We start from the raw sequence: 54,731 nt of genomic DNA on the forward strand, positions 1-54,731 counted from the left end.
AGTGGAGACGGCCGGATGAGCGATGTGACCGAAAGCGGCGTGCGCGAGGCCCTGGCGAAGGTGCGAACCCCTGATGGGGTGCCGCTGTCCGCATCCCCTGCCTTGTCCGGCATCGTGGTCACCAGCGGCAAGGTCTATCTCTCCATCAATGTCGATGCCGCCCAGGCGCGGGCCTGGGAGCCGGTGCGGGTCGCGGCCGAGGAGGTGGTGCGGGCGTTGCCGGGCGTTGCCTCCGCGCTGGTGGCGCTCACCGCCGAGCGCAAGATGGCTGGCCGGCCGGGTGGCGCGCCGCAAGGTGGGGCTCCGGCTCCAGGTGGGGCACCTCAAGGGGGCGGCAAGGCCATCGAGGTGCCCGGTGTCGGCGCCATCATTGCGGTGGCCTCGGGCAAGGGCGGCGTCGGCAAGTCGACCTTGTCCATCAATCTGGCGCTGGGCCTGCGCGACCTCGGCCTGAAGGTCGGCCTGCTCGACGCAGACATTTACGGACCCTCCGTTCCGCGCCTGTCCGGCGTGCACGGCAAGCCGGAGACCATTGACGGGCGCATGATGGTGCCGCTGGAGAATTTCGGCCTTCAGCTCATGTCCATCGGCTTCCTGGTGGACGAGGCGACCCCCATGATCTGGCGCGGGCCCATGGTCATGTCGGCGCTCACCCAGATGCTGCGCGAGGTGAAGTGGGGGCCGCTCGACGTGCTGGTGGTGGACATGCCCCCCGGCACGGGCGATGCGCAGCTCACCATGGCCCAGCAGGTCAACCTCGCCGGCGCCGTCATCGTCTCGACGCCCCAGGACCTGGCGCTGATCGATGCCCGGCGCGGCATCGCCATGTTCCAGCGGGTCAACGTGCCGATTCTCGGCGTGGTCGAAAACATGTCCTATTTCATGTGCCCCCATTGCGGGGAGCGCTCGGACATTTTCGGCCATGGCGGGGCGCGGCACGAGGCGGAGGAGATCGGCGTGCCTTTCCTCGGCGAAGTGCCGCTGCACATGCGCATCCGCGAGATGTCGGACGCCGGCTTGCCCATTCTGGTCTCCGATCCGCAAAGCCCGCAGGCGGAGGTCTATCGCAATATCGCCCGCGCGGTTCAGGCCTCCATGGGCCGGGCCGGGGCCTCGGCGCGCAAGGCGCCGCGCATCGTGATCGAATAGCGCGGCGTCTACGCCTTTAGTACCATAGGGGGGCGGTCGCCATTGCAACCGGCTTCCGGTACAAGAATGCGGGGCGTTCCGCCGGCCGGCCTGCCGCAGCGGGATGCCAGAAGAATTTCATAGGGAGTCTCATCCATGAAACGCCGTGAGTTCCTGACTGCCGCCGGCGCCGGTGTCGCCGCGTCCACCGCCGTCGCCATGCCGGCGATCGCGCAGTCCCAGCCCGAGATCAAGTGGCGCTGCACGTCGTCCTTCCCCAAGTCCCTCGACACCATCTATGGCGCCGCCGAGCTGATGGCCAAGAACGTGGCCGAGGCGACCGACGGCAAGTTCCAGATCCAGGTCTTCGCAGCGGGCGAAATCGTCCCCGGCCTCCAGGCGCTCGACGCGACGCAGAACAAGACCGTCGAGATGTGCCATACGGCTTCTTATTACTATGTGGGCAAGGATCCGAGCTTCGCGTTCGGCTCGGCGTTCCCGTTCGGCCTCAATGCCCGCCAGCTGAATTCCTGGTTCTACCATGGCGGCGGCCTCCAGGTGCTGGCTGAGTTCTACAAGAAGTACAACGTCGTAATGCTGCCGGGCGGCAATACGGGCTGCCAGATGGGCGGCTGGTTCCGCAAGGAGATCAAGTCGGTCCAGGACCTGCAGGGTCTGAAGTTCCGCATCGCCGGCATTGCCGGCCAGATCTTCTCCAAGCTCGGCGCGGTGCCGCAGCAGCTCGCCGGCGGCGACATCTATCCCGCGCTGGAAAAGGGCACCATCGACGGCGCCGAGTGGGTCGGCCCCTATGACGATGAGAAGCTCGGCCTCTACAAGGTGGCGCAGTACTACTACTATCCCGGTTGGTGGGAAGGCAGCGCCGGCCTGACCTTCTTCTACAATCAGGACAAGTGGAACGAGCTGCCCAAGGCCTATCAGGCGGTGCTGACTTCCGCCGCGGCCCAGGCCAATGGCGACATGCTGGCCAATTACGACGCCAAGAATCCGGGCGCCGTGCAGCGTCTCGTGAAGGCCGGCACCCAGCTGCGCCGCTACCCGAACGACGTCATGGACGCCTGCTTCAAGGTGGCGACCGAGATGTATGACGAGATCGGCTCCAAGAATCCGGACTTCAAGAAGATCTACGAATCGGCTCGTCCGTTCCGGAACGAGAGCTATCTGTGGTGGCAGATCGCCGAATACAATTACGACGACTACATGATCCGCGCCCGCAGCCGCGGCTGAGGATCGACGCAGACGCCGCGCCCCAAGGGTGTCGGCACAAGAAAGGCCCCGGAGCGATCCGGGGCCTTTTTTCATGGACCATCAGGAGTACCGCGCCGTGCGGGCCGCACATCCCTCCGGGAAAGAGGCGATCACGCCGCTCGCAAGCCGCGCCCGATCAGCGCGTGCCGCCGGGCGTTGCCTGGGTGCGGCCGCCTTCCTGCGCCGGGCCCTTATGGGTGTCCTGGCCGGGGGCCACGCCGCTGCGCGGGGTCGAGGGCACCGAGCCCGTGGTGTCCATCGAGCCGCCGCTGCCGCCGGGGGTCGCCTGGGTGCGGCCGCCCTGCTGGGCGGGTCCGGCCTGGGTGTTCTGGCCGGGCGCGACGCCGCTATTGGGGGTCGGCTTGGCGGCATTGTCATTGCGGTTCACGGTGCCCGAGCCGGAGGCGCCGGGTGTCATGTTCGTCCGGCCGCCTTCCTGGGCCGGGCCAGCCTGGGTGTTGGGGGCAGGGGCGATGCCGCTCTGGGCCGCAGCGCCGAAGGTGGACAGCGCCAGGGCGGCGGCGGTGAGAAGGGGAAGCGTCTTGTTCATTGATATCTCCTTTGTCGTCCCGCTCGCTCGTTGCAACGCCCTCACGGCGCCCCGGTTCAATCACGCCGGCGTGTTCAAGGCGATCATCGGGCGGCGCATGGGGAGGAGGCCCGCGGCGCAGAACGTATGGCGTTGCAATGTGATCGGCGCCTGCTCTAGTGTCCGCGCGCGTTTCGACCCCCTCTTCCAGCTGCCGGAAGGCTGCCCATGATCGACCCCTCGCTGCCCGCCCACATGCGCCCCGACCATTCCTTCCAGGGATTGCTGCTGACCCTTCAGCGCTTCTGGGCGGATCAGGGCTGCGTGGTCCTGCAGCCCTATGACATGGAAGTGGGCGCGGGCACCTTCCATCCGGCCACCACGCTCCGGGCGCTTGGTCCCCGCCATTGGCGCGCCGCCTATGTGCAGCCCTCGCGCCGGCCGAAGGACGGGCGCTATGGCGAGAACCCCAATCGGCTCCAGCACTATTATCAGTTCCAGGTGATCCTGAAGCCCTCGCCGGACAACCTGCAGGAGCTCTACCTCGCCTCCCTCGATGCCATTGGCATCGACACGCGCCTGCATGACGTGCGCTTCGTGGAGGACGACTGGGAGAGCCCGACGCTGGGCGCCTGGGGGCTGGGCTGGGAATGCTGGTGCGACGGCATGGAGGTCTCGCAATTCACCTACTTCCAGCAGGTGGCCGGTTTCGAGTGCTCGCCGGTCTCGGGCGAGCTGACCTATGGCCTGGAGCGCCTCGCCATGTATGTGCAGGGCGTGGAGAACGTCTACGACCTGAACTTCAACGGCCGTGAGGGCGCCGAGAAGGTCACCTATGGCGATGTCTTCCTGCAGGCCGAGCAGGAATATTCCCGGCACAATTTCGAATATGCCGACACCGACATGCTGCTGGAGCAGTTCCGCATGGCCGAGGCCGCCTGCACCAAATATCTGGCGGCGGGCGACCGGGGCGAGAGGCACCTGATGGCGCTGCCGGCCTATGACCAGTGCATCAAGGCCTCCCACGTCTTCAATCTGCTGGATGCCCGCGGCGTCATCTCGGTGACCGAGCGGCAGAGCTACATCCTGCGGGTGCGCGAGCTGGCCAAGGCCTGCGGCGCGGCCTTCCTGAAGACCGAAGCCGGCGGCGCCGGCTGACCGGGGAGGGGCGGGGGCCCATGGACGAGCACGCTGGGCGCGCCATGCGCCTGCCCTGGAAGACGGTGGCCGCTGGCGCCGCCGGCAATGTGCTCGAATGGTACGACTTCGCGGTCTACGGCTTCTTCGCCACGGTTTTCGCCAAGGTCTTCTTTCCCTTGAGCTCGCCTTTCGTGGGCTTGCTCTCGGCCTTCGCGGTGTTCGCAGCCTCCTTCCTCATGCGCCCCCTGGGTGCGGTGGTGTTCGGCACCCTGGGCGACCGGCTGGGGCGCTCTCGGGCCCTCGTCCTGTCCGCCGGTCTGATGACCGCCTCCACCGTCTCCATCGGCCTCCTGCCCAGCTTCGACATGGTGGGGATCGCCGCCCCGGTGCTGCTTTTGCTCATGCGCCTCGTCCAGGGGGGGTGCATCGGCGGCGAATACACCACCTCCGCCGTCTTCCTGGCCGAGCACGCGGCGCCGGGCCGGCGGGGCTTTGCCACTTCTTTTTCGGCCGCCGGGGTGAGTGGGGGCACGCTGATCGGCTCGGGGGTCGCCGCCATCGTGGCCGGGACGCTGAGTTCGGACCAGCTTCTCGCCTGGGGCTGGCGCGTGCCCTTCCTGCTTGGCGTGGTGCTGGGGCTGCTCTCGCTCTATCTGCGGCGCACGGCCCTTCAGGAGACGCCGCCGGTCTCCGACGGCAGGCTGCCCTTGCTCGACACCTTGCGTCACGATCTGCCAGACCTCGTGCGGGCGGTGATCCTCTCCTTCCAGGCGGGCGTCGCCTATTATCTTCTGTTCGTCTACCTTGCGACCTATCTCCAGCAGCAGGACGGGCTCTCCGTCAGCTTCACCTTGCGTCTGAACACCGTGTGCCTGGCCGTGACCATGGTGCTGGTGCCCATCTGCGCCATCATCAGCGACAAGGTGGGACGCCGGCTCGTGGTGCTGATCGGCATGGCCGGGCTCACGCTGCTGACCTGGCCGCTCTTCACTTTGTTCGGGCGTGACGACATCCGGCTGGTCATTTCCGGCCAGATCGCCCTCGCCATGCTGCTACCGCTGGCCAATGCGCCTCTCGCGGCTCTGCTGGTGGAAATGTTTCCGCGCCGACGCCGGTGCTCGGCCGTCGCCTTCGCCTGGAACCTGGGGGTCGGCATTGGCGGGGGAACCGCCCCCATGGTGGCCACCTATCTGGTGGGCGACCTCAGCAACAAGATGGCGCCGGCGCTCTATCTTGCCGTCGTCTCCGGCATCGCGGCGCTGGCCGTGATGACGGTGAAGGACCGCCACCTGGGTCCGCTCGATCCCGATCCCACCCAGCCGGCATCTCGACGCGCTGGCTGAAACAGAATAGACGCGGGGGCAGCCGGCCCGTCTGGTCCGCCCCCGTTTTCTCCTCCGCCAACCCGCCCGGCGCGTCTGCTCGGGCAGGAAGAGCCAGATCCGATGCCCGACCTGTTTCTTGAACTGTTCAGCGAAGAAATCCCCGCCCGCATGCAGGCCCAGGCCGCCGAGGCGCTGCGCAAGCTGGTGACGGACGCTTTGGTTGAGCGCGGCCTGCTCTATGAAGGCGCGAAGGCCTTCGTGACCCCGCGCCGCCTGGCGCTGGCGGTGCATGGCCTGCCCGGCCGGCAGGCGGACAGCAAGGAAGAGCGCAAGGGCCCGCGCGTGGGCGCGCCGGACGGCGCCATCCAGGGCTTCCTCAAGGCGGCGGGGCTCGCCTCCATCGACCAGGCCACCATTCAGAGCGATCCCAAGAAGGGCGACTTCTATGTGGCCGTGGTGGAGCGGCCGGGCCGCCCCACCGCCGAAGTGATTGCCGAGATCGTGCCGCAGATCATCCGAGCTTTTCCCTGGCCGAAATCCATGCGCTGGGGCACGGGCAGCATGCGCTGGGTGCGCCCGCTCCATTCCATCGTCTGCACCTTCGGCACCGACATCGAAGAGGTGGAGGTCATCCGCTTCGAGGTGGAGGGCATCACCTCGTCCAACGTCACCTATGGCCACCGCTTCCTGGCGCCCGGCGCCATCGAGGTGAAGCGCCTGGACGACTGGCTGACCAAGCTGGAGGTCGCCAAGGTGGTGGCCGACCGGGACCGTCGCAAGTCCATCATCCTCTCCGATGCCAAGGACCTCGCCCTCGTCCACGGGCTGGAGCTGGTGGAGGATGAAGGACTGCTGGAGGAGGTGGCCGGCCTCGTGGAATGGCCGGTGGTGCTCATCGGCTCCTTCGATGCCGCCTTCCTAGACATTCCCGACGAGGTGATCCGCGCCACCATCCGCGCCAACCAGAAGTGCTTCGTGCTGAAGGACCCCAAGACCGGGCGCCTCGCCAACCGCTTCATCCTGATCTCGAATCTGGCCGCCACCGACCAGGGCGCCGCGATCGTGGCCGGCAATGGCCGCGTCATCCGCGCCCGCCTGTCGGACGCCAAGTTCTTCTGGGACACCGACCGCCGCACGGCGCTGGAGGACCGGCTTCCCAAGTTCGACCAGATCACCTTCCATGAGAAGCTGGGCAGCCAGAGCGAGCGCATCGCCCGCATATCGCGCCTTGCCGCCGAGATTGCCCCGCAGGTGGGTGCCGATCCCGAGCTCGCCGCCCGCGCCGCCCGCATCGCCAAGGCTGACCTGCTCACCGAGGTGGTGGGCGAGTTCCCCGAACTGCAGGGCCTCATGGGCCGCTATTATGCCGAGCACGAGAAGTTGCCGGCGGAGATCGCGGCAGCCTGCGAGGATCATTACAAGCCCCAGGGTCCCTCCGATCGCGTGCCCACCGCGCCCGTCTCCGTCGCGGTGGCCCTGGCCGACAAGATCGACACCCTGGTGGGCTTCTGGGTCATCAACGAGAAGCCCACCGGCTCCAAGGACCCCTATGCCCTGCGCCGCGCCGCCTTGGGCGTGATCCGCATCGTGCTGGACAACCAGCTGACCTTGCCCCTTCGGCCGGTGATCGTGGCCTCCGCCCGCGCCATCCTGGGCGAGGCCCATTACGGCTCCAATCCGCTCGACGTGTTCCGCGTCGACAAGCTCGCCAACAAGCTGGTGGCCGATATTCTGCACGACCTCGCCCGCCGGCTTGCCAAGCTTGGGCCGGACTCGGTGCCGGATGAGGCGAAGCGCGTCGAGGGCCAGACGATGGCCGGGGATCTTGCTACCGATCTCCTCGCCTTCCTCGCCGAGCGCCTCAAGGTGCATATGCGCGAGCGCGGTGCCCGTCACGATCTCGTGGACGCCGTCTTTGCCCTCGAGGGGCAGGATGATCTCCTGCAGATCGTTCGCCGGGTGGAGGCGCTCCAGGCCTTTCTGGAGACCGACGACGGCAAGACCCTGCTCGCTGGCTATCGCCGCGCGGTGAACATCCTGCGCATCGAGGAGAAGAAGGACGGTGCCCGCTATGCCGGCCCCGCCGTTCCCGCTTTCTTCGTGGAGCCGCAGGAAATCGCGCTGGGCGCCGCCATCGAGGAGGTGAAGGCCAAGGTGCGCGATGCGGTCGCCGCAGAGGACTATGCCGGCGCCATGGCCGCCCTGGCGGGCCTGAGGGCGCCGGTGGATGCCTTCTTCGAGGACGTGACGGTGAATGCGGCCGACGGCCAATTGCGCATCAACCGCCTGAAGCTGCTGGACGAGATTCGCGCGGCCACCCGCGGCATCGCCGATTTCGACCGCATCGAGGGCTGATCGCCCTCTGGCTTCCCTTCAAGCGCGCTCCGTCCGGATGGATCAGTCCGGGCGGCAGACGGCTTTGGCGGCAGGCAGCCCATGAAAAAGAGCCGGGCGGCTCAAAAATTTCCGCCCGGACGGCCATGCCACCGCGACAATCCTTAAGACCCATCCGACCGCTTCGACGCGTGCCATGGGCTGGCCTGCGGCACCCGTCCGAGCGGCTGAGGCGTTGCCGTGGCGCACGGTCGCGCCCGCGCTTGGGGGTGACATGGACCATCTTCCCTTTATTTCCAAGGGTTGCGCACGTTTCGCGCGAGCCTGTTGGCCGTCACGAGCGGTCGAGCGACGGATGGTGAAAATCCCCGCCAGGACGCCTTTCAAAGGCGCGTGAGTGGCGATGGGATTCAGGTCCTGTTAATACAAGTAAATATCGGATTTTCTTGGGCTTTTAGGGAAATGTTCATTGCCCCGCTTCACTCTGCTCACGGGTTGGGTTGAGTAATGGGTGAGCGTAGCGATGACCGATGCCTATCGGCCGAGGGTGAAATACGTGATCGGCCCGGACGGAAGTCCGTTGACCGTAGCTGATCTTCCGCCACCGGACACCAGACGCTGGGTCATCCGGCGCAAAGCGGAAGTGGTTGCCGCCGTGCGCGGGGGCCTGATCAGTCTTGAGGAAGCCTGCAAGCGCTATACGCTGACGGTGGACGAATTCCTGTCCTGGCAGGCCTCCATCGACCGGCACGGCCTTCCCGGCCTGCGCACCACGCGCATCCAGCACTATCGCCAGTGAGGGCAGGGGCGGTGCGCCACAGGCCCGCCCCGGTCAGGCTCCCTCTCTTGGGCTCTTCCCCGGCTCCAGCGCCAGCGCGCGGCAAGACTTCAAAGCTGAATGAAGTAACGGCGCGGGAAGACCTCACGGATCCTTAGTGGTCGCTCTCTTTCACGAGATCTGCACGAGGACCCTGTTCCACAAGATCCGTCAGACGTCTGCGTCAGGCCCGCGCACCTGCATTCTGTGCGGGGATGTAAGTCTTGTCGTCTGTCACGCGGCGCACGAAGTCGGCGAGGCGAAGCCCGCCCTCCTGCGGCGTTCCCACATTGACGATCTCAAGCTCCGGCGCCACGTCCAGGGCTGGAGCGCGCGTCAGGCGCTCGGCGATGTCCTGCGCGCTCTCGCGGCCGCGGGCGGCGAGGCGCTGCGCGCGCACGTCCACCGGCGCCGTCACATGCACCACGCAGAGCCGTTCAAATCGCGCCCGCGCCACCGGCAAGGTTGCCCGCGAGCCATTGGCGATCACTGTGTGCCCGGCTGAAATCCAGTCCGCCACGTCCTCCCCCAGCGCGTAGCTGAGGCCATGGGCCTGCCAGCACAGGGCAAAGCGCGGCTGGAGGCGGGCGAAGTCCTCCAGCGTGAGGGTGCCGTGGGCTTCCCCGGCGCCCGCCGGGCGGGTGACCAGGCGGCGGGCCACATGCACGTCGGACCGCTCCGCCAGCGCCGCGCGGGCGATGTCGATGAGCGTGTCCTTGCCGGCGCCCGAGGGCCCCACCACCAGGATCAAGGCTCCCGGCCCCAGCCGCCTTTGCGCATCGCTCATGCCACCCGACGCCCTTCGCGCCACACCCCGCGCACCACCGGCATGTCGCCGACCAGCCCCACGCGGATGAGGTCCGCCCGCCGATCGGGCGCGATCTCTCCCCGGTCCAGGAGCCCCGCCGCCTCGGCGGGGGTGCGGGAGACCATGCGCACCGCCTGTGGCAGGCTGATGGCCTCTTCCCGGCGCGTCAGGTCGAAGGCGCTCCACAGGAGGGAGGAGGGCACATAGTCCGAGGACAGGATGTCGAGCAAGCCGTTGCGGGCCAGTTCCTGTGCCGAGACATTGCCGGTGTGCGAGCCGCCCCGCACCAGGTTCGGCGCCCCCATGAGCACGCGGATGCCGGCGGCGTGGGAGAGGCGCGCCGCTTCCAGCGTGGTGGGAAATTCGGCGATGGCCACCTTGTCGCCGATGGCCTCATCCACATGGTCCGGCGTCCCGTCGTCATGGCTCGCCAGCACGATGCCGCGCGCCTGCGCCAGTGCCACGAGGCCGGCCCTGTTCTCGCGGGCGAAGCGGGCATGGAAGTCGAGGCGGGTGGCGACGATGACGTCCATCTCGTCGTCGGTGATGCCGCTCTTCTTCTTGTAGTAGCTGCGGAACTGCTCGATGGTCGCGAACTGGCGCTGCCCCGGCGTGTGGTCCATGAGCGAGACGAGCCGCACCTCGAAGCGCTCCATCAGCGCCTTCGCATCCTCCACCACCGTGTCGGTGGGGATCTCGCAGCGCAGGTGGATCTGGTGGTCGGCCCGCAGGGCATCCGCCTTCCCCGCCGCCGCCAGCGCCTCCGCAAGGACGGGCGCATCGCCATCCATCCCGACCGCCTTCTTGTCCGGCCACACCCGCAGGGAATCGAACACGGTGGTGATGCCGGAAGCGGCGATCTGCGCATCATGGGCGAGCACCGCCGCCATGGGATTCCAGCGCACCTTGGGACGGGGCGAAAGGTGGCCTTCCACATGGTCCGTGTGCAGTTCGACAAGGCCCGGCAGCACATAGTCGCCGTCGCAGTCGATGGCGTCCCGGGGCACGGCGCCGGTGCCGATTTCCACGATCCGCCCGGCACGGACGCGCACATCGCCCTCGATCACCGCATCGGCGGTGACGATGCGGGCATTGGCGAGGATGAGGTCGGGCTCGGAAGACGCCTGCGGCATCGCAAATCCTCCTTGGAGGCGAGTTCGTTCGAGGGGCGCGAGGCACGCGTCGCCCTGGGAGAGCGGGACGCGTCATGGTGGCGCGTCCCGTGCGGGAAAGGTGCGGCGATCAGACCCGGAAGCGGGCCACGTCGATCACCCGGTCGGACACCGCCGCCTGGATGGCGGTGTCGTGGAAGATGCCGATGAGGGCCGTGCCGCGCGCCTTGGTCTCGCCGATGAGGTCCACCACCACCGCCTGGTTGGCGGCATCGAGCGACGCGGTGGGCTCGTCCAGGAGCAGAAGGTCGCGGGGCGAGATGAAGCCGCGGGCGATGTTCACCCGCTGCTGCTCGCCGCCGGAGAAAGTGGCGGGGGGCAGGTCCCACAGGCGCTGGGGCAGGTTGAGCCGGGCAAGCAGGTCGCGGGCGCGGGCCTCCGCCTTTTCAGGGGCGACCCCATCCTGGCGCAGCGGCTCGCTGACCACGTCCAGCGTCCGCACGCGGGGAATGACCCGCAGGAACTGGCTGACATAGCCGATGCGCTCGCGCCGCAGCTTCAGGATGCGGCGGGGATCGGCCTTCACCACATCAATCATCCCGTGCGGCCCGTCGGCCACTTCGATGGCCCCGGCATCCGCGCGATAATTGCCGAAGATCATCTTCAGGATGGAGCTCTTGCCGGCGCCGGAGGGCCCGCCCAGCGCCACGCACTCGCCCCCATGCACCTCGAAGGAGACATTGCGCACCACCGGCAGCCGCGCCCCATCGCGCAGATGCAAGGTGAAGGACTTCTCCAGCCCCTCCACCTTCAGGCGCGGCCGGGCCGCCTCCGAAGCGGGAATGGGCGGGGCGGAAGGGGCCTCGTCGGCCCCATAGGTGGCAGCGAGCGTAGCGGGCATCATGCGGCAAGCACCGAGGCGACGAGGAGCTGGGTGTAGGGTTCGTGCGGATCGTCGAGCACCTGGTCCGTCAGGCCCTCCTCGATCACCCGCCCGCGCCGCATCACCATGATGCGGTGGGACAGGAGGCGGGCGACGGCAAGGTCATGGGTGACGATGATCACGGCGACGCCGAGATCAGCCACCAGGGAGCGGATCAGGTCCAGGAGCCGCGCCTGGACGGACACGTCGAGGCCGCCCGTAGGCTCGTCCATGAAGACGAGGCGGGGCCGGGTGACGAGATTGCGGGCGATCTGCAGGCGCTGGCGCATGCCGCCGGAAAAGGCGCGGGGATCATCATCGATGCGGCTGGCATCGATTTCCACCCGGCCCAGCCAGTCGGTGGCCTCATTGCGGATCTGCCCATAATGGCGCCAGCCCACGGCCATCAGGCGCTCGCCCACATTGCCGCCGGCCGACACCGCCATGCGCAGGCCCTGTTCCGCATGCTGGCGCACGAAACCCCAGTCGGTGCGCAGTAGGAGGCGCCGCTCGGCCTCAGACAGGCTGGCGAGGTCCCGCAGCGCGCCATCGCGCATGCGGTAGCTCACGTCGCCCGATGTGGGGGCAAGCTCGGTGGAGAGGAGCGAGAGCAAGGTGGACTTGCCCGAGCCGGATTCGCCGACGATGGCCAGCACCTCGCCGGGATGGACGGTCAGGTCCACGTCCAGGCAGCCGGGACGGGCGCCGTAATATTTCGTCAGGCCCCGGGCGACGAGAAGGGGGTCATCCGCGCTCATGCCAAAGCCTCCGCGCATCCCGCCGCCTGGGGGCGGGACGGATCGAGATGGATCAAGATTGGCGACCGCCCGCCGGGCTTGCCCAAGTTGCAATTTGTAGCTACAAAAAACCTCTGCGCGGGGGCGCTTGATGGATGCGGGACTTCTATGAGTGGCATCCGGCCAAAGCTGACACCAACGTGGCCAAGCATGGCGTGCACTTTCGGGCCGCTCGGCGCTTCGAGTGGGAGACCGCGCTCGAGAAGATCGACATGCGCGGCGCCTATGGCGAGGTGCGGTGCACCGCCATCGGCTTTATCGGCGAGCGCCTGCACGTCATGGCCTATACGCGGCGTGGCGCCTTCGTGTGCCTCATCAGCCTGAGAAAGGCGAATGCCAGGGAGATCCGGCACTATGTCGAATTCTGACCGCACGTCGGCCCGTGCCCGTGCCCGCGCGGCGCTGGAGAAGATGACGCCGGAGGAAGACGCCGCGCTCACGGCGGCGGCGGAAGCCGACCCGGACAATCCGCCCCTGACGGAGGAGGATTTTGCGAAGATGCAGCCGGTGCGCCGGCGCGGGGCCGGCCGGGCGCCGCGTAAGCAATTGGTGTCGCTGCGCATCGATCCGGATGTGGTGGAGCATTTCCGCGCCACCGGGGAAGGCTGGCAGGCGCGCATCAATGCCGCCTTGCGCAAGGCGGCTGGGCTGTAGGCGCTCATGCCAAAGCCTCCGCTCGGCCTGCCGCCTCGTTGCGGGCCGGTTCGAGATCCACGTGCAGGCTGACGCCGTGGCGGCGGAAGCCGAGATTTTCGTAGAATTGGTGGGCCTTCACGCGCTTGGCGTTGGAGGACAGGACGAGTTTGTAGCAGCCTTTCTCCGCCGCCTTGGCCATGGCGAAGCGCATCATGGCGCCGCCCACCCCGCTTCCCTGGCGCTCGAGGGCCACCACCACGTCCTCGATCACGGCGGAGGGGGCGCCCATATGGCCGAGATTGTCCATCACCAACAGGGCGAAGGTGCCGACCACCGCGCCCGCATCCTCGGCCACATAGAGCACATAATCGGGATAGCGCGCGAAGCGGGCGAAGAGGGCGCGCGCGTCGGACAAGGAAAGGGTGCGACCATCATCCATGCCCGGCTGGGCATAGAGGGCGAGCACGCCCGCAAGGTCATCCTCGCGGGCGGGGCGAATGAGGAGGCCGCTCATTCCGCCGCCTCCTGCGCCGAGGCGCTCAGCTCGCCGCGATGGCCCTCGTCCTGGCGGGTGCTGCAATGGTCGGTGTCCGAGCACACGAACATGCGCCCGCCTTTGTCGTCGAGGATCACCTCGTCGAGATAGACCCCCGTGGCGCCGCACAGCGCGCAAGGCTTGGCGAAGTGCTGGACGCGGAAGGGATGGTCCTCGAAGTCCAGCGACACCACCTGCGTGTGCGGCGGGATGGCATAGATGCGCTGCTCGCGCCCGGCACCGAAGAGCTGCAGCGCCGGGCTGTCATTCATTTTGGGATTGTCGAACTTGGGGATGGGCGAGGGATCCATCACATAGCGCCCGGCCACCGCTACCGGATAGGCATAGGTGGTGGCGATATGGCCGTGGCGGGCGATGTCCTCGTAGAGCTTCACATGCATGAGGCCGTAATCGGCGAGGCCGTGCAGCTTGCGCGTCTCGGTCTCGCGCGGCTCCAGGAAGCGCAGCGGCTCGGGGATGGGCACCTGATAGACCAGCACCTGCCCGGCCTTGAGCTGCGCCTCGGGGATGCGGTGGCGGGTCTGGATGACGCTCGCCTCCTCCGTGCGGGTGGTGGTGGCCACCCCCGCCGTCTTCTTGAAGAAGCCCCGGATGGCCACCGCATTGGTGGTGTCGTCCGAGCCCTGGTCGATGACCTTCAGCACATCATCGGTGCCGAGGATGGAGGCCGTCACCTGCACGCCGCCGGTGCCCCAGCCATAGGGCATGGGCATTTCGCGGCTGGCGAAGGGCACCTGATAGCCGGGAATGGCGATCGCTTTCAGGATCGCGCGCCGGATCATGCGCTTGGTCTGCTCGTCCAGATAGGCGAAATTATAGGTGATGGCAGGCGCCGTGGGGGTGGGGGCAGCGTTGGTGGGGGCTGTGGTCATTGCGCCGCCTCCGGCAGTTGGAGGGCTTCGTCGGACGGGTCCTCGTCCTGCGGCAGGGCGCTGGCCCGCATGCGGCGCACCAGGTCCAGCTCGGCCTGGAAGTCCACATAATGGGGCAGCTTCAGGTGCTCCACGAAGCCGGTGGCCTGCACATTGTCGGAATGGGAGAGGACGAACTCGGTGTCCTGGGCGGGGGCGGTCTTTTCCTCCCCCAGCTCCTGCCAGCGCAAGGCCCGGTCCACCAGCGCCATGGACATGGCCTTGCGCTCGGACTGGCCGAAGACGAGCCCATAGCCGCGCGTGAACTGGGGCGGCACGCTGGCCGAGCCCTTGAATTGGTTCACCATCTGGCATTCGGTGACGGTCACACGGCCGAGCGGCACGGCAAAGCCCAGCTCCTCCACATGGAGCTCCACCTCCACCTCGCCCATGCGCACCTCGCCGACGAAGGGGTGGGTGCGGGCATAGCCGCGCTGGGTGGAATAGCCGAGCGCCAGCAGGAAACCCTCGTCGCCGCGCGCCAGATTCTGGAGCCGCAGCGGCCGCTCGGCGGGGAAGGAGAGGGGCGAGCGGGTGAGGTCCGGCGGCTCGCTGCCGTCGTCGCAGGGCGCGGGCTCGATCAGGCCCTCGTCGCCCAACAGGTCGGTGACGCGCGGCATGGCCTCCGGCGGTTGCGCGGTGGCGGCCGGCGCCGCGTCCGTGCGGGGCGCGGGAGGCATCGCATCGGCCGCATTCACCGCCAGCGCCGGGTCCAGGAGGCGGTGGGTATAATCGAAGGTAGGTCCCAGCACCTGCCCGCCGGGCAGGTCCTTGAAGGTGGCCGAGATGCGCCGACGCGCCCGCATGGCACCCGTATCCACCGGCTCCGTGGCGCCGAAGCGCGGCAACGTGGTGCGGAAGGCCCGCACCAGGAAGATGGCCTCGATCATGTCGCCCCGCGCCTGCTTCAGCGCCAGGGCGGCCAGGTCCCGGTCATAGAGCGAGCCTTCCGCCATGATGCGGTCCACCGCCAAGGCGAGCTGCTCGCGGATCTGGTCGATGCCCAGTTCCGGCACGGCCGGGTCGCCCCGCCGGGTGCGATCGAGCAGAGCGTGGGCATTGCCGATGGCGGTCTCTCCGCCCTTCACAGCCACATACATGGGCTTACTCCTCCGCGCCGGCGCGCACCGAGCGGGGAAGCCCCACCACGATGCCACGCGCGACCAGCAGCAGGTCGATGCCGAGCGGGAAGGCGGCGCGGTTTTCGCGCAGCCGGTCCGCCATGTCCTCGGGAAGCGGCGCGGCGCCAAGCCGTGCTGTCCCGTCAATACCAGGGCCTTCGAGCCGGAGGCGCACGCCGGCCCCGTCCGGGCCGGCATCCTCCACGCCGACGATGAGGGTCGCCGAACGGTCGGGATAGTCGGGCTCGCCCTGGGCGAAGCGTGAGAAGTCGGGCAGGTTGGCGCCCGAGGCGATGAGGGCGAAGCGGGCGGCGGCGGTGTCTGCCACCACCGGCGCACCCGTGTGAAAGCGCAGGAAGTCCGCCACACCCGGGGCGTCCCGCAAGGCGGGATCGAGCCAGACGGGCGTCTCATAGTCGAGGAGGGCGAGTGCGATGGCCGCAAGCTCCGGCGTCAGCGGGGCCGGCGGGGTGAGGTCGGTGGCCAGCTTCTGGGGCGTGCCGGGCTGGGCGAGCGCCCACATCACCGCCTTGAACGTGCGCTGGGCATCGCGGGACGGGTCGGAAAAGCCGGCGGCAAGAGCGGTGGCGGCCATCAATCCTCTCCCCGCACCATGGTGAAGAACTCCACCTTGGTGGCCTTGGTCCGTTCGGCCTCGGCGGCTTCGTCTGCGGCAATGCGTGCGCGGATGGGCTTCAAAGCGTCCTCAAGGGCCGGACGCAGGGCCGGGTCCTGCCAGAGCGCATCCAGAATGGCGGCGGAGCGGGCGCGCTTGGGATCGCGCCCCAGGAGATAGGCGACCCCGGTGGGACCATTGCCGATGCGCACCGCCGCGCGGGTGACGGTGGCCTCGCCCAGATTGAAGGGCGCGCCGTCGCCGCCGATGCGGCCGCGCACCATGGCGAGGCCCGATTCGGGGGTGCGCAGATCCTTGATGGGCGGCAAGGGCGCGAAGCGCTCCAGCGCCATGTCCAATTCCCTCTGGGTGGCGCTGGCGAGAATGGTCATCGCCGCCTGCCGTTGCGCGGTGAGGTCCTGGTCTGCCGTCATGGAGCCCTCAAGCCGTAATATCCGAGGCCGAATGCGGCGTCGGAGGTCTCTCGAACCGGATCTGGTTTTAGTTTGTATAATAGTCTATACAAACAAACAAGGCCGGAATGGCGATGGCAAACAGCGAATGGGGGGACCATGGAAGACTTCGATCACGGGACAATGACGGCGGTGGACGAAAGCGCGCTGGCGCGCGGCACCGGCGTTGCCCTCTGGAAGCAGATCGCCGAGCGCCTGGAGGCGGAGATCGCGGAGGGCACGTTCCCCGCTGGCGCCCGCCTGCCGGTGGAAGCCGACCTGGCGGTGCGCTTCGGTGTCAATCGGCACACGGTGCGCCGCGCCCTTTCGGTGCTCACCGAGCGTGGGCTGATCGAGGCGACGGCCGGGCGGGGCACCTTCGTGCGCGAGCCGCCGCTCGCCTATCCCATCGGGCCGCGCACCCGCTTTTCAGAGATCGTCTCGGCGGGTGGGCGCGAGCCGTTCGGGCGTTATCTGGGCTCGTCCGTGGAGCCGGCCTCCGCCGAGGTGGCGCGCGGGCTCGCCGTGGCGGAGGGGACGGACGTCCTGGCCATCGAGAGCATGCACGAGGCGGACGGGGTACCCATTTCCTTCGGCCGTGCCTTTTTCGTCCATGCCCGCTGCCGCGACCTGGACCTTGTCTATGCCGCGACGGGATCGCTCACGCGGGCTCTCGCCACCATCGGCATCCAGGACTATCGTCGGCGCGAAACCCGAATTTCGGCGCGCCCCGCCACCGAGCGGGAACAGGAGGTGCTGAGCCTTGCCGCCGGCCGCTCCGTCCTGGTGCTGGAGCGGGTCGACGTGGAGCCGAACGGCGTGCCCCTGCAATGGGGGCGCTCCAGCTTCGCGGCCGACCGGGTGCAATTGGTGGTCAAGCCTTGAGGTCTATCGTGCCTGTTGTCTCTTCCCTCGCCGAGCTCCGCAGCGTCTACAAGCCCGCCAATCCCCGCTCCGTGGCCAAGGCGATTCCCCAGCTCGATGGCCATTGCCGGCGCTTCATTGCGCTCAGCCCGTTCATGCTGCTCGCCACCGGCGGTCCCGACGGCACGTCCGACGTCTCCCCCCGTGGCGACGGCCCCGGTTTCGTGGCGGTTGAGGATGACCACACCCTCCTCCTGCCCGACCGCCCCGGCAACAACCGCCTCGACAGCCTGGAAAACATCATCGCCCGCCCGGGAGTGGGCCTCCTGTTCATGATCCCGGGTGTGGACGAAACGCTGCGGGTGAACGGCACGGCGCAGATCCACACGGACGAGGAGCTCAAGGCGCGCTTCGTGGTGCAGGGCAAGCTGCCGCTGTCCGTGATCCGCATCACCGTGCACGAGGCCTATCTGCATTGCGCGAAGGCGCTCATGCGCTCGGAATTGTGGAATGCCGACCGCCAGGTGGAACGCACCATCCTGCCCACCATGGGGCAGATGCTGGAGGACCACACGTCCGGCACCTTCAAGGCCGAGACCCAGGAAGAGATGCTGAAGCGCTACAAGGAAGTCATGTACTGAGGCGGTGGTTCAAGGGGCCGGCAGCACCCGCCGGCCCGCCCGCGCCGCCTCGTCATAGACCCGCGTGTCGCCGGGCTTTTCCGAATAGCAGGTGGACGCCACCACCGGCGTCCCGGCCTTCAGGAGGTCGGAGACGGTGACGAAGCGATAGCCCTTGGCCTTCAGCGCGGGAATGAGCATGCGCACCGCCTCGGCCGTGTGGCGACCCCGGCCATTGGCGTGCATCAGCACGATGGAGCCGGGCTTGATGGCCCGCAGCATGGCGTCCGCCATGAACTTGGCGCCCAGGAAAGCCGGGTCGCCGGAATCCACGTCCCACTGGATGGCGAGGTGCCCGGTCTCGTTCACATAGCCGAGCGATTCCGGGCTGCACGAGCCATAGGGAAAGCGGAACAAATCGGTGCGCGCGGGCACCTTGTCCAGCATGCAGCCGGCTGCCGCCGCATCCGCCCGCGCGCCCGCCACCGCCATGTCCGTGTCATCCACCTGACGGCGCATGTAATCGCCGCCGCGAACGGCGAGGTTGGCGTGGGACCAGGTGTGGTTGCCCACCTCGAACAGCGGGTCGGCGATCAATTGGGCGGCGCGCTCCTTGTGATCCACCGTCCATTTGCCGCCGGCGAAGAAGGTGGCCGGCACCTTTTCGGCCCGCAGCGTGTCCACGATCACCCCGTCATAGCCGGAGATTTCACCCGAGGCCTCGCACAGGTCGAAGGTAAGGGCCACCAGCTTCACGCCCGGCGGCAAGTCCACCCGGCGGATCGAGCCTGCCAGCGGGGGCGTCACGGGACGGGCCGGGGGCAGCAGGCGCTCCTGGAGGTGAGCCACCGTATGGGAAGGCTGCACCTTCTCCTCGCCCGGCCGCGCCGCGAGGGTGCCTGGGGCGAAGCAGGCGGGCTGGGCGGCCAGCGGGGAGGCGGGGAGAAGGGCGAGGACGCCAAGGAGGACGGCCCCGCAGGCGAGGCGGCGGATCGGGGGCTGGGGCATCGATGCGGGTCTGTGTGGGGCTTCTTCGTGGGCCGGCGACGGGGTGTGTTGACCGACGCCTCTGAAGCGTGCGGCAGAAGGTCTGGCGGCCAATCCTGGCCGGGGCGGTGGGCGGCGGCACTATGCACGGTCGCGCCCGGCGCGGAACCGCCCATTGCGGGGATCACCCATGCGCGATGCCCTCTTCCTCGCTGTTCACCGTTCCCGCCGGAGCCTTGCTTCGGCCTTGCATGGCCCCTGGCGCGTGTGGAGCGCAAGCTGTACCATTCTGAGGTGTCCCGATGATGACCGGGGGAGGGGTCCGTGGCGGTTGTGGTGCGCACCGCAGAACTGCGCCAGCGCCAGGAGAGGCCGTTCCGCGACGCGGTGGTGGCTGAGATGGCGGATGTACGTCCCGAGGGTTTCGATGCCTATCGCGACATCATTTCCAGCTTGCGGCGGGTGACCGCCTGATGCGCCCGCTGGCCTCTTTGCCGCCCGTGGTGGTGGCCCTCGATGTGGAGACCACCGGCGTCACCGGGGCGGACCGCATCGTCTCCATCGGCATGGTCCGTCTGGAGACGGCGGGCCTTGCCGAGGGAAATCTGGTGGTGGATGTCCAGCACGCCTTCTGCAATCCGGGCCGGCGCAGCCATTGGGCGGCATTGAGGGTGCATGGCATATCGGATGTCTTTCTGACGGCGCAGCCGCCCTTTGCCGACCTCGCCGACGACATTTGTGCGTTCCTTTCTCCCGCCAGCCTCCTTCTCGCCCACAATGCCCCCTTCGACCGGCGCTTCCTGACCCAGGAACTGGCCCTTTCCGGCCGTATGGGGCGTCTGCCGCCCTGGCTTTGCACCCTTCAGATGTCCGGCGTGAAGCTGGATATGGCCTGCGCCAATCTCGGCCTGACGCGCGCCGGCGCCCATCACGGAGCGCTCGAGGATGCCTGGCTGGCCCTCATGGTCTATCTCGCTTATTCCGGCGTTCCGCGCGACCTCCTGTGCAACTTGCCGGCAGACCTGACCGCCGCCACCGCCGCCCCATCTCCGGCCCTGGCCTGAGGGAAGGCGCGCCGCACACGGCAAGGGCCTTGCGGGAGCGGCGCGGCGGGCCGATGTTTCCGTCCATCCATGCGGCGGGGGCCGTAACGGGGACAAAAGAATGCCCGCCTGGCCGAACATGCAGACCCTTTCCGGTGCCGCGCCCGGCAGCCCGGGCAGCGAGCCACCGCTTGCCCTGGTGACGGGCGCCAGCAGCGGCATCGGGCTGGAATTTGCCCGCCTGCTCGCCCGCGACGGCTTCCGCCTGATCCTGCTGGCCCGCGACACGCGCCGGCTCGCCGCGGCGGCCCGGGCCATCGCGCCGGTGCCGGGGGGCATCGAATTGATGGCGGTGGACCTGTCCGACCGCGAGGCGGTGGAGGAGCTGTGCGGGCACCTGGCGGCCCTTGAGCTGGACGTGCTCGTGAACAATGCCGGCTTTGGCGCCTATGGCCCGTTCGATGAGATCGACGGCGCGCTGGAGGCGGACATGATCGCCGCCAATGTCACCGCGCTCACCCTCATCACCAAGGCGGTGCTGCCGGGCATGGTGGCGCGCGGGCAGGGGCGAATCGTCAATGTGGCTTCCACGGCCGCCTTCGCGCCGGGTCCCTTCGCCGCCGTCTATTCCGCCACCAAGGCCTATGTGCTCAGCCTGTCGGAGGCGCTGGCCGAGGAATTGCGTGACACCCGCATCCGCGTCACCGCGCTCTGCCCCGGCCCCACCGACACCGCCTTTGTGGAGCGCGCGGGCATGGGGCGCACGCGGGTGTTCAAGGGGCCGGTGGCCTCGGCCAAGACGGTGGCGGAAGCCGGCTATACGGCCATGCTCGCAGGGCGGCCGGTGGCGGTGGTGGGGCTGGCCAACCGGCTGATGACGTTTGCCGTGCGTTTCGCGCCCCGCGCCTTGGTGGCGCGCCTTGCCCGTCGCGCCTTTGCCGAGGACGAGATGGGCTGAGGCGATCCATCAGCTTTCTTCGCGGACGCCATCAGCAAAATCCATTTGTGCTCGCGGCGGGTGGGGAGTAGCTGCGGACCATCTCTCCGCCCGCTTCGCGGGTCTGTCCTGAAGACGCGCCATGAACCTCCTGTCCATCCAGTCCCATGTCGCCTATGGCCATGTGGGCAATGCCTCCGCCGTCTTTCCGCTGCAGCGCTTGGGCGTGGAGGTGTGGCCGATCCATACGGTGCAATTCTCCAACCATACCGGCTATGGCGCCTGGCGCGGCCAGGTGTTCGAGGCTGGCGTCATCGGCGAGCTGGTGACCGGCATCGCCGAGCGCGGGCGCCTGTCCGCCTGCGATGGGGTGCTCTCGGGCTATATGGGCTCGGCCGATATCGGCGCCGCCATCCTGGATGCGGTTGCGCAGGTGCGCGCGGCCAATCCAAAGGCCGATTATTGCTGCGATCCGGTGATCGGCGACGTGGGGCGCGGCATCTTCGTGCGGCCGGGCATCCCCGAATTCATGCGCCACCAGGCGGTGCCCGCCGCAGATGTCATCACCCCCAACCAGTTCGAGCTGGAACTGCTCTCCGGCCACAAGGTGGTGACCCTCGACGATGCGCGCGCCGCCTGCGACCTGCTGCATGCCTCAGGTCCAAAGGTCATCCTCGTGACCTCGCTCCATGTGGATGCGACGCCCTCCGATGCCATCGACCTGATGGCCAGCGGCCCGGACGGGCGCTTCCTGGTGCGCACGCCCAAGCTGGACGTGTCGCTGAATGGGGCAGGGGACGCCATCGCGGCCCTCTTCTTCTTCCACCTGAAGCGCACCGGCTCAACCGCCGCGGCGCTGGAGGCGGCGGGCTCCTCCATTTTCGGCCTGCTGAAGCGCACGGCGCAGGCCCAGTCCCGCGAATTGTTGCTGGTGGATGCCCAGGACGAGTTCGTTCGTCCAACTCATGTCTTCACGCCGACGCGCACTTAAGGCCAAACTGTGTCACGCCGCTCCGGCACGCCGGGGCGGGTGGGATACAGACCTTCCAGAACAAGGCCATAGCCGCCATGCCCCGCCGCTACGTGACGCTCGATGTCTTCACCTCGCGCCCTCTCGGCGGAAATCCGCTGGCGGTGGTGCTGGATGCGGCGGGGCTCGATGACGCGGCCATGCAGCACATCACCCGGGAGTTCAATCTCTCGGAGACGGTGTTCGTGTTCCCGCCGCGCGACCCGTCCCGGCAGGCCCGCATCCGCATCTTCACCACCGCCCATGAACTGCCCTTTGCCGGGCACCCCACGGTGGGATCGGCGGTGCTGCTGGCGCTGGAGAACAAGCTGGCCAAGGGGCAGTTCCAGATCGAGGAGCAGATCGGCCCGGTGCGCTGCGAGGTGACCACCGAAGGGCCGGGCTCGCGCCGTGGCGCGGCCACCTTCGTGGTGCCGCGCAAGGCGACGCTCGAAGAGGCGGACATCTCCCGCAAGGCTTGCGCGGACGCGCTGAACCTCGCCGTCTCCGACATCGGCTTCGATGCCCACCGCCCTTTGGTGGCCTCGGCGGGGGTGCCGTTCCTGTTCGTGCCGGTGCTGAACCTGACCGCGCTCGCCCGCGCCCGGCCGGACGAAGCCGCCTTCATCCGCTCGCTCGGCTCATATGGCGAGGCGCTCTATCTCTACACCCCAGATGAAGAGGGGGACGCCGACTTCCGCACCCGCATGTTCTCTCCAGGCCTCGGCATCGAGGAGGATCCGGCCACCGGCGCAGCCGTCGCCGCCTTTCCCGCCGTGCTCATGGACGCGGAAGCCCGGGTGGATGGCCATCACAAGGTGCGCATTGACCAGGGCTTCGAGATGGGGCGCCCCAGCCGCATCAATCTCGGCTTCACCGTGAAGGCCGGCGAAGTGACGGAAGCCACCATCGGCGGCAGCGCGGTGGTGATCGCCGAAGGGGTTCTGCATCTTTGACCCGTGGAATCCGTGGCAGGAAAGTCGCACGCGGAACCGTGATCCTGGCATTGGCCGTGGGGTCCCTTGGATAGGAAGGGAGCCTTCCTATCTGTTGTGCATCGCACCATCCACGCCCGCGCCATTCGTGCGCGCAGCACCGGAAAGGCTGAACCGATGAGCGCTTCCACGCCCTCTCTCTTCGACCCCTATCGCCTCGGCGACATCTCGCTGTCCAACCGCATCGTCATGGCCCCGCTCACCCGCAATCGCGCGGGCGCGGGCCTTGTCCCCACCGATTTGACCGCGCGTTATTATGCCCAGCGGGCCACCGCCGGCCTTCTCATCTCTGAAGGCTCGCAGGTCTCTCGCCAGGGCCAGGGCTATCAGGACACGCCCGGCATCTATTCGCCCGAGCAGGTCGCCGCCTGGCGGAAGGTGACGGACGCCGTCCATGCGGAAGGCGGGCGCATCTTCATCCAACTCTGGCATGTGGGCCGGGTCTCGCACGTGGACTTGCAGGAGGGCGGCGCCGCCCCGGTGGGCCCCTCCGACCTTATCGCCAACACCAAGACGTATGTGAATAACGGCTTTGCCGCCACCTCCGCGCCCCGCGCACTGGCGGTCTCCGAACTGCCCGGCATTGCGGATGACTTCCGCCGCGCCGCCGCCAATGCGGCGGCCGCCGGCTTTGACGGCGTGGAGATCCACGGCGCCAATGGCTATCTCATCGACCAGTTCCTGCGCGATGGCGCCAACAATCGCACCGACGCCTATGGCGGCTCCATCGAGAATCGCCTGCGCTTCCCGCTGGAGATCATCGACGCGGTGGCCGGCGAGATCGGCGCCAACCGCACCGGCATCCGCCTCTCCCCGGTAACGCCGGCCAATGACCTCACCGATTCCGATCCCCAGCCGCTCTTCAACCGGCTGCTGGAGGAGATCGAGGCGCGCAAGCTGGTCTATGTGCATGTGATCGAGGGCGCCACCGGCGGCCCGCGCGACGTGAACCCCAGCTTCTCGTTCGAGGAACTGCACGAGCGCTATTCCGGCACCTGGATGGTGAACAATGGCTACGACCTCGCCATGGCGCGGGACGTGGTCGCCTCCGGCAAGGCGGACCTGGTGGCCTTCGGCCGGCCCTTCATCTCCAATCCCGACCTGGTGGAGCGCCTGCGCCGGGACGCGCCGCTCAACGAGCTGAAGCGCGAGACGTTGTACGGGGGCGGCGCGGAAGGCTATGTGGACTATCCCACCCTCGACGCCGCCTGACGGAGACGCCTTTCCATGATCGTGCCGCCCGGCCGCGCTCCCGCCCGCATCGTCCAAGTGAACCGGCTCGACGTTCGCGTCGAGCCGGGCGCCGTCTGGCACGAGGCGGAGGCGCACCGGGCGGAGATCGATGCCAATTTCGCCGCCCGGGTGGCGGCCAATCCCTATCTGTGGAACGGCCGGGTCCTGGTGCTGCGGCGCTTTACCCTCGAAGACGGCGTGCTCACGGGCACCTGCATCGAGGTGGACTATGCCTCCTTCACCTGGTGGCGCGACCAGGATTGGCCGGACCTGGGCGCCTGGAACATCTTCGCCTTGCCGGCGCTGGAAGGCGCCGACGGTGTGTTCGTCATGGCCGAGATGGGCGCCCACACGGTGAATGCCGGCCGCGTCTTCTTTCCCGGCGGCACGCCGGACCTGTCCGACATCACGCCGGACGGCAGCGTCGACCTCTACGGCTCGGTGCTGCGGGAAATGGAGGAGGAGGCCGGGCTCTCCGAGGACGGCGTCCGGCAGTCCGGCACCTGGGACGTGGTGCTTGACGGCCCTTATATGTGCCTCATGCGGCGCATGGTCTTTCCGCAGACCGGCGCCGCCTTGGCGGAGCGCATTTCCGCCGTCACGGCCACTCAGAAAAAGCCGGAGCTGGCGCGCCTGTATCTGGCGGCGGGACCGGACGATCTCGGGCCGGAAGTCATGTCCTTTGCCGCTGACTATCTTGCCTGGCGATTTGCCGAGCGCGCCTGAGGCTTGCCGCCCGCGGGCAAGTTGCGCCCTTGTGCTTGTGCGGGATCGCCAATTCGGCTAATGAGCCAGCAAGAGCAGTTGAACCCAAGCGAGCCGCAGTCCCGTGTCGTCCATCTCGACGATCATTGCTGGTGACGCCTCCCGCACCCAGGTGGTGGCGGGCAACGCTCTTTCTTTGCGCGCGCTCCTTCTTCTCCTTAGCCGCCCCTGAGCGCCGGCCGGGCGAACACGCCTGGGCACTCAGGGGATCGAGAAGCCGACCAAAGCGCCATCGCCCGCTCTTCTGACATGCGGGCCAGAATTTCCCGGAAGGACGCCGCCATGACCACCGAACAGACCGCCGCTCGCGTATCCGAGCGCGACCGCGTCATCATTTTCGACACCACCCTGCGCGACGGCGAACAGTGCCCCGGCGCGTCCATGACCTTCGAGGAGAAGCTGCAGGTCGCGGAATTGCTGGACGACATGGGCGTCGACGTCATCGAAGCCGGCTTCCCCATCGCCTCCGTGGGCGATTTCGAATCGGTGGCCGAGATCGCCCGCCGCTCCAAGCGCGCGGTGATCGCCGGCCTGTCGCGCGCGGCGCTGAACGACATCGACCGCTGCGCCGAGGCGGTGAAACATGCCAAGCGCGGGCGCATCCATACCTTCCTGTCCACCTCTCCCGTGCACATGAAGTACAAGCTGCAGAAGCAGCCCCATGAAGTGCTGGAGATGATCGTCGCCTCGGTGACGCGCGCCCGCAACCATGTGGAGGATGTGGAATGGTCGTCCGAGGACGGCACGCGCACCGAGATCGACTTCCTGTGCCGCTGCGTGGAAGCCGCTATCAAGGCGGGCGCCACCACCATCAACATTCCCGACACGGTGGGCTACACCACGCCGGCCGAGTATGAGGCCCTGTTCCGCACCGTGCGCGAGCGGGTGCCCAATTCCGACAAGGCGGTCTTCTCGGTCCATTGCCACAATGACCTGGGCATGGCTGTGGCCAATTCGCTGGCTGGCGTTGCCGGCGGCGCCCGGCAGATCGAATGCACCATCAACGGCATTGGCGAGCGAGCGGGCAATGCGGCGCTCGAAGAGATCGTGATGGCCATCAATGTGCGCGCCGACGTGCTGCGCTACGCCACCGGCATCGACGCCACCATGCTGACCCGCGCCTCCAAGCTGGTGTCGGCCGTGACCTCCTTCCCGGTGCAGTACAACAAGGCCATCGTAGGCCGGAATGCCTTCGCCCATGAAAGCGGCATCCACCAGGACGGCATGCTGAAGCACACCCAGACCTATGAGATCATGACGCCGGAAAGCGTCGGCGTCTCCAAGACCTCGCTGGTCATGGGCAAGCATTCGGGCCGCGCCGCCTTCCGCGACAAGCTGAAGACCCTGGGCTACGACCTGGGCGAGAATGCCCTGAACGACGCCTTCACCCGCTTCAAGGACCTCGCCGACCGCAAGAAGGTCATCTATGACGAGGACATCGAGGCGCTGGTGGACCAGGGCATCGCCGCCGCCCATGACCGCATCAAGCTGATCTCGTTGTCCGTCATCGCCGGCACGCGCGGGCCGCAGCGGGCGACCATGAAGGTGGAAGTGGACGGGCGGGTCCAGACCGAGGAGGCCGAGGGCAACGGGCCGGTGGATGCCACCTTCAACTGCATCAAGGCCCTGTTCCCCCACACCGCCAAGCTGGAACTCTACCAGGTGCACGCCGTGACCGAGGGCACCGATGCCCAGGCCGAGGTGTCCGTGCGGCTGGAGGAGGAGGGCAAGGTGGTGACCGCCAAGGCGGCCGATCCCGACACCCTGGTGGCCTCCGCCCAGGCCTATATCACCGCGCTCAACAAGCTGATGGTGAAGCGGCACTCGGTGAACCCGCAAGCTGCGGCCGGCTGAGAGGCCAGCCCCCGCGGGCTGGAAAGGTCCCGTCGAAGGCGGCGCGCTCCGCATCCCAAGGGGCGCGTGGATAGGGTGAGGACGAATTGGAAAGGCCGGGCGCTTGCTCGGCCTTTTCTTTTGCCTGTCGCCTGATCTGGGAGGAGCGGCCAAGTTTACTGGCTGCAATGCCGGGCCGCCTGCATAGTCTGTGACGAAAGTATGGCTCCCTTGCTATCTCGGTCTATTGCCTAAGAATAAGGCGCTGACCTGTCGCAGACTGTTCGCAATAGCCATGTTGCATTGCAGCATAATGGACGCTTTCACCTCCGTAATGCCCTAGAGGCACGCATTTCACTTGACGAAAGGGAGCGGTACATTCTTCAAGGGAGCTGGAGCGGGCCGATAAAGCATAATGGCCGCGCAGAGGGTTCAAGGAGGTTCACGATGAAGCTGAAGCTCGCCGCATTGGCTCTGGCCACGGTGTTCGGCCTTTCGGTGGCCGGCGCCAAGGCCGACACCTATCCCAGCCGGGCCGTCACTGTCGTGGTCCCGTTCGCGGCCGGCGGCCCCACCGACACGGTGGCGCGCCTGGTGGCTGAATCCATGTCCAAGACGCTCGGCCAGCAGGTGATCGTGGAGAATGTGGGCGGCGCTGGCGGCACGCGCGGTGCCGGCCAGGTGGCCAAGGCCGCTCCCGATGGCTACACCCTGCTCATCCACCATATCGGCATGGCGACGGCCCCCAGCCTCTATCGCAAGCTGCCGTTCAATGTGATCACCGACTTCGAGGATGCCGGCCTCATCACCGCCGTGCCCATGACCGTGATCGGCAAGCCCACCCTTGAGCCCAAGAACGTGGTCGAGCTGATCGACTTCGTGCGCAAGAACAAGGAAAAGGTCACCTACGGCAATGCGGGCGTCGGCTCGGCCTCGCACCTGTGCGGCATGCTGTTCATGTCCAAGGTGGGCGCGCAGATGACCACCGTTCCCTATCAGGGCACGGGCCCGGCCATGAACGACCTGGTGGGCGGCCAGATCGACCTGATGTGCGACCAGACCACCAATACCACTGGCCAGATCAAGGGCGGCAAGGTGAAGGCCTATGCGGTCACCACCAAGGACCGCGTCAAGTCGCTGCCCGACCTGCCCACGCTCCAGGAGAGCGGCCTGAAGGACTTCGAGGTCGCCATCTGGCACGGCCTCTATGCGCCCAAGGGCACCCCCAAGGAGGTGGTCGACAAGCTGAATGCGGCGCTCAATGTGGCGCTGGACGATCCCAAGGTGATCGCCCGATTCGCTGACCTCGGCACCGAGCCGGAGCCCAAGGATCGCCGCAGCCCGGCCTTCCACAAGGAGTTCCTGGCCTCGGAAGTGGCCAAGTGGAAGCCTGTGATCGACGCCGCCGGCGTCTATGCCGACTGACGCTGAAAGGCTGGCGCATTCGTCATTCGGATGCGCCAGCTTGCCGGTCGACGTTATGTCTTGCGTGTAACAAGTTCAGGTTTCGCGCATACGTACTCATCGAGAGATCAGTCGTATTCCGCAACGGCATCCCTTTGGGTACGTCATTATCGGTTGTCTCTCCGTAAGTTTCATTCGACTTTCGGAGCATAGACACTATTTTCGTGCGCCAAGGCGCATCTGTCGCTGCGAATGCCGCAGCGTTTCGCGTCCATGGCCATGAAGAGCTATTTTTACGGCGGGAGGAGCGTTGATGAGTTTTATCCGCAGTCCTAAGGACGTGCTGGCAGGATTGCTATTCCTGGCCTTTGCCGGCCTCTTTGCGTGGCAGACCGGCGATCTGCCCATGGGAACGTCGGTCCGCATGGGGCCCGGCTACTTTCCCCTCGTCCTGTCCGGCCTGATGGGTCTGCTGGGCCTGATCGTGCTGATCAACGGCCTGCGCTTCCACGGCGAGGCGCCCAGCAACATCGCGTGGCGTGGCCTGATCATCCTCACCGTCGCCACTGTTTTCTTCGGCTTCGCGATGCGTCCCCTGGGCTTCCTGCCGACGCTCGCCATCACCGTCTTCCTGTGCGCCACGGCGAGCCGGAAGTTCCATGTCGTCACCGCCCTCATCATCACCGCGGTGATGACCGTGTTCTGCTGGGGCGTGTTCATTGTGGGCCTCGGCCTGCCGCTGCAATTGCTCGGGCCCTGGCTCGGCGGATACTGAGGGCGCGCCCGTGGAACTCTTTCAAAACCTAGAGCTCGGCTTCTCCGTCGCGCTGTCCTTCCAGAACCTGCTCTACTGCTTCGTCGGCGTGTTGCTGGGCACGCTGATCGGCGTGCTGCCGGGCCTCGGCCCGCTGGCGACCATCGCCATGTTGCTGCCCATCACGTTCGGCCTGCCGCCGGTCTCGGCCCTGATCATGCTCGCCGGCATCTATTACGGCGCGCAATATGGCGGATCGACGACCGCCATCCTCATCAATCTGCCCGGTGAATCCTCATCAGTGGTGACGGCGCTGGACGGCTATCAGATGGCCCGCCAGGGCCGTGCTGGCGCGGCGCTCGCCACGGCGGCGCTGGGCTCCTTCTTCGCGGGCTCGGTGGCCACCTTCCTCCTGGCCCTGTTCGCGCCCCCGCTGGCCGACCTCGCCTTGAAATTCGGCCCGCCCGAATACTTCTCGCTGATGGTGCTCGGCCTCGTCGCCTCGGTGACGCTGGCCTCCGGCTCCATCGTGAAGGCGCTGGCCATGATCGTGCTGGGCCTGTTGCTCGGCCTGTCCGGCCAGGACATCTATACCGGGACGCCCCGCTTCACCTTCGAGATTTCGGAACTGGCGGATGGGTTCGACTTCGTGGCTCTGGCCATGGGCATGTTCGGCATTGGTGAGATCATCCGGAACCTGGAGGACGAGCACCAGCGCAGCCTGGTGGCCGCCAAGGTGAAGGGCCTCATGCTCACCATGAAGGACTTCAAGAACATTATCGGTCCTGTCCTGCGCGGCACGGCGCTTGGCTCCATCCTCGGCATTCTGCCGGGCGGCGGCGCCATGCTGTCCTCCTTCGCGTCCTACTCGCTGGAAAAGAAGATCTCGAAGAACCCCCGCGAGTTCGGCAAGGGCGCCATCCAGGGCGTGGCGGGTCCCGAGTCGGCCAACAATGCCGGCGCTCAGACCTCCTTCATCCCCATGCTCACCCTGGGCATCCCCTCCAACCCGGTGATGGCGCTCATGATCGGCGCGCTCATCATCCAGGGCATCACGCCCGGTCCCAACGTGGTCACCGACAAGCCGGACCTCTTCTGGGGCGTCATCGCCTCCATGTGGATCGGCAACTTCATGCTGGTGCTGCTCAACCTGCCGCTGATCGGCATCTGGGTGCGCCTGCTGACGGTGCCGTACCACATCCTGTTCCCGGCGATCATGGCCTTCTGCTGCATTGGCGTGTACTCGGTGAACAATAACACGTTCGACGTGTACACCATGGCCATGTTCGGCGTGCTCGGCTACGTGCTGGTCAAGCTGGACTGCGAGCCGGCGCCCCTGCTGCTGGGCTTCGTCATCGGGCCGATGCTGGAGGAATATCTGCGGCGCGCCATGCTGATCTCCCGCGGCGACCCGATGGTGTTCCTCACCCGGCCCATCTCGGCGGCCCTGCTCATCGCTGCGGTTGCCGCCTTGGTGGTGGTGCTGCTGCCTTCGGTCAGCAAGTCCCGCGAGGAAGCCTTCAAGGAGTGAGTCTCCTTTTGGACCGCGCGCCTGTCCCGCACCTCCCGTGGGCGGGCAGGGGCCTCCAGGTTTTCCACAACGCAATGCGGCCCCCCACAAGGGGCCGCATTTTTTTATGGCGGAGCGCTGGACACCCAGGGGGGTGTTTGCTACACGACGGCTCCCGACGCGGTCACGGCCAGTCGGCGGGCGCATAGCTCAGTTGGTAGAGCAGCTGACTCTTAATCAGCGGGTCCTAGGTTCGAGCCCTAGTGCGCCCACCAAAAATCCCCAAAGATTTCGGTGGTTTAAGACGGTGAAGACGAGTGCCTCTGGGCACCCGCGGCCGTCTTTGGTCCTGGCCTCGAAAGACCGGACCTCGTCCCTCCCATCCGTCAGCCGGACCCATTGAGTCCAGGCACATGGCGCCGCGATTGCGCCACCGGGCCTCCGCGCTGCGTTTTGCCTCCCGCCGGGAGCATCTGCGCTGGCGGGAAAGTCTCGCCATCGGTGGCCTCGCACCGCCGCTCCCCGCCGATTCCCATAGAACTTTGGCGAAAGCCCATAGGCTGCAAGCCTGGAGGCCCTCCCGGTCGAGCGTTAGCTTGGGCATGAATTGGGGCGCCGGTTGAGCCGGCATGTCTGGACCTTCGTGCGTGCGGCCGCCCTGTGTGGGCGCGCGGCGCCTGCGGCCAAGCTTTGTGGTCCGCCTGAGCGCAGGTGCGCGTAAGGGGGGCGCCGAGCGGTCCGCGCGGAGGTGGGCCGGGCCGATGTGCGTCCGCCACGGACCATGAGGGGCAGCATGATGCGAAAGAGGACCTCTGTAACCTGCCTCGGCCTCGCCGCGGCCGTCGCGGCCATCCTGGCGGGAGGGCCCATAGCCTCAGCCTGCAGCCTCATCCTCTGGAACAGCAATGACAAGGCCGTGGTGGCCGGGCGCACCATGGACCTGTTCATAGATGACGAGCCGCGTCTGGTGTTCCTGCCGCGTGGCATTGCCCGTGCTGGCGTGCCGTCCGGCAAGGCCGTGCAATGGACCTCCAAATATGCGAGCGCGGTGATCACCGCCTTCGACCAAGGCACCAGCGACGGCTTGAACGAAGCCGGCCTTAGTGCCCACCTGCTCTATCTCCACGACAGCGAATACGAGCCGGAAGACGCCCGTCCCGGCCTGTTGAATCTGCTCTGGCCGCAATATGTGCTCGATAATTTCGCCACCGTGGCGGACGCTCTGGCGGCGCTGAAAGACGTGCGGATTGTTTCGGGCAAGGTCCTCGGGCAGGACTGGCCGCTGCACTTGGCCCTATCGGATGCGACGGGCGACAGCGCCGTTATCGAGTTCGTGGATGGCAAGGCGGTCGTGCACCATGGCAAGCACGTCACCGTCATGACCAACGAGCCGCCGCTGGATGAGCAATTGGCGAACCTGAAGCGCTACAAGCTGTTCGGGGGCGACCTGCCCATGCCCGGCGATATCGACCCCATGAGCCGCTTCGTGCGCGCCTCGTCCTATCTCAAGACGCTGCCGCCGCCCGACGACGAGGAGGAAGCCATCGGCCATCTGGCCGGGGTGGTGCGCAACGTGGCCGTGCCGTTCGGGGCGCAGGACACGTCCGGTGGCGATTCCACGGATGCCTGGCCCACCCGCTGGGCCTCCATCGCCGACCATACCAACAAGGTCTATTACGTCCTGCCCGTGAACAGCCCCAACGTGTTCTGGGTGGACTTCTCGCAATTGAAGCCGGACGGCACGGACATACTGGCCGTCACGCTCACGGAGGCGGGCCTGAGCGGGGATGTCTCGGCGAGGCTAAAACCGTTCGGCACCATCGCGACGGCCTTTCCGCCGACCCGCTGAGGTCGCGCGCACGCTCAAGAGAAGCCGGACATCCCGCCTCAGGTCGCCGCCTCAGGTGGCCGGCTCGGTCGTCTCCGGCGCGCCGGTGGGCGGGTGGCCGAAGCGGCGGGTGTAGGCGAGGGAGAAATTGCTGGCATGGGCATAGCCCAGCCGGTGGGCCACCTGCTTGACGCTGAGGTCGCCCGTGCTCAGCCACTGACGGGCGAGGTCGAGCCGCCAGCGCACCAGGCATTGCAGGGGGGAAGCGCCGAACACGTCGCGGAACACCTCGTTCAGCCGCCGCTGCGAAAGCCCCACCTGGGCGGCCACCTCCTCGATGCGGGGGGGATGGGCCGGGTCGGCCATCAGGATCTCCCGGGCCGCCAGCGCCAGGCGTCGCGCCCGCCCGCTTGGCGCGGGTGCCGCGTCCTCGCAGAAGGCGGACAGGTATTCCGCCAGCATCTCGAACGCCTTGCCCTCCAGGTAGAGGGTCTCCATGCCGCCCCGGTAGGGATTTCGGGCGATCTGCTCGGCAATGGTGCGCATGGCCGCGGTGGGCGCGGCGGAGGCGATGAAAGGGTCGAAAGTGCCATCGAGGAACGCCGCGATGGTGCGGCTCGGCCGCTGGCCCTGGAGCATCTCCTCCAGCCGTGCGGGTGTCACCGCCATGCCGGAGGTCACATGGTGGCCCGGCCCGTAGTGGAAGGTGCTCGACGGGTCGCGCAGCATGGCGAAATGGCTGCTGGCGGGCAAGATCGCCCCTTCCATGCCGCCATCATGGACATAGAGGTTGCGCCCACAAAAGTTCAGCGCCAGCCACAGATAAGGCTCGCCGGTGAGCACCTCATAGGTCAGGTTCACCGGCGCGCGGACGCGGGCCTCGAAGGTGTAGACCTCCAGTCCGGGCCGCAGGGAGAATTGCGGATAGCTCACCTGCACCACGCTGTCCGGCAGACCGGGCGCGTGGGAGGGCAGGTCCAGGCTGTCAAAGCCGTTGGGCAGCATCCAACGACTGTCGGAGGCGATGCCCATCATCGCCGCGCCAGGGACCTCGGATGTGTCCGCCACGGCCGCCCCCGCGTTCCAGATGAGCTTCACCTTAGCACAAGCCCCCGTTGGCTGCGTGCGCATTCGCTGTGCAGCAGAGACCGCCCGGACACGGTCCCGCTGCCATTGGGTCGCCATGCAACGCGGCCTATAGTCGTTCCAGACAAGCGCAGGCGGAGGCGATGATGGACGGCAGCAGCATCCAGGCCCGGGTGGGCGAAGTGACCGAGCGGATCGCGCGCCGGAGCGCCAGCGGGCGCGCGCGCTATCTCGACCGCATCGCAGCCGCCGCCCTCCAGGCCCCCGCGCGCCGACGCCTGGGCTGCGCCAACCAGGCCCACGGCTTTGCCGCCTGCGGCCCCCACGACAAGGCCGAACTGCGGGCGGGGGAGGGGCCGAACCTCGCCATCGTCACCGCCTATAACGACATGCTTTCCGCCCACGAGCCCTATGAGCGCTTCCCCACCCTCATCCGCAATGCCGCGCGGGAGGCCGGGGGCACCGCCCAGGTGGCGGGCGGCGTGCCGGCCATGTGCGACGGCATCACCCAGGGCGAGGCGGGGATGGAGCTCTCCCTCTTCTCCCGCGATGTGATCGCCCTTTCCACGGCGGTCGCGCTTTCGCACCAGACCTTCGATGCGGCGGTGTATCTCGGCATCTGCGACAAGATCGTGCCCGGCCTTGTCATCGGCGCGCTCTCCTTCGGCCATCTGCCGGCAGTCTTCCTGCCGAGCGGCCCCATGACGTCGGGCCTCCCGAATGACGAGAAGTCCAAGATCCGCCAGCTCTTCGCGGAAGGGCGCATCGGGCGGGACGAACTGCTGGAAGCCGAGGCGCGCTCCTATCACGGGCCGGGCACCTGCACTTTCTACGGCACCGCCAACACCAACCAGATGATGATGGAGATCATGGGCCTGCATCTGCCCGGCGCCTCCTTCGTCACCCCCAACACGCCGCTGCGCGACGCGCTGACCCGCGAGGGCGTGCACCGGGCGCTGGCCCATACGGCGCTCGGCAACCAGTACAAGCCCATCGGCCGCATGCTGAACGAGAAGGCGTTCGTGAATGCGGTGGTGGGCCTGCACGCCACGGGCGGCTCCACCAACCACACGCTCCATCTGGTCGCCATGGCGGCGGCGGCGGGGCTGACCCTGACCTGGGACGATTTCTCGGACCTCGCCGAAGTGGTGCCCCTGCTGACCCGCATCTATCCCAACGGCAAGGCGGACGTGAACCATTTCCACGCCGCCGGCGGCATGGGCTTCGTGATCCGCGAACTGCTCTCGCAGGGCCTGCTGCATGCGGACGTGGAGACCGTCTGGGGCACGGGCCTTGATGGCTATGCGGTGGAGCCCGGCCTTGATGCGGACGCCCAGCTCACCTGGCGCCCGGCGGCGGACGCCACCGGTGACGAGGCGGTGCTGCGGCCGGTGGCGAACCCCTTCCAGCCCACGGGCGGCCTGCGGGTGCTCACCGGCAATCTGGGGCGCGCGGTGGTGAAGACGTCTGCGGTCGCCCCCGAGCGCCATGTGATCGAGGCGCCCGCCCGCGTGTTCCATTCCCAGGAGGCGTTCCAGCAGGCCTTCAAGGCCGGCAGCCTGACGGGGGATTTCGTGGCGGTGATCCGCTTCCAGGGCCCGAGCGCCAATGGCATGCCGGAATTGCATAAGCTGATGCCACCTTTGGGCGTGCTCCAGGACCGGGGCCAGAAGGTGGCCCTCGTCACCGACGGGCGGCTGTCGGGCGCTTCCGGAAAGGTCCTCTCCGCCATTCATGTGACGCCCGAGGCTGTGCATGGTGGCGCCATCGCCAAGATCGAGGATGGCGATATGGTGCGGGTGGATGGGGTCGCCGGCACGCTCTGCGTGCTGGTGGACGAGGTGGAACTGGCCCGCCGCCTGCCGGCGCAGGCGGACCTGTCCGCCTCCCACGAGGGGGTCGGCCGCGACCTGTTCGGCGCCTTCCGGGGGGCGGTGGGCGCAGCGGATCACGGGGCGTCCATTTTCGGCGGCGCGAACGTCCAGGCGGCTTAAGGGGGCGAGGCGGCGCCGCCTTCAGGGGCCGCGCCGCCCGCCGCTCAATGCTTCCATAATCTCCGCCACTCCATGAAATTGTGGAGGTTATCCATCCCTCCGGCCACGCCTTCGAGCTTCGCATCGCCCAGCGGAGCCGAGGCCGGCGGCAGGTCCTCGGCGGTCAGGTCAAAGCCGGCGGCATGGGCGGCGGCCAGGAATTGCTCCGGCGTCGGCGCCGTGCTCTCCGGCAGTGCATCGCGAAAGCGTGTGGCGACGTCCGGGTCCGTGTCGATGGCGGCCAGCAAGGCCGTGAATTTCTCGCTCATATTCGCTCCTGTCCTAGACGGGGTCGGCCGCGACCTGTTCGGAGCCTTTCGGGGCGCGGTGGGCGCGGCGGATCATGGGGCTTCCAATTTTCGGGCGGCCTGAGGTGGGGGCTGACGCCGCAGATTTACGACCAGAGGCTGCGCCAGAAATCTGCGATAGGGTGGCTTGCGGGCGTGGGGTTGCTCCGGCGATCCGCCACGATGCGGCCGAGAGGAGTGACAACTATTATCTTCTCGCCGCCATCCAACTGCTTGAGGGTGTCGTCGTCCAGTCGGACGGCATCGAGCGCCGGCAGGAAGTCCTCTGCCACCATATGGATGCCGGCGGACTGTGCCGCCTGGGCGAGCCGCTCCGCGGCACCTTCCCGGCCGAGCTCCACCGCTTGGCGGACCTCGTCCCGAAGCGCCGGGTCGGCTTCCAAGGCCACGGTCAGGGCCTCCAGCTTCTCGCTCATGTTCCCCTCCTGTTGGCGTGCGGCTTCAGTCCTCCAGACGATGGGTGCCCTCAGTCCCATTTCCAACGCAGAGTCATGCGGTTCAAGATATAATAGGGGTTCGTGCCGCCGCCGCTCACCTCCTCCAGATCCGCCTCGTTCAGCGCTCCGGCCGGTGGCAGGTCCTCGGCGGTCAGGTCAAAGCCGGCGGCATGGGCGGCGGCCAGGAATTGCTCCGGCGTCAGCGCCGCGCTCTCTGGCAGCGCATCGCGAAAGCGTGTGGCGACGTCCGGGTCCGTGTCGATGGCGGCCAGCAAGGCCGTGAATTTCTCGCTCATCTTCGCTCATGTCCTATCAGTGGAGGCCGACAGCCCGGCGCGGTTTGTCAGTCGCACAGAAAATTCCAAGGCGGCGGCATCCGTCGCCCATTCAACGCGCCGTCCAGGCTGAAAGCCGTTGCGGGGCCACCTCCCACCACCTGTCCCAGAAGCGCGTCCGCCACCGGCTGTCCCTTATAGGTGTCCGGCAGGTCCTCGGGTTCGAACGCATGTCCGGCCTGGCGCACGGCCTGGGCGAACATTTCGCGGGTCAGCGGCTGGTTTTCAGGCAAGGCATCGCGTATCCGGGCGACCACGGCCGGATTGACTTCGATAGCATCCATGAGAGCGGCATATCTATCGATCATGAAGTAAAACTCCTGAGAGTGCGATCACATACAGCGGCCATCAAGTCGGTTCAATGAAAGGCTTCGTAATTATAGATGTGCTTGAAGTAAGAAGCGTGACCTGAGCTTTCAGGGTGGCGCAAGCGTCGCGTTCGCAGGGGGGGAGATACGGGACGCCTGCCAGGCCATGAGGGGCGGCCCGCCATGACGGACGTCACGCGGATCGCCCGTCTCCCCGATGGGGACCGTGCGACCGAAGCCCTCCTTGGGGGAGCCAGTCTCTGGCCGGGAGAAGGGGGCCTAAAGCGAGCGCCGGTTCGCCTCGCGCATGCGGATCACACAAGGAGAGCGAAACGCGCCCCGGATCGCCTCAGGATCTAGCCGAACAACCGTCGCACCAGCCAGCCGAGGTCCCCCGCCGCGAAGTGCCCACCCTCGCCTGCGCCATGGAAGCGATATTGCGCGCCTCCCGCCACCTCCTGGAGGGCGGCATCTTCGAGTGGAGCAGGGGGCAGGGCTGCGGGCAGGTCATCCACCGACAACTCCACACCTGCCCCGAGCGCCGCCTGAAGAAACGCGTCCAGGCTCCCATTCCCGTTCGCCAAAGCGGACTCCAGGCGCGCCTTCAGGGCCGGGTCGGCGGCCGCCGCGGCGCGCAGCATTTCGAACGCGTCGGACATGTGCGTTACCTCTGTCAGGGTCAGCCGAACAGCTTTTTCCAGATCTTGCTCCAGGCCTGCTTCTGCCATTCTATCGAAGGGATCTCACCGGGGCGCAGTCCGTGGATGGTCACGCCGCCCGAGACCTCCTCCAGCGCGTCCTCGTTCAGCGGTGCCGCGCCGATGGGCAAGTCCGCCTTTGATAAGGGGAAGCCAGCAGCCTGGGCGGCGGTCACGAACATGTCCGGCGTGAGCGGCGCATTCTCCGGCAGCGCGTCCCGCACCCGGGAGAGGACCTCCGGATCGGTCTCGATGGCGTCCAGAAAGGCCGAAAGCTTGTCGCTCATGCTGGGTCTCCACCCGTTTGCAGCGTCATAGCAAGGTCATACCCGCGAGTGCTGGTCTTCTTCAACGAAAGGCTTGGTAACATTGGCTCTTTTGCCCCTCGGGGTGATCTTGGCCGGGTGTCCTCACGGGAACGTGATTGCGTGGACCTGAGGCCATCCATGCCCTGCGGGAATGCGTCAACCCAGCGCCCTGCGCCCCCGCGCCATTGCATCGGGCCGCGATCGGTGGAAGCTGGACCGCGGATCAAGCCGCGGGCGTCCGGCCCTCGGGTGAGGGAGGATGCATGTCGGCACATCAGAGCACGCCCGCCACGGGGGGCGTCACGCAGATCGCGCCCGGCCTTCTGCGGGTCACCGTGCCGCTGCCGTTTCCCCCCAGCGAGGTGAATGCCTGGCTGCTCGCCGACGAAGGCGGCTGGACGCTGGTGGATTCCGGCGTCGACGACGCCGCCACCCGCGCCCTTTTCACCGCCGTGCTGGCCCATCCCCTGCTGGGTGGGCTGCCGGTGAAGCGGCTGCTGGTCACCCATTTCCATCCCGATCATCTGGGCCTGTGCGGCTGGCTCCATGCGCGCACCGGCGCCCCGGTCCATATGGCCCGCACCGAGTGGCTCCAGGCCCGCACGCTGCTCGCCGAGCCCGCCCAGGCGGTCATTCCCCATATCGTGGACCATGGCCGCTGGTGCGCGGCGCCGGACGCCTATCTGGACATGGTGGAGCGGCGGGGGCTCATCTTCAATCGCTGGGTCACCGCGCTCCCCCATTCCTATGTGCGGATCAAGGAAGGTGACGAGCTGGACCTTGCCGGCACGCGCTGGCGGGTGCTGATCGGCGAGGGGCATGCGCCGGAAATGGTATGCCTGTTCAGTGCCGAGCGGAACATCCTGATCGCCGCCGACCAGATCCTCGGCCGCATCACGCCGTTCATCGGGGTGTGGGCCGGCGAGCCCGAGGCTGATCCGCTCGGCCTGTTCCTGTCCTCGCTCACGCGCTTCGAGCCCTTGCCACGGGAGACCCTGGTCCTGCCCTCCCATGGCGAGCCCTTCTTCGGTCTGCACGCGCGGATCGGCGAACTGAAGGCGCACCACGAGGAGCGCCTCGCCAAGCTGCTGGACTTCTGCGCCACGCCGCGCACGGTGATGGAGGCGGCGAGCCTCCTGTTCCGCAAGCTGCCCACGGAGCAGGTCGGCTTCGGCATCGGAGAGGCGCTGGCCCATTTGCGCCATCTGGTGGTTCGGGGGCAGGTGAGCCTCGTCCAGGGCGCGCCGGTGGGCCTGTTCCAGCGGCTGTGAGCGGCCCTTAAGACAGGTCCTAGGCGACAGGCCCTTGGAAGCGCGCCCGCAAACGCGCCGGGCTTCCGCGTGTGTTCAGTATCCTTCTTGATAGAAATTGTTGACCAAGGATAAGCGGGATTGCCGCGGGTGAAAACGGCGCTTTGCCGATCGAATTACATATGTTTTCGTGGCAGGGAATTGCCTGCCAAGCTGTCAATTCTGCTTTGAAATCCAGGAGGGTGCCTCTATAGGACGGTCACGTCCTGCTGCCCCATCGGACATTCCCCGCGTGACCATCTATCTGCCGATCGCCGAGATGCCGGCGGCCATCTTCACCCTGTTCGCCATGGGATTGGCGGTAGGCTTCATCTCCGGAATGTTCGGCGTGGGCGGCGGCTTCCTCATGACGCCCCTGCTCATCTTCGCCGGCGTGCCGGCCGCCGTCTCGGTGGCGAGCGTGTCCGCCCACATGGCGGCCTCGTCCTTTTCCGGGGCGCTCTCCTATCTGCGCAAGGGCCTCATCGACCTGCCGCTGGCCGGGGTGCTGCTGGCGGGCGGCTTTGCCGGGACGGGGCTCGGGGTCGGCGCCTTCACGCTGCTGCGGGCCTACGGGCAGATCGATTTCGCCATCCGCGTGTCCTATGTGCTGCTGCTGTCGGGCATCGGCACCATGATGCTGGTGGAAAGCGTGCGCGCCATCGTGCGGTCCCGGGGCGGGCGGCCCGCCACCGTGCGGCGGCCGGGCACCCATGGCTGGTTCCTGCGGCTGCCCTGGAAGATGCGCTTCCGCCGCTCGCGCATCTATGTCTCCGTGCTGCCGGTGATCGCGCTGGGGCTGGGCATCGGCTTCCTCGGAGCGGTCCTGGGCGTGGGCGGCGGCTTCCTGCTGGTGCCGGGTCTCATCTATCTGCTGCGCGTGCCCACCCAGACCTCGGTGGGCACCTCGCTGGTGCTCACGCTGGCCACCATGACGGCCGCCACCATTCTCCAGGCCACCTTCAACGGCACGGTGGATGCCATCCTCGCCTTGATCCTGGTGATCGGCGGCACGGTGGGCGCCCAGTTCGGCGCCCGCGCCGGGCAGACCTTGAAGGCGGAACACCTGCGTCTTCTCCTGGCGCTCCTGGTGCTGGCGGTGGGCCTGCGGGTGGGGATGGACCTGGTGCGCCCGCCCGCCGATCCCTATGCGGTCACGATCCGGGAGGGGCGGCTGTGATCCGGCGCCTCCTCGCCTTCGTCCTCGGCCTGCTGGCGTGCGCCGGATCGGTTGGGACAGCCAGCGCCCAGCGGCTCATCCTGTCCGTGTCGCAGCCGGAGGTGCTCATCACCTCCAATTTCGCCGGGGCCGACCTCGTTCTGTTCGGCGTGGTGGAGGGCGCCGCGCAGGCCGGGCCGAGATATGATTTCGCCGTCACGGTGCGCGGCCCGCAGGAGGACTTCGTCACCTGGCGCAAGTCGCGCGTGGCGGGCATCTACATCAATACGGACAGCCGCACCTTCGTGGACGCCCCGGCCGTGCTGGCGGTGGCCACCAACCGGCCGGCGAGCGACATCGCCCCGCCCGAGGTGCTGCGGCGGGAACAGGTGGGCCTGTCCCGCAACATCTTCCTCCAGCGCGTCGGGCCCGACTTTGCCGACGTGGTGCCGGACGACCCGTTCCGCCTGGCCTTCCTGCGCATCAAGCAGGCGGACGGGCTCTATAGCGAGGAGCCCAACGGGGTGCTGCTCCTGTCGCCCCAGGTGTTCCGCACCAGCTTCCGCATCCCCGCTTCCGCCCCGGTGGGGGTGTACGACGTGACCGTGAAGCTGTTCGCCGAGGGCCAGATGCTGGCCAGCGCTTCGACCTCGGTGGTGGTGCGCAAGTCCGGCTTCGGCCAGCAGATCGCCGCCCTGGCCGAGCAGCACGGCTTCCTCTACGGGCTGTGCGTCGCCTGTGGGGCCCTTGCCATCGGGCTTGGCGCGAACTTCGTCTTCCGCAAGGACTGACCGCCTCCGCGCGTTCCCCCGGCACCTCGCCAGCTCCCGGAAGAGCCGAAAACCCCACGTCTGTCGAAGCACATAGAGGGCTCCGGGCAGGTGGATCGTGGCCTTGCATACCAGAGCGCGCGCCGCTTGCCGGCCTTGCGGCGGTCAACCTCCAGCGCCGTACTGTATTTTATATGCAACCAGCGGATGAACTTCTTCCGGAACGGCATGATGTTTTCGCCAGTGTTTCCGATATGGACGCATCTCTTCTGGAGACCTGAATTTGTCTCTTGCGATGAGATGCCTTTGGAGACAAAGAATGCAGCAGCGGAAAGGCCGCAGTTCCCCGTCGGCATGACGGTGGACGCGGCGCGAAATTCGACTTCCGGATGTCAAGCCCTGACCGGCATCCGGAGGGTCGGGGCGGTGTGTTGAACAGACATGCCGTCCCGTGCCGCCCGCTCTGCCTTCTCCGGCCTGTCTTCTTCGCGCTGTCTTCTTCGCCCATCCGGCCACATCCCCTCTTCAACCCGCCATGGTTCGCGGGTTAGATGCGCGGGAGCCGGGTCCGATGCGTTCGGGGACCCGTCTCTTTCAACCGGACAGAAGGCGATCCGCGCGGGGGTGCGGGGCGCCGATCGAGGGGAGGGCACATGGCCGCCGGAGACGTTTCCATCAGCGTGGAGGGGGGCATCGCCCGTCTGGTCCTCACCAATCCCGAGCGGCGCAATGCCATTTCCAGCGCCATGTGGCGCGCCCTCTCCGCCTTCGCGGCGGAGGCGGCGGGGCGTGCTGACATCCGCGTGGCGCTGCTGCGGGGGGAGGGCACGCTGGCCTTTTCCGGCGGCGCCGACATTTCCGACTTTTCCGCCGCCCGCTCCGATGCCTCGGGCGCGCAGAGCTATGACGAACTGGTGGAAAGCGCCTGCGCCGCCATCGAGGCCATTCCCTTTCCGGTCGTCTCCCTCATCCATGGCGCCTGCGTGGGGGCGGGGGCGGCGCTCGCGGCCAGCTGCGACCTGCGCATCGCCGCCGACAATGCCTTCTTCGCCATTCCCGCCGCCCGCCTCGGCCTTGGCTATGATCCGCGCGGCGTCGCCCGCCTGGTGCGCGCCTATGGCAGCCAGACCGTGCGCCAGCTTTTCTACGGCGCCGAGCGGCTCGATGCGGCCCGCGCTTTCGCCATGGGCGCGCTCGATCATCTGGCCGGGCCGGAGGAGGTGGACGCCCTCGCCGATCGTCTGGTCGGACGCATCGCCGAGAACGCGCCGCTCACCTTGCGCGCCGCCAAGCTCTCCATCCGCGCCGCCACGGGCGCGGGCGGGCAGGTGGCCGCCGAGGCGCGGCGCCTGACGACCCTCGCCAATGGCAGCGCCGACTATCGCGAGGGCCGCCTCGCCTTCGCCGAGAAACGCGCGCCCCGCTTCACCGGCGTCTGAGGTCCGGGCCGGGACTTGCCGGTGGATCATTGCCACCGGCGCCCGGATCCCCGTTGCGTTTTCATCGCGGGTGTGGATATGGTCCGCGCCCGCGCATTGGGGCGTAGCCAAGTGGTAAGGCAGGGGATTTTGATTCCCCCATTCCCAGGTTCGAATCCTGGCGCCCCAGCCACGCCCCTCCCTTCAAATCCCGGGCAAAGACCGATGCGCGAGGCCCTCGTCTTTCACAGCGAACTGGATGCCGCGGCTCCCTGGGTGGAGGCGCTTAACGCCGAGCTGCCCGACCTCGACGTGCGGGTCTCGCCAGATGGGGGCGACCCGGAGGCCGTGCGCTATGCGCTGGTGTGGAAGCCGCCGCACGGCTTCTTCGCGCCCTTCGTCAACCTCCGGCTGGTCATCAATCTGGGTGCCGGCGTCGATGCGCTGGTGGCGCGGGACGATTTGCCGCCCGTGCCCATCACGCGCATTTCCGATCCCGACATGTCGCGGATGATGGCCTCCTTCGTGCTGATGGCGGTGCTGCGCCATGCGCGCGACATTCCGCTGTTCGAGAAGGCACAGCGGGAGGGGCGGTGGCACTATGTGCAGCCCCGCCCGGCGGACGAGATTTCCGTGGGCGTGCTGGGCCTGGGCGAACTGGGCGGAACGGCGGCGGCCGAGATCGCGCGCCAGGGTTTTCGCGTCTCCGGCTGGTCGCGCACCCCCAAGGACATCCCCGGCGTCACCTGCGTGAACGGAATGGAGGCGCTGCCGGGCTTTCTCAGCGCGAACGAAATCCTGGTGGTGATGCTGCCGCTCACCCCGGCCACCCGCCACATCCTGAATGCCGAGACGCTGGCGCTGCTGCCGCAGGGCGCCAAGCTCATCAATGTGGCGCGGGGCGCCATCATCGACGAGCCGGCGCTCGTGGCGGCGCTGGCCTCCAGCGCGCTGGGCGGGGCGACGCTGGATGTGTTCGAGACCGAGCCTCTGCCGGCGCAAAGCCCGCTCTGGGGCATGGAGAATGTGCTGATCACGCCGCATCTGGCCTCCACCGCCATCCCGAAATCGGGGGCGGCGCAGATTGCGGACAACATTCGCCGCATCCGGGCAGGGCAGGGCGTTGCCAATTTGGTGGACCCCAAGCGGGGGTATTGAGGCCCGCTGAAATTGCGAGCCGGCGCCACAAGTCCGCCAAACCTTGCGTGCACCTTACGTAGGTGCATGCGAGAAAGAGACCGATGAACCGTTTCCTGAGCACCTTGCGCGCCGCCGGACTGATCGTGGCGGGTGGCGTCGTCGCGGCGATCCTCTTCGCCCTCCTCGGCTCCCTGCTGGTGGCCGCCGGCATCGTGCTGGCCGTGGCCGTGGTGGTGGGAGGTCTGCATTTCCTGTTCTTCGGGCGCGGCAAGGTCAACGTGAACGTCACGCGCTACCAGACCTCGCCCGACGGCTATGAGATGATCGACATCACCCCGCCCCGTGCCCCGCGCCGCCCGCGCAACGGCGAGAAGGCCTGAGGAAATCCTGGCCGAACGGGGTCAGCGCGGCGTCGCGAGGACCTTGAGGAGGCGCGCCAGTCCATGGGCGCGGCGAACCCGGTCGATGCGGGCCACCGGCCCGCGTCCCGGCAAATGGATGAACACAACCGGCGTTCCCGCATCCCGCAGGACGGAAAGCGCCGTGTAATAGGCTCCATTGCACAGATAGCGTCCCGCATCCCGCGAGACCGCGGCTTTCACACCCGCCGTCCGGAGCGCCTGGAGCAGGCGGGCAGGGGAAGCGGTCGTGGCGCACACATCCGGGCCTGCAGGCTGCAAGGCCCGCTGGGGCGCATGGCGCCGCGCGGCATCGGGAAAGGGGCTGGCGGCATTCACAGCCCGCACTTCCACATTCACCACCCGTCGACGGGCGGCGACGCCCAGCAGCAGCACCGCGTCCGGCTGAAGCCGCCGCACGGTCTGCGCCAGATGGGGCAACGCGTTCCACCGGGTCGGCAGGATCTCCAGGTGACGGTCGAGGCCATCGAGAAGAGGCCGTCGCAGCCGCGCCAGGTCGATCGCGGCGATCTGCGAGGGGTTGCGCGGTACGCCGGGAAAGGGGCCGAAGCCGCAGATGAGGACGGTGCGGGCCGGCGCGCCCATCCTACAAGCCTATGAGGGCGGCAATCTCGTTGGCCGCCAGGGTGGGCGCCAAGGTGCCCTCCGCCACTTCGCGCTCCAGCGTCGGCAGGCGGGCTTTGATGGCGGGATCGGAGGCGACGCGGGCGGCGAGGCGCTCCTGGAGCAGTGTCCACATCCAGCGCACCTGCTGCGCCCGGCGGGTGGCCGTGAAGGTGCCGACCGCCTCGCACTTGCTGCGATGGAGCAGCACCTGCTCCCACACCTGGGGAATGCCGTCGCCGGTCAGGCCGGAATAGGTGAGCACGGGGGGCGACCAATGGGCCTGGCGCGAGCCGAGCAGGTGCAAGGCGGCGCGATACTCGCCCGCCGCCGCGCGGGCGCGGTTCACATTGTCGCCGTCCGCCTTGTTGACGGCGACGATATCGGCAAGCTCCAGCACGCCCTTCTTGATGCCCTGCAATTCATCGCCCGCGCCGGGCAGCATAAGCACGAGGAAGGTGTCGGTGAGATCGGCCACCGCCGTCTCGGACTGGCCGACCCCCACCGTCTCCACCAGAACCACGTCGAAGCCGGCGGCCTCGCACAGGAGCATGGTCTCGCGCGTCTTGGCGGCGATGCCGCCCAGCGTGCCGCCGGAGGGGGAGGGGCGAACGAAGGCGGCAGGGTCCACGGACAGGCGCGACATGCGCGTCTTGTCGCCCAGGATCGAGCCGCCGGTGCGGGTGGAGGAGGGGTCCACCGCCAGCACCGCCACCTTGTGGCCCTGGCCGGTGAGATAGGTGCCGAGCGCGTCGATGGTGGTGGACTTGCCCACGCCGGGCACGCCGGTGATGCCCACACGATAGGCCTTGCCGGTGCGGGGCAGGAGGGACTGCAGAAGCGCCTGCGCGCGTGCGCGATGATCGGCCCGCCGGGATTCGATCAGCGTGATGGCCCGGGCCAGCGCGGCCCGCTCGCCCCGCGCCACGCGCTCGGCCAAGGCGGCATCGTCTTCGTGCGGACGCGTCATGTCATCCCCGTCGCCTTCCGCGCGCTGGCGCGGAATCGGTGCCGTGCAGCATGGCGCGTTCGGCGGGCGCGCTCAACGGGCCGTGATCGCGCAAAAAGGCGGGAACCCGAGCGCGGCCTGTGCGTTCAAGTAGCATAGTTTCTTTGCTCGAAGGGAGTAAAACACATGAATTGGGATCGCATCGAAGGAAACTGGAAGCAGTTCAGCGGCAGCGTCAAGACCCAGTGGGGCAAGCTCACTGACGACGACATGACCCAGATCAACGGCAATCGCGAGAAGCTCGAAGGAAAGCTTCAGGAGCGCTATGGCCTGGCCAAGGATCAGGTGAAGGAACAGGTGGACACCTGGTATCGCGGCGTTGATCGCATGTGAGCCGAACGCCGCCGGGAAGTGAGCCAATTGGCGCGCGCCTGGCGGGACTTGAGCTCGAGGGCCAGCGCCTATCAGGCGCGGCGCCCCGGCCATCAAGACTGAGCGGGGCCTGCGCCCTTTTCCCGCTCCGGGACAGGAGGAGGCGGCGCGCTGGCACAGCGTGCGCCTCCAGCCGCTCCAAAAGGCGCCCCGCCCCTTCGGCGGGGCGCCTTTTGTCATTCGTCAGCGTCGATCCGCACGATGCCGGCTTGGTCGAGCCGCGCGAGCGCGTCCGCGACCCGCACCCCTTCAATGACCAATCCCGGGGCGATCTCCGCCAGCGGCACGAGGGCGAAGGCCCGTTCCATGAGGCGAGGGTGGGGCAATTGCAAGTCGGGCGTAGCGTGCCGCTCGGTGCCGAAGGCCAGGATGTCGATATCGATGGGGCGGGGGCCGTAGCGCTCCTCCCGCGAACGATCGCGCCCCAGCATGCGCTCCACACGCAAGGCGAGATGCAGCAAGGAGAGGGCCCCAAGCGGACTGGAGACCTCGATCACCTGGTTGAGATAATCCCCCTGCGGCACAGGTCCCCAAGGGGGCGTGCGATAAAGTGCCGACGTGCGCACGAGGGTCAGCCCGGCACGCGCCAGCAGCGCGCGGGCGCGGGCGAGCGTTGCGCGCGGATCGCCCACATTGCCGCCGAGGCACAGATAGGCGGTGGTCATCGGGCAGCGCGGATGGCTTCGCTCACGCGGGCGGCCTGCACATGTTCAGCCACGTCATGCACGCGGATGATCTCCACCCCGGCCATGATGCCGATGACGTTGGAGGCGATGGTTCCGGGCACGCGCTCGGGCGGCGTGGTCTCGATCACCTTGCCGATGAGCGACTTGCGGGAGGTGCCGAGCAGCAGGGGCAGGCCCAGAACGCGCAGTTCCCCAAGACGGGCGATGGCGGCCAGATTCTGCTCGAAGGTCTTGCCGAAGCCGATGCCGGGATCGAGCACGATGCGATCGCGCGGCACGCCGGCCTTCTCCGCCCGCTCCAGCGCCCGCTCGAAGAAGGCGAGCATGTCGGCGATGACATCCACCGCCGGATCGACGCTGTCCCGATTGTGCATGACGATGGCCGCCGCGCCTGTCTCCGCCACCACATGGGCCATGTCCGGGTCGCGGGAAAAGCCCCATACGTCATTCACGATCACGGCGCCCGCGGCCACGGCCTTGCGGGCCACCTGCGCTTTCCAGGTGTCGATGGAGACCGGGAGGGCGCTTTCGTCCTTGAGGGCCGCCAGCACGGGGGCGACGCGCGCCCATTCCTCGTCCGCCGCCACCGGGGTATGGCCCGGCCGCGTGGATTCGCCGCCCACATCCAGGATGTCCGCGCCCTCCGCAGCGAGGCGGCGGGCATTGGCCAGCGCATCGTCGGGGGCGGCATTCTGGCCGCCGTCGGAGAAGGAATCGGGGGTGATGTTGAGGATGCCCATCACCAGCGTGCGCGGCCCGAGGGTGAGCGTGCGGCCGCAGGCGGGGAGGGTGCGGGTGTCCGGCATGACGAAGGCGGGAGAGGTCATGAGGCGTAAGCCTGTAGAGGGCGAGGATCGCCCCCTAGCATAAAGAGCCCCGCCGGGGCAGGCACGTCGGCAATTGGTGGCGCACGCAGGAGGCGTCCCGCCACATGGTCCTTGCCGGTCAGGCGACCAGGCGCAGTCCGGGAATGGCGGTGACGATCCGGTCCACGGCCGCGTCGCCGGCGCGCTCGCGGGCGAAAGCGACCACTTCATGGGTGGCCTGCTGCACCTGGCTCATGGTCATGCCGGCGGCCATCATGCGGTCCGCCACCTGCATCAGGCGGGCCATGCCGCCGAAATGGCGCGTGGAGAGCGGCACGCTTGCCTCTTTGGCGCAGCGGGACAGGACGTCCGACAGCCCGGGCACGGCACCCGCCAGATCTTCCATGGCGCCGGCCGGCGCCTCGTTGGACAGGAATTCGATGACCACGTCCACCGCCCGGCGTGCGGCGGGATCGGAGAGCCCCACCTTTTCCTTCAGCCGGGTGACCAACTCTTCCATCGCGCACCTCTCGCTGGTTCCCGCGCGGTCGATCTTGGCCGCGCCGCACTCTACACGCAAGACCATGACGGGCGAGCGTACGGCCCGGGCCTTGTGCGGGGCTGCGGGCCGAGGCCAAATGGATCACGGCAAAGCGGCAAGAGGGAGACGCGCTATGACCGCAAAGGTTCCGGCGGCGAAGGTGCCAGCAGGAGACGTCTTTCTGGGCCGCTGCATCGGCCCCCGCGGCGATGGCGCGGCCAGCCCGGATCTCTCCCTCGTGCTGCGCCTTGCCAACCGCCACGGCCTGGTGACCGGCGCCACCGGCACCGGAAAGACGGTGACGCTCCAGGTGCTGGCGGAAGGATTCTCGCGGGCCGGCGTGCCGGTCTTCGCCGCCGACATCAAGGGCGACCTCTCCGGCATCGCCGCCATGGGGGAGCCGCGCGATTTCCTCGTCAAGCGGGCGGAGGAGGTGGGCATCACCTATGTGCCCGAGCGCTTCCCCGTCGCCTTCTGGGACCTGTTCGGCGAGCAGGGGCATCCGGTGCGCACCACCATTTCCGAGATGGGGCCGCTCTTGCTGGCGCGGCTCATGGGGCTCAACGAGACCCAGGAAGGGGTGCTCAACATCGTCTTCCGGGTCGCCGACGAACAGGGCCTGCTGCTGCTCGACCTGAAGGACCTGCGGGCCATGCTGGCCCATGTGGCGGAGAACAGCGCCACCTTGCGCGCCCAGTACGGCAACGTCTCCTCCGCCACCGTGGGCGCGATCCAGCGGCAGGTCCTGGTTCTCGAGAATCAGGGAGCGGACAGCTTCTTTGGCGAGCCGGCGCTGCGCATCGAGGATCTCATGCATGTGGACGCCTCCGGCAAGGGGGTCATCTCCATCCTGGCGGCCGACCGCCTCATGGGCGCGCCGCGCCTTTATGCCTGTTTCCTGCTGTGGCTTTTGTCCGAGCTGTTCGAGCAGTTGCCGGAGGTGGGCGACCCGGAAAAGCCCCGCTTGGTCTTCTTCTTCGACGAGGCGCACCTGTTGTTCGACGAAGCGCCCAAGGTGCTGCTGGACAAGGTGGAGCAGGTGGTTCGCCTCATCCGCTCCAAGGGGGTGGGGGTCTATTTCGTCACCCAGAACCCGCTCGATGTGCCGGACAAGGTGCTCTCCCAGCTGGGCAACCGGGTGCAGCACGCGCTGCGCGCCTTTACCCCCCGCGACCAGAAGGCGGTGAAGACCGCCGCCGAAACCTTCCGACCCAATCCCCGGCTCGATACCGCGCGGGTTATCACCGAGCTGGGCAAGGGCGAGGCGCTGGTCTCGCTGCTGGAGGGCAATGGCACGCCGGCCATGGTGGAGCGCATGCTGGTGCGCCCGCCGGCCGCCCGCGTCGGTCCGCTGGCGCCGGACGAGCGCAAGGCGCTCATCGCGGCAAGCCCGTGGGGGCGGCTCTATGACACCCCGGTGGACCGGCATTCCGCGTTCGAGGTGCTGCAGGGACGCGCGGAGGAGAAGAGCGAGCCTGTCCCTTCCGCGCCCTCCGGGCCGTGGGGCCGGGCGCCCGAGCCGCCGCCGCGCCGGTCGCCCACCTCGGTCCCCTCCACAAGATCCGCCCCGCGCCTCCCGCCCGCCGAGCCTCCCAAAGCCCCCCGGGCACCGGCGCCGCGCCCCTCCACCCGCATGTCCACCACGGAGGTGGTGGTGCGGCAGGTGGCCCGTTCGGTGGCGTCCCAGGTGGGCACGCAACTGGGTCGGGCGATCCTGCGGGGCATCCTGGGAGGTATGCGAAAATAGAATAGCTGTTGGTGGGACCCGGGTAGCGGTTGTCTCGGTTGTAGGGGTTTGTTACCGTGCAGCGAGTCTAGCGCAATTGCGGGGTTGCGTTCGGACGGAGCTGCTCAACCCCGATCCAAGCGTCGCCGCACGGATCGCTCAAGCAGGAGCGCCCCATGAAGGTGTTGCCCACAGCCCGCATTCTGATCATCGATTCCGATCCTGACCGTCGCCAGACCACGCGCGCGGGCCTGAGCGCCCTGGGCGTGGGGGCTGTGACCGAGGTGTCCACCGTTGAAGAGGCGCTGGCCCTGCCGCGTGCCTTCGACGTGGCGGTGGTGCAGGTCAATACGGTGGACGACGTTCCCGACCACCCCTTCCGCGAGGGCGATGACGCCTTGCCCGCCGTGATGGTGGCGGATGGCTCGACCCTCCAGCTCACCCGCACCGCCGGCCGCTGCGGCTATGATGCGGCGGTGGGCATGCCGCTCCTGCCGCGCCTGCTCTATCGCCGCATCGGCTCCGTGCTGCAGCGCGCCCGCCGGGCCCAGCGCCCGCTGCCGAACGCGCGGGCATCCGAGGACAGCGACAAGGAGCATGCGGTCGGCTGACCGCGCGAGGGCCCAGGCCTCATCTTCTGTGCCACATGCGACGCGGCTCCGGGTCTTCCCGGGGCCGCGTTTCGTTTTCATGGGGGCGGGGCCATGCTACCCAGAGCGGGCAACCCCTCCGCGCCGGCCGGCGCGGCACGGGTGGGAAGGCAGGGAGAGGCGATCGTGTCGGAGCAAGTCCTGAAGCGGGTGGATGACGGCCTGGAGGCGAGCCTTGGCCGCCTGTTCGACTTCCTGCGCATTCCCTCCATCTCCACCGATCCCGCCCACAAGGCCGATTGCCGCAAGGCCGCCGATTTCGCCGCGACGACCTTGGCGGAGCTGGGCCTGTCCGCCGCCGTGCGCGAGACCAGCGGCCATCCGGTGGTGGTGGCCCGCACCGACACCGGCGCGCCGCGCCGGGTGCTGTTCTATGGCCATTACGACGTCCAGCCGGTGGACCCGCTGGAGCTGTGGGAGACCCCGCCCTTCGAGCCGCGCCTGGCATCGGATGAAGCGGGCCGCCAGCGGATCGTGGCGCGCGGGGCCTGTGACGACAAGGGCCAGGTCTTCACTTTCATCGAGGCGCTCCGGGCGCTCAAAGAGGTGGACGGTCGCCTGCCCGTGGACGTCACCGTTCTGCTGGAGGGCGAGGAGGAGTGCGGCTCGCCGAGCCTGCCGGCCTTCCTCGCGGCCCATGCGGGGGAGCTTGCCGCCGATGTGGCGCTGGTGTGCGACACCGGCATGTGGGACCGCGCCACGCCCGCCATCACCACGGGCCTGCGCGGCATCGTCCATACCGAGCTGACCATATTGGGACCGGACCGGGACCTGCATTCCGGCCTCTTCGGGGGCGCGGCGCGCAATCCCGTGCATGTGCTCGCCCGCATCATCGCCGACGTGCATGACGGGCAGGGGCGCATCACCATTCCCGGCTTCTACGATGCCGTGGTGGAACCGACGGCGGCGCAGAAGGCGCAATGGGCGGGGCTCGGCCTCACCGCGCAGTCCTTCCTCGGTCCGGTCGGGCTCTCCGTCGCGGCGGGCGAAGCCGACCGCATGGTGATCGAGCAGATCCAGTCGCGCCCCACCTTCGAGGTGAACGGCATCTATGGCGGCTATCTGGGGCAGGGCAGCAAGACCATCATCCCCGCCTCCGCCACCGCCAAGATTTCCTTCCGCCTGGTGGCGGACCAGGACCCGGTCGCCATCAAGGAGGCGTTCCGCGCCTTCGTCGAAGCGCGCCTGCCCGCGGACTGCCGGATGACCTTCTCGGCGGGGGAGGGCAGCCGCGCCTTCCTCGTGCCCGCCGACAGCGTCGACCTTCAGAAGGCCGCCGGCGCCCTGGAGCAGGAATGGGGCACGGCGCCGGTCACGGTGGGCTCGGGCGGCTCCATCCCCATTGTCGGCCAGTTCAAGGCGCTGCTGGGGCTGGACACGCTGCTCATCGGCTTCGGCCTGGATGACGACCGCATCCATTCCCCCAACGAGAAATATGACCTGACCTCGTTCCATAAGGGCATCCGCAGCTGGGCGCGCATCCTGCCCGCCCTCGCCTGAGGGCTGTCATCAGAAAGAAGGGGCGCGTGTCCATGGTGGACATGGAAGGCGCGCGCCCCTTTTTCCGGCTGGCCGGTTTCGGGCAGTCAGGCGCCGCTGTGTTCGGGGGATCCGCATGCACGTCCTAGGGGGCGAAGGTTTGCAGGCCGAGGGTTTGCTGGAGGCCTGGCTCTTTGATGGGAAGGGCGGCGGCACGCCCGTGACCAGCGGGGAGATGCTGAACGCGCCGCCCCCGCAGACCGGCTTCCTCTGGCTGCACTTTCGCGCGCTGCCCCGACGCCGGCAGGACTGGCTGCGGGAGCAGAGCCGCATCGATCCCCTCATCATCGATTCCATGCTGGATGACGAGAGCCGGCCCCACTGCGCCATGCATGCGGATGGCGCCTATCTGGTTCTGCGGGCGGTGAATTTGCACAGGAACGCCCTGCCGGAGGAACTCCAGGGCGTCCATTTCTGGGTGGAGGAGCGGCGCATCGTGACGCTCCAGCATGAGCCGGTCTCCGCCATTGCCGATTTCATCGACGCGCTGCGGCGGGGGCGGTGCCCGCGCACGCAAGGGGAGATGGTGGCGGATCTGGCCATGCGGCTGGTGGAGCGGCTGGATTCGGTGGTCGCCGCCCTCATGGACCAGGCGGACGAACTGGAGGACGAGGTGGCCGGCGGGCAGGCGTCGGACATCATGCCCCGCCAGGCCATCCTGCGCCGGGTCTCCATCAAGCTGCGCCGCCACATCGCCCCCCAGAGGGAGGCGCTGACCCATTTCTCGCTGGAGGACGACCCCTGGATCGGTCCCAAGGACCGCAACCGGCTGCGGGACGCGGCGGACCGGGTGACGCGCTTCACCGAAGAACTGGATTCCATCCGCGAGCGCGCCTCGCTCATTCGCGACCAGTTGGTGGACCGGCGCGCCGAGCAGATGAACCAGTCCATGCTGGTGCTGGCGGTGGTGACCGTGGTGTTCGCCCCGCTGACCTTCGTGTCCGGCCTGTTCGGCATGAATGTGGGCGGCATACCGGGGGAGGAGAATCCCGAATCCTTCTGGATCATCTCCTTCCTGCTGATCGCCTTCGCCCTTGGGCTGGCCTGGGTGTTCCGGCGGATGAAGCTGTTCTGAGACGGGGCGAGCGGAGCACTTCGTCTCTCGCTTTAGGTGTCGCGCTTAATTCCTTGGAATATAATAAAATTATGGTGCGGAAGTGTGCGCCACGTCGCCGCTGGAGCGCAGCCTCGCGGCGCGCTCTCCGTGCGCGGCCCAAAGTGTTGCCGGGCGGAAAATGAAAAAGCCGCCGGGGCTGCGCGCCGCCGGCGACTTCAGACATCGGCTCTTCTGACCCGGCTGGCCTTACTGCCCGGAGGCGAACACCGAAGGGAAGCTGCGGCCGCGCACGTCATAGACCCGCGCGAACACCACCCCGTCCCGCTCCACCTTCACGATCACCGGGGCCTGCACCTTGGCGCAGTAGAACTCGTCCAGCATCAGGGCGAAGTCGGCATTGTGGGTGTCGTAGGTGGTTTCGTAGCGCGGGCCAAGTTCCGCCGCCGCCGCCCGGTGGGGACCGCAGACCGCCACGCGGAACTTGCGGCCCTGCGGCAGCGTGCGGCGGTGCTCTTCCACATATTCGTCCAGCTCGGCGGTGGCCTGCTTGAAGGCGAGCCCCCAGTAGTCGAGCATGAACATGCTGTCCGCGCCGCGCACGCCGCCGACGAGGTGGTTGTAATAGGTGTATTGGAGCGGATGGAGCTGGGCGAACTCAGAGGCCGGCAGCACCAGCCCGAGGGCGAAGATGCCCGCAAAGGCCGCCCGTGCCGTCTCGCCATGCCGCATGGCCCAGGACCAGGCCCAGTGTCCGGCAAGCCCCCCCAGCACCGCCAGCGCCGGGGTGACGAAGACGAAGTGGCGGATGCCGTTATACATGACCGGCCGCGTCACCACGGTGAGCAGGATGGGGAACAGGGCGGCGGTGAGCACCAGCATCAGCTGGGCGCGGCGGTTGGCCTCGGCCTTGCCGAACAGGCTCGCCACCAGGGCGCCGCCCATGCCGGCCACCGACAGGGCCAGGAAGAATTCCGGCATCTGCACCGCGAACAGGGTCGGCACATAAGTGCGCGGCATGTCGGGCACGAGGACGGGACGGCCCTCATAGAGCTCGCGCCAGGGCACTTCCCAGAAGTGGGAATAATAGGTGAGCGCATGGAGCGGGTTCAGCGGCTCCACCACGGCCCAGGGCCAGGCCAAGCCCATGATGAGATAGGCCATGGGCAAGCCCAAGGCGAGCAGGCCGATGAAGGTGGCCATGCGCCCCGCCGCCGCCTTCAGGCCGAGCTTGCGCCATTCCACGAGCAGCAGCAGGGCCAGGGCGGCCGTGAGATAGACCACCGAGATGGCGCCGAGCACCCGGGTGCCGATGGTAAAGCCCAGCGCCACCGCGAAAATGCCGACCGTGCGCCAGGTGGGCTTGGGGAATTCCTCAAGGGCCCGCACCAGCGCATAGACGAGGCCCGCCACCGCCACCGCGAAGGGCGCGTCCTTCGCATTCATGAACATGTGCCCGTAATAGAGCGGGCAGATGGCGAGCAGGCACAGGGCCACGAGACCGCAGACCGGGCCGCCGAGCCGGCGTCCGGTGCGCCACACGATGACCATGCCGAGCACACCGACGATCCCGCCCAGCAGGCGGCGCAGGTCGAAGATGTCGATGGGCAGGTGCTTGCCAAGCCAGGCGGCGGCCAGATCGAAACTGCCGCCATAATAGTAAAGGTTCACGAACGAGAAGACCCGCTGGAAGGTCAGGCCCGACGCGTAATAGCGCAGCAGCAGGTCGCCATATTGCGAATGGGTGAAGTCGTCCCAGCCAAGGCCGTAATCGTGGTAGGT

General features: G+C 67.9%; 58 protein-coding genes and 2 tRNA genes (1 of these 60 cut by a window edge). 36 read left to right on the forward strand and 24 right to left on the reverse strand.

The window, feature by feature from the left end; translation table 11 throughout:
• The first annotated feature begins 15 nt into the window (after positions 1–15).
• Entirely contained in the window at positions 16–1,149 is a 1,134-nt protein-coding gene (locus PV781_RS21465) for an Mrp/NBP35 family ATP-binding protein (protein WP_274777668.1), read from the forward strand.
• 135 nt (positions 1,150–1,284) lie between these two features.
• Positions 1,285–2,376: a TRAP transporter substrate-binding protein gene (locus PV781_RS21470; RefSeq protein WP_274777669.1), complete on the forward strand. Its 1,092-nt coding sequence runs from the start codon at positions 1,285–1,287 to the stop codon at positions 2,374–2,376.
• Positions 2,377–2,533: 157 nt separating this feature from the next.
• On the opposite strand, the gene PV781_RS21475 is transcribed toward PV781_RS21470, so the two are convergent.
• On the reverse strand, positions 2,534–2,947 hold the full coding sequence (locus tag PV781_RS21475; protein WP_274777670.1) for a hypothetical protein: 414 nt from the start codon (positions 2,945–2,947) through the stop codon (positions 2,534–2,536).
• Between the two features lie 210 nt (positions 2,948–3,157).
• On the opposite strand from PV781_RS21475, the gene PV781_RS21480 reads away from it, so the two are divergent.
• From PV781_RS21480 to sciP, 4 genes are all read left to right on the forward strand, one after another.
• Complete coding sequence (locus PV781_RS21480) at positions 3,158–4,084, forward strand: glycine--tRNA ligase subunit alpha (RefSeq protein WP_274777723.1); 927 nt, start codon at positions 3,158–3,160, stop codon at positions 4,082–4,084.
• 20 nt (positions 4,085–4,104) lie between these two features.
• The gene (locus tag PV781_RS21485) at positions 4,105–5,409 is read left to right on the forward strand and encodes an MFS transporter (protein WP_274777671.1); all 1,305 of its coding nucleotides are present in this window, start codon (positions 4,105–4,107) and stop codon (positions 5,407–5,409) included.
• 102 nt (positions 5,410–5,511) lie between these two features.
• Complete coding sequence (gene glyS, locus PV781_RS21490; RefSeq protein ID WP_274777672.1) at positions 5,512–7,746, forward strand: glycine--tRNA ligase subunit beta; 2,235 nt, start codon at positions 5,512–5,514, stop codon at positions 7,744–7,746.
• A 502-nt stretch (positions 7,747–8,248) separates the two neighbouring features.
• Complete coding sequence (gene sciP / locus PV781_RS21495) at positions 8,249–8,524, forward strand: CtrA inhibitor SciP (protein WP_127089660.1); 276 nt, start codon at positions 8,249–8,251, stop codon at positions 8,522–8,524.
• A gap of 202 nt (positions 8,525–8,726) precedes the next feature.
• On the opposite strand, the gene phnN is transcribed toward sciP, so the two are convergent.
• The 4 genes from phnN to phnK form a co-directional block, all read right to left on the reverse strand.
• Entirely contained in the window at positions 8,727–9,329 is a 603-nt protein-coding gene (gene phnN / locus PV781_RS21500; protein ID WP_274777673.1) for a phosphonate metabolism protein/1,5-bisphosphokinase (PRPP-forming) PhnN, read from the reverse strand.
• Positions 9,326–10,483: an alpha-D-ribose 1-methylphosphonate 5-triphosphate diphosphatase gene (locus tag PV781_RS21505; RefSeq protein WP_274777674.1), complete on the reverse strand. Its 1,158-nt coding sequence runs from the start codon at positions 10,481–10,483 to the stop codon at positions 9,326–9,328. Before PV781_RS21505 ends, phnN begins: the two co-directional genes overlap by 4 nt.
• 109 nt (positions 10,484–10,592) lie before the next feature.
• Positions 10,593–11,366, reverse strand: coding sequence for a phosphonate C-P lyase system protein PhnL (phnL, locus tag PV781_RS21510; protein WP_274777675.1), 774 nt, complete (start codon positions 11,364–11,366; stop codon positions 10,593–10,595).
• Entirely contained in the window at positions 11,363–12,142 is a 780-nt protein-coding gene (gene phnK, locus PV781_RS21515; RefSeq protein WP_274777676.1) for a phosphonate C-P lyase system protein PhnK, read from the reverse strand. Before phnK ends, phnL begins: the two co-directional genes overlap by 4 nt.
• 134 nt (positions 12,143–12,276) lie before the next feature.
• On the opposite strand from phnK, the gene PV781_RS21520 reads away from it, so the two are divergent.
• Complete coding sequence (locus PV781_RS21520; RefSeq protein ID WP_274777677.1) at positions 12,277–12,549, forward strand: BrnT family toxin; 273 nt, start codon at positions 12,277–12,279, stop codon at positions 12,547–12,549.
• A complete protein-coding gene (locus tag PV781_RS21525) occupies positions 12,536–12,835 on the forward strand; it encodes a BrnA antitoxin family protein (RefSeq protein ID WP_342455463.1) in 300 nt (99 codons plus the stop codon). Before PV781_RS21520 ends, PV781_RS21525 begins: the two co-directional genes overlap by 14 nt.
• Before the next feature lie 4 nt (positions 12,836–12,839).
• On the opposite strand, the gene PV781_RS21530 is transcribed toward PV781_RS21525, so the two are convergent.
• From PV781_RS21530 to phnG, 5 genes are read right to left on the reverse strand one after another with little or no spacing between them, the layout of a single operon-like run.
• Positions 12,840–13,331: a GNAT family N-acetyltransferase gene (locus tag PV781_RS21530; RefSeq protein ID WP_274777678.1), complete on the reverse strand. Its 492-nt coding sequence runs from the start codon at positions 13,329–13,331 to the stop codon at positions 12,840–12,842.
• Positions 13,328–14,245, reverse strand: coding sequence for an alpha-D-ribose 1-methylphosphonate 5-phosphate C-P-lyase PhnJ (locus tag PV781_RS21535; protein WP_274777679.1), 918 nt, complete (start codon positions 14,243–14,245; stop codon positions 13,328–13,330). The genes PV781_RS21530 and PV781_RS21535 overlap by 4 nt, the downstream gene beginning before the upstream one ends.
• The gene (locus PV781_RS21540) at positions 14,242–15,384 is read right to left on the reverse strand and encodes a carbon-phosphorus lyase complex subunit (protein ID WP_274777680.1); all 1,143 of its coding nucleotides are present in this window, start codon (positions 15,382–15,384) and stop codon (positions 14,242–14,244) included. Before PV781_RS21540 ends, PV781_RS21535 begins: the two co-directional genes overlap by 4 nt.
• 4 nt (positions 15,385–15,388) lie before the next feature.
• Positions 15,389–16,000 carry a phosphonate C-P lyase system protein PhnH gene (phnH, locus tag PV781_RS21545; RefSeq protein WP_274777681.1) on the reverse strand — a complete coding sequence of 204 codons (612 nt, stop codon included), beginning with the start codon at positions 15,998–16,000 and terminating at the stop codon, positions 15,389–15,391.
• A complete protein-coding gene (gene phnG / locus PV781_RS21550; RefSeq protein WP_274777682.1) occupies positions 16,000–16,455 on the reverse strand; it encodes a phosphonate C-P lyase system protein PhnG in 456 nt (151 codons plus the stop codon). The genes phnH and phnG overlap by 1 nt, the downstream gene beginning before the upstream one ends.
• A 138-nt stretch (positions 16,456–16,593) precedes the next feature.
• Between phnG and phnF the strand changes: the two genes are divergently transcribed.
• Both phnF and PV781_RS21560 read left to right on the forward strand, forming a co-directional pair.
• Complete coding sequence (phnF, locus tag PV781_RS21555) at positions 16,594–17,358, forward strand: phosphonate metabolism transcriptional regulator PhnF (RefSeq protein WP_274777683.1); 765 nt, start codon at positions 16,594–16,596, stop codon at positions 17,356–17,358.
• Between the two features lie 8 nt (positions 17,359–17,366).
• On the forward strand, positions 17,367–17,978 hold the full coding sequence (locus PV781_RS21560; RefSeq protein ID WP_274777684.1) for a pyridoxamine 5'-phosphate oxidase family protein: 612 nt from the start codon (positions 17,367–17,369) through the stop codon (positions 17,976–17,978).
• Positions 17,979–17,987: 9 nt separating this feature from the next.
• Here PV781_RS21560 and PV781_RS21565 read toward each other — a convergent pair whose 3' ends face one another.
• Complete coding sequence (locus tag PV781_RS21565) at positions 17,988–18,965, reverse strand: polysaccharide deacetylase family protein (protein ID WP_274777685.1); 978 nt, start codon at positions 18,963–18,965, stop codon at positions 17,988–17,990.
• Between the two features lie 303 nt (positions 18,966–19,268).
• On the opposite strand from PV781_RS21565, the gene PV781_RS21570 reads away from it, so the two are divergent.
• The 13 genes from PV781_RS21570 to PV781_RS21630 all read left to right on the forward strand — a co-directional run bounded on the left by PV781_RS21570 (position 19,269) and on the right by PV781_RS21630 (position 32,276).
• Complete coding sequence (locus PV781_RS21570; protein ID WP_274777686.1) at positions 19,269–19,418, forward strand: hypothetical protein; 150 nt, start codon at positions 19,269–19,271, stop codon at positions 19,416–19,418.
• A complete protein-coding gene (locus PV781_RS21575) occupies positions 19,418–20,008 on the forward strand; it encodes a 3'-5' exonuclease (protein WP_274777687.1) in 591 nt (196 codons plus the stop codon). Before PV781_RS21570 ends, PV781_RS21575 begins: the two co-directional genes overlap by 1 nt.
• Before the next feature lie 100 nt (positions 20,009–20,108).
• Positions 20,109–20,945 (forward strand): SDR family NAD(P)-dependent oxidoreductase, encoded by an 837-nt coding sequence (locus PV781_RS21580; RefSeq protein WP_274777688.1) that lies wholly within the window; start codon positions 20,109–20,111, stop codon positions 20,943–20,945.
• A 121-nt stretch (positions 20,946–21,066) separates the two neighbouring features.
• Positions 21,067–21,915 (forward strand): pyridoxal kinase PdxY, encoded by an 849-nt coding sequence (gene pdxY / locus PV781_RS21585; protein ID WP_274777689.1) that lies wholly within the window; start codon positions 21,067–21,069, stop codon positions 21,913–21,915.
• Between the two features lie 77 nt (positions 21,916–21,992).
• Positions 21,993–22,889 (forward strand): PhzF family phenazine biosynthesis protein, encoded by an 897-nt coding sequence (locus PV781_RS21590; protein ID WP_274777690.1) that lies wholly within the window; start codon positions 21,993–21,995, stop codon positions 22,887–22,889.
• 156 nt (positions 22,890–23,045) lie between these two features.
• Positions 23,046–24,140 carry an alkene reductase gene (locus tag PV781_RS21595; protein WP_274777691.1) on the forward strand — a complete coding sequence of 365 codons (1,095 nt, stop codon included), beginning with the start codon at positions 23,046–23,048 and terminating at the stop codon, positions 24,138–24,140.
• Between the two features lie 15 nt (positions 24,141–24,155).
• Positions 24,156–24,887, forward strand: a complete 732-nt coding sequence (locus PV781_RS21600; RefSeq protein WP_274777692.1) for an NUDIX hydrolase — start codon at positions 24,156–24,158, stop codon at positions 24,885–24,887.
• 321 nt (positions 24,888–25,208) lie between these two features.
• Positions 25,209–26,780, forward strand: a complete 1,572-nt coding sequence (locus PV781_RS21605; protein ID WP_274777693.1) for a 2-isopropylmalate synthase — start codon at positions 25,209–25,211, stop codon at positions 26,778–26,780.
• 426 nt (positions 26,781–27,206) lie between these two features.
• Positions 27,207–28,184 (forward strand): tripartite tricarboxylate transporter substrate binding protein BugD, encoded by a 978-nt coding sequence (locus PV781_RS21610; protein WP_274777694.1) that lies wholly within the window; start codon positions 27,207–27,209, stop codon positions 28,182–28,184.
• Positions 28,185–28,476: 292 nt separating this feature from the next.
• Positions 28,477–28,938, forward strand: coding sequence for a tripartite tricarboxylate transporter TctB family protein (locus PV781_RS21615; RefSeq protein WP_274777695.1), 462 nt, complete (start codon positions 28,477–28,479; stop codon positions 28,936–28,938).
• 10 nt (positions 28,939–28,948) lie between these two features.
• Positions 28,949–30,448 carry a tripartite tricarboxylate transporter permease gene (locus PV781_RS21620; protein WP_274777696.1) on the forward strand — a complete coding sequence of 500 codons (1,500 nt, stop codon included), beginning with the start codon at positions 28,949–28,951 and terminating at the stop codon, positions 30,446–30,448.
• Positions 30,449–30,626: 178 nt separating this feature from the next.
• Positions 30,627–30,702: transfer RNA gene (locus tag PV781_RS21625), tRNA-Lys, on the forward strand.
• Between the two features lie 518 nt (positions 30,703–31,220).
• Positions 31,221–32,276 (forward strand): linear amide C-N hydrolase, encoded by a 1,056-nt coding sequence (locus PV781_RS21630; RefSeq protein WP_274777697.1) that lies wholly within the window; start codon positions 31,221–31,223, stop codon positions 32,274–32,276.
• Positions 32,277–32,327: 51 nt separating this feature from the next.
• On the opposite strand, the gene PV781_RS21635 is transcribed toward PV781_RS21630, so the two are convergent.
• A complete protein-coding gene (locus PV781_RS21635; RefSeq protein WP_274777698.1) occupies positions 32,328–33,323 on the reverse strand; it encodes a helix-turn-helix transcriptional regulator in 996 nt (331 codons plus the stop codon).
• A gap of 164 nt (positions 33,324–33,487) precedes the next feature.
• Between PV781_RS21635 and edd the strand changes: the two genes are divergently transcribed.
• Positions 33,488–35,335, forward strand: a complete 1,848-nt coding sequence (edd, locus tag PV781_RS21640; RefSeq protein ID WP_274777699.1) for a phosphogluconate dehydratase — start codon at positions 33,488–33,490, stop codon at positions 35,333–35,335.
• 44 nt (positions 35,336–35,379) lie between these two features.
• Here edd and PV781_RS21645 read toward each other — a convergent pair whose 3' ends face one another.
• The 6 genes from PV781_RS21645 to PV781_RS21670 form a co-directional block, all read right to left on the reverse strand.
• Positions 35,380–35,643 carry a Nif11-like leader peptide family RiPP precursor gene (locus PV781_RS21645; RefSeq protein ID WP_274777700.1) on the reverse strand — a complete coding sequence of 88 codons (264 nt, stop codon included), beginning with the start codon at positions 35,641–35,643 and terminating at the stop codon, positions 35,380–35,382.
• A gap of 125 nt (positions 35,644–35,768) precedes the next feature.
• Positions 35,769–36,098: a hypothetical protein gene (locus PV781_RS21650; protein WP_274777701.1), complete on the reverse strand. Its 330-nt coding sequence runs from the start codon at positions 36,096–36,098 to the stop codon at positions 35,769–35,771.
• A 50-nt stretch (positions 36,099–36,148) separates the two neighbouring features.
• Entirely contained in the window at positions 36,149–36,415 is a 267-nt protein-coding gene (locus PV781_RS21655; protein ID WP_274777702.1) for a Nif11-like leader peptide family RiPP precursor, read from the reverse strand.
• A 47-nt stretch (positions 36,416–36,462) separates the two neighbouring features.
• A complete protein-coding gene (locus tag PV781_RS21660) occupies positions 36,463–36,762 on the reverse strand; it encodes a hypothetical protein (protein WP_274777703.1) in 300 nt (99 codons plus the stop codon).
• Positions 36,763–37,118: 356 nt separating this feature from the next.
• Positions 37,119–37,421 (reverse strand): hypothetical protein, encoded by a 303-nt coding sequence (locus tag PV781_RS21665; protein WP_274777704.1) that lies wholly within the window; start codon positions 37,419–37,421, stop codon positions 37,119–37,121.
• A gap of 20 nt (positions 37,422–37,441) precedes the next feature.
• Positions 37,442–37,747 carry a Nif11-like leader peptide family RiPP precursor gene (locus PV781_RS21670; protein WP_274777705.1) on the reverse strand — a complete coding sequence of 102 codons (306 nt, stop codon included), beginning with the start codon at positions 37,745–37,747 and terminating at the stop codon, positions 37,442–37,444.
• Positions 37,748–38,031: 284 nt separating this feature from the next.
• Between PV781_RS21670 and PV781_RS21675 the strand changes: the two genes are divergently transcribed.
• From PV781_RS21675 to PV781_RS21705, 7 genes are all read left to right on the forward strand, one after another.
• Positions 38,032–39,039 carry an MBL fold metallo-hydrolase gene (locus PV781_RS21675; protein WP_274777706.1) on the forward strand — a complete coding sequence of 336 codons (1,008 nt, stop codon included), beginning with the start codon at positions 38,032–38,034 and terminating at the stop codon, positions 39,037–39,039.
• Between the two features lie 271 nt (positions 39,040–39,310).
• Complete coding sequence (locus PV781_RS21680; RefSeq protein WP_274777707.1) at positions 39,311–40,237, forward strand: sulfite exporter TauE/SafE family protein; 927 nt, start codon at positions 39,311–39,313, stop codon at positions 40,235–40,237.
• Positions 40,234–41,007 carry a TIGR02186 family protein gene (locus PV781_RS21685; RefSeq protein ID WP_274777708.1) on the forward strand — a complete coding sequence of 258 codons (774 nt, stop codon included), beginning with the start codon at positions 40,234–40,236 and terminating at the stop codon, positions 41,005–41,007. Before PV781_RS21680 ends, PV781_RS21685 begins: the two co-directional genes overlap by 4 nt.
• 632 nt (positions 41,008–41,639) lie before the next feature.
• Positions 41,640–42,425: an enoyl-CoA hydratase-related protein gene (locus PV781_RS21690; RefSeq protein ID WP_274777709.1), complete on the forward strand. Its 786-nt coding sequence runs from the start codon at positions 41,640–41,642 to the stop codon at positions 42,423–42,425.
• A gap of 97 nt (positions 42,426–42,522) precedes the next feature.
• Positions 42,523–42,597, forward strand: a tRNA-Gln gene (locus PV781_RS21695).
• Positions 42,598–42,629: 32 nt separating this feature from the next.
• Complete coding sequence (locus tag PV781_RS21700) at positions 42,630–43,562, forward strand: 2-hydroxyacid dehydrogenase (protein WP_274777710.1); 933 nt, start codon at positions 42,630–42,632, stop codon at positions 43,560–43,562.
• A gap of 83 nt (positions 43,563–43,645) precedes the next feature.
• Positions 43,646–43,924 (forward strand): hypothetical protein, encoded by a 279-nt coding sequence (locus PV781_RS21705; RefSeq protein ID WP_274777711.1) that lies wholly within the window; start codon positions 43,646–43,648, stop codon positions 43,922–43,924.
• Positions 43,925–43,945: 21 nt separating this feature from the next.
• On the opposite strand, the gene PV781_RS21710 is transcribed toward PV781_RS21705, so the two are convergent.
• Together PV781_RS21710 and meaB are read right to left on the reverse strand one after the other, a co-directional pair.
• On the reverse strand, positions 43,946–44,548 hold the full coding sequence (locus tag PV781_RS21710) for a pyroglutamyl-peptidase I family protein (protein ID WP_274777712.1): 603 nt from the start codon (positions 44,546–44,548) through the stop codon (positions 43,946–43,948).
• Between the two features lies 1 nt (position 44,549).
• The gene (gene meaB / locus PV781_RS21715) at positions 44,550–45,536 is read right to left on the reverse strand and encodes a methylmalonyl Co-A mutase-associated GTPase MeaB (RefSeq protein ID WP_274777713.1); all 987 of its coding nucleotides are present in this window, start codon (positions 45,534–45,536) and stop codon (positions 44,550–44,552) included.
• A 165-nt stretch (positions 45,537–45,701) separates the two neighbouring features.
• Here meaB and PV781_RS21720 point away from each other — a divergent pair, with 165 nt between their 5' ends.
• Positions 45,702–45,908 carry a CsbD family protein gene (locus PV781_RS21720; protein ID WP_274777714.1) on the forward strand — a complete coding sequence of 69 codons (207 nt, stop codon included), beginning with the start codon at positions 45,702–45,704 and terminating at the stop codon, positions 45,906–45,908.
• A 215-nt stretch (positions 45,909–46,123) separates the two neighbouring features.
• Here the strand turns inward: PV781_RS21720 and folK are convergent, their stop codons facing one another.
• The 3 genes from folK to PV781_RS21735 all read right to left on the reverse strand — a co-directional run bounded on the left by folK (position 46,124) and on the right by PV781_RS21735 (position 47,959).
• Entirely contained in the window at positions 46,124–46,612 is a 489-nt protein-coding gene (folK, locus tag PV781_RS21725) for a 2-amino-4-hydroxy-6-hydroxymethyldihydropteridine diphosphokinase (protein WP_274777715.1), read from the reverse strand.
• Positions 46,609–47,460, reverse strand: a complete 852-nt coding sequence (gene folP / locus PV781_RS21730; protein ID WP_425532448.1) for a dihydropteroate synthase — start codon at positions 47,458–47,460, stop codon at positions 46,609–46,611. The genes folK and folP overlap by 4 nt, the downstream gene beginning before the upstream one ends.
• 118 nt (positions 47,461–47,578) lie before the next feature.
• Complete coding sequence (locus tag PV781_RS21735; RefSeq protein ID WP_274777716.1) at positions 47,579–47,959, reverse strand: hypothetical protein; 381 nt, start codon at positions 47,957–47,959, stop codon at positions 47,579–47,581.
• Between the two features lie 154 nt (positions 47,960–48,113).
• Here PV781_RS21735 and PV781_RS21740 point away from each other — a divergent pair, with 154 nt between their 5' ends.
• From PV781_RS21740 to PV781_RS21755, 4 genes are all read left to right on the forward strand, one after another.
• Positions 48,114–49,727 (forward strand): helicase HerA-like domain-containing protein, encoded by a 1,614-nt coding sequence (locus PV781_RS21740; RefSeq protein ID WP_274777717.1) that lies wholly within the window; start codon positions 48,114–48,116, stop codon positions 49,725–49,727.
• A 155-nt stretch (positions 49,728–49,882) separates the two neighbouring features.
• Entirely contained in the window at positions 49,883–50,317 is a 435-nt protein-coding gene (locus tag PV781_RS21745; RefSeq protein WP_274777718.1) for an ANTAR domain-containing protein, read from the forward strand.
• A gap of 165 nt (positions 50,318–50,482) precedes the next feature.
• Positions 50,483–51,856: a dipeptidase gene (locus tag PV781_RS21750; protein WP_274777719.1), complete on the forward strand. Its 1,374-nt coding sequence runs from the start codon at positions 50,483–50,485 to the stop codon at positions 51,854–51,856.
• A gap of 115 nt (positions 51,857–51,971) precedes the next feature.
• Positions 51,972–52,970: a zinc transporter ZntB gene (locus PV781_RS21755; protein ID WP_274777720.1), complete on the forward strand. Its 999-nt coding sequence runs from the start codon at positions 51,972–51,974 to the stop codon at positions 52,968–52,970.
• 228 nt (positions 52,971–53,198) lie between these two features.
• Here the strand turns inward: PV781_RS21755 and PV781_RS21760 are convergent, their stop codons facing one another.
• A protein-coding gene (locus tag PV781_RS21760; protein ID WP_274777721.1) for a glycosyltransferase family 39 protein crosses the window boundary here: on the reverse strand, positions 53,199–54,731 show its 3' portion. The gene runs 93 nt beyond the window's last position; 1,533 of the gene's 1,626 nt are visible here — the last part of the coding sequence; the start codon falls outside the window, past its right edge; the stop codon is at positions 53,199–53,201.

It is taken from the genome of Aquabacter sediminis (assembly GCF_028863665.1).
Classification (GTDB): Bacteria; Pseudomonadota; Alphaproteobacteria; order Rhizobiales; family Xanthobacteraceae; genus L1I39.

Excerpts from the sequence above, each read along its gene's own strand:
- PV781_RS21505 (WP_274777674.1), bottom strand. The coding sequence starts at position 10,483 with ATGCCGCAGGCGTCTTCCGAGCCCGACCTCATCCTCGCCAATGCCCGC.
- PV781_RS21665 (WP_274777704.1), bottom strand. The coding sequence starts at position 37,421 with ATGTCCGACGCGTTCGAAATGCTGCGCGCCGCGGCGGCCGCCGACCCG.
- PV781_RS21530 (WP_274777678.1), bottom strand. The coding sequence starts at position 13,331 with ATGAGCGGCCTCCTCATTCGCCCCGCCCGCGAGGATGACCTTGCGGGC.
- phnG (WP_274777682.1), bottom strand. The coding sequence starts at position 16,455 with ATGACGGCAGACCAGGACCTCACCGCGCAACGGCAGGCGGCGATGACC.
- PV781_RS21720 (WP_274777714.1), top strand. The coding sequence starts at position 45,702 with ATGAATTGGGATCGCATCGAAGGAAACTGGAAGCAGTTCAGCGGCAGC.
- pdxY (WP_274777689.1), top strand. The coding sequence starts at position 21,067 with ATGAACCTCCTGTCCATCCAGTCCCATGTCGCCTATGGCCATGTGGGC.
- glyS (WP_274777672.1), top strand. The coding sequence starts at position 5,512 with ATGCCCGACCTGTTTCTTGAACTGTTCAGCGAAGAAATCCCCGCCCGC.
- sciP (WP_127089660.1), top strand. The coding sequence starts at position 8,249 with ATGACCGATGCCTATCGGCCGAGGGTGAAATACGTGATCGGCCCGGAC.
- folK (WP_274777715.1), bottom strand. The coding sequence starts at position 46,612 with ATGACCACCGCCTATCTGTGCCTCGGCGGCAATGTGGGCGATCCGCGC.
- PV781_RS21655 (WP_274777702.1), bottom strand. The coding sequence starts at position 36,415 with ATGAGCGAGAAATTCACGGCCTTGCTGGCCGCCATCGACACGGACCCG.
- PV781_RS21595 (WP_274777691.1), top strand. The coding sequence starts at position 23,046 with ATGAGCGCTTCCACGCCCTCTCTCTTCGACCCCTATCGCCTCGGCGAC.
- PV781_RS21660 (WP_274777703.1), bottom strand. The coding sequence starts at position 36,762 with ATGATCGATAGATATGCCGCTCTCATGGATGCTATCGAAGTCAATCCG.
- PV781_RS21575 (WP_274777687.1), top strand. The coding sequence starts at position 19,418 with ATGCGCCCGCTGGCCTCTTTGCCGCCCGTGGTGGTGGCCCTCGATGTG.
- PV781_RS21630 (WP_274777697.1), top strand. The coding sequence starts at position 31,221 with ATGATGCGAAAGAGGACCTCTGTAACCTGCCTCGGCCTCGCCGCGGCC.
- PV781_RS21540 (WP_274777680.1), bottom strand. The coding sequence starts at position 15,384 with ATGTATGTGGCTGTGAAGGGCGGAGAGACCGCCATCGGCAATGCCCAC.
- PV781_RS21615 (WP_274777695.1), top strand. The coding sequence starts at position 28,477 with ATGAGTTTTATCCGCAGTCCTAAGGACGTGCTGGCAGGATTGCTATTC.
- phnH (WP_274777681.1), bottom strand. The coding sequence starts at position 16,000 with ATGGCCGCCACCGCTCTTGCCGCCGGCTTTTCCGACCCGTCCCGCGAT.
- PV781_RS21645 (WP_274777700.1), bottom strand. The coding sequence starts at position 35,643 with ATGAGCGAGAAATTCACGGCCTTGCTGGCCGCCATCGACACGGACCCG.
- PV781_RS21535 (WP_274777679.1), bottom strand. The coding sequence starts at position 14,245 with ATGACCACAGCCCCCACCAACGCTGCCCCCACCCCCACGGCGCCTGCC.
- PV781_RS21470 (WP_274777669.1), top strand. The coding sequence starts at position 1,285 with ATGAAACGCCGTGAGTTCCTGACTGCCGCCGGCGCCGGTGTCGCCGCG.
- PV781_RS21735 (WP_274777716.1), bottom strand. The coding sequence starts at position 47,959 with ATGGAAGAGTTGGTCACCCGGCTGAAGGAAAAGGTGGGGCTCTCCGAT.
- PV781_RS21710 (WP_274777712.1), bottom strand. The coding sequence starts at position 44,548 with ATGGGCGCGCCGGCCCGCACCGTCCTCATCTGCGGCTTCGGCCCCTTT.
- PV781_RS21475 (WP_274777670.1), bottom strand. The coding sequence starts at position 2,947 with ATGAACAAGACGCTTCCCCTTCTCACCGCCGCCGCCCTGGCGCTGTCC.
- phnF (WP_274777683.1), top strand. The coding sequence starts at position 16,594 with ATGGAAGACTTCGATCACGGGACAATGACGGCGGTGGACGAAAGCGCG.
- PV781_RS21610 (WP_274777694.1), top strand. The coding sequence starts at position 27,207 with ATGAAGCTGAAGCTCGCCGCATTGGCTCTGGCCACGGTGTTCGGCCTT.
- PV781_RS21565 (WP_274777685.1), bottom strand. The coding sequence starts at position 18,965 with ATGCCCCAGCCCCCGATCCGCCGCCTCGCCTGCGGGGCCGTCCTCCTT.
- PV781_RS21675 (WP_274777706.1), top strand. The coding sequence starts at position 38,032 with ATGTCGGCACATCAGAGCACGCCCGCCACGGGGGGCGTCACGCAGATC.
- PV781_RS21485 (WP_274777671.1), top strand. The coding sequence starts at position 4,105 with ATGGACGAGCACGCTGGGCGCGCCATGCGCCTGCCCTGGAAGACGGTG.
- PV781_RS21525 (WP_342455463.1), top strand. The coding sequence starts at position 12,536 with ATGTCGAATTCTGACCGCACGTCGGCCCGTGCCCGTGCCCGCGCGGCG.
- meaB (WP_274777713.1), bottom strand. The coding sequence starts at position 45,536 with ATGACGCGTCCGCACGAAGACGATGCCGCCTTGGCCGAGCGCGTGGCG.
- phnK (WP_274777676.1), bottom strand. The coding sequence starts at position 12,142 with ATGAGCGCGGATGACCCCCTTCTCGTCGCCCGGGGCCTGACGAAATAT.
- PV781_RS21600 (WP_274777692.1), top strand. The coding sequence starts at position 24,156 with ATGATCGTGCCGCCCGGCCGCGCTCCCGCCCGCATCGTCCAAGTGAAC.
- edd (WP_274777699.1), top strand. The coding sequence starts at position 33,488 with ATGGACGGCAGCAGCATCCAGGCCCGGGTGGGCGAAGTGACCGAGCGG.
- phnL (WP_274777675.1), bottom strand. The coding sequence starts at position 11,366 with ATGATGCCCGCTACGCTCGCTGCCACCTATGGGGCCGACGAGGCCCCT.
- PV781_RS21705 (WP_274777711.1), top strand. The coding sequence starts at position 43,646 with ATGAACCGTTTCCTGAGCACCTTGCGCGCCGCCGGACTGATCGTGGCG.
- PV781_RS21670 (WP_274777705.1), bottom strand. The coding sequence starts at position 37,747 with ATGAGCGACAAGCTTTCGGCCTTTCTGGACGCCATCGAGACCGATCCG.
- PV781_RS21755 (WP_274777720.1), top strand. The coding sequence starts at position 51,972 with ATGCACGTCCTAGGGGGCGAAGGTTTGCAGGCCGAGGGTTTGCTGGAG.
- PV781_RS21520 (WP_274777677.1), top strand. The coding sequence starts at position 12,277 with ATGCGGGACTTCTATGAGTGGCATCCGGCCAAAGCTGACACCAACGTG.
- PV781_RS21605 (WP_274777693.1), top strand. The coding sequence starts at position 25,209 with ATGACCACCGAACAGACCGCCGCTCGCGTATCCGAGCGCGACCGCGTC.
- PV781_RS21740 (WP_274777717.1), top strand. The coding sequence starts at position 48,114 with ATGACCGCAAAGGTTCCGGCGGCGAAGGTGCCAGCAGGAGACGTCTTT.
- phnN (WP_274777673.1), bottom strand. The coding sequence starts at position 9,329 with ATGAGCGATGCGCAAAGGCGGCTGGGGCCGGGAGCCTTGATCCTGGTG.
- PV781_RS21700 (WP_274777710.1), top strand. The coding sequence starts at position 42,630 with ATGCGCGAGGCCCTCGTCTTTCACAGCGAACTGGATGCCGCGGCTCCC.
- folP (WP_425532448.1), bottom strand. The coding sequence starts at position 47,460 with ATGACCTCTCCCGCCTTCGTCATGCCGGACACCCGCACCCTCCCCGCC.
- PV781_RS21580 (WP_274777688.1), top strand. The coding sequence starts at position 20,109 with ATGCCCGCCTGGCCGAACATGCAGACCCTTTCCGGTGCCGCGCCCGGC.
- PV781_RS21650 (WP_274777701.1), bottom strand. The coding sequence starts at position 36,098 with ATGAGCGAGAAGCTGGAGGCCCTGACCGTGGCCTTGGAAGCCGACCCG.
- PV781_RS21465 (WP_274777668.1), top strand. The coding sequence starts at position 16 with ATGAGCGATGTGACCGAAAGCGGCGTGCGCGAGGCCCTGGCGAAGGTG.
- PV781_RS21690 (WP_274777709.1), top strand. The coding sequence starts at position 41,640 with ATGGCCGCCGGAGACGTTTCCATCAGCGTGGAGGGGGGCATCGCCCGT.
- PV781_RS21745 (WP_274777718.1), top strand. The coding sequence starts at position 49,883 with ATGAAGGTGTTGCCCACAGCCCGCATTCTGATCATCGATTCCGATCCT.
- PV781_RS21590 (WP_274777690.1), top strand. The coding sequence starts at position 21,993 with ATGCCCCGCCGCTACGTGACGCTCGATGTCTTCACCTCGCGCCCTCTC.